At 38.0% G+C, this 45,498-nt stretch carries 37 protein-coding genes (1 of these 37 cut by a window edge); 3 read left to right on the forward strand and 34 right to left on the reverse strand.

Annotated elements, in window-relative coordinates:
* From BW724_RS20060 to BW724_RS20170, 23 genes are all read right to left on the reverse strand, one after another.
* Window positions 1-978, reverse strand: the 5' portion of a protein-coding gene (locus tag BW724_RS20060; RefSeq protein ID WP_088076893.1) for a UDP-glucose dehydrogenase family protein. Its footprint begins 399 nt before the window's first position; only the first 978 of its 1,377 coding nucleotides appear in the window; its start codon is at window positions 976-978; its stop codon lies off the left edge, out of view.
* Between the two features lie 168 nt (window positions 979-1,146).
* On the reverse strand, window positions 1,147-2,916 hold the full coding sequence (locus BW724_RS20065) for an asparagine synthetase B family protein (protein ID WP_088076894.1): 1,770 nt from the start codon (window positions 2,914-2,916) through the stop codon (window positions 1,147-1,149).
* Window positions 2,913-4,058 (reverse strand): CapA family protein, encoded by a 1,146-nt coding sequence (locus BW724_RS20070; protein WP_088076895.1) that lies wholly within the window; start codon window positions 4,056-4,058, stop codon window positions 2,913-2,915. The genes BW724_RS20065 and BW724_RS20070 overlap by 4 nt, the downstream gene beginning before the upstream one ends.
* The gene (locus BW724_RS20075; RefSeq protein ID WP_088076896.1) at window positions 4,058-5,353 is read right to left on the reverse strand and encodes a lipopolysaccharide biosynthesis protein; all 1,296 of its coding nucleotides are present in this window, start codon (window positions 5,351-5,353) and stop codon (window positions 4,058-4,060) included. The genes BW724_RS20070 and BW724_RS20075 overlap by 1 nt, the downstream gene beginning before the upstream one ends.
* A 204-nt stretch (window positions 5,354-5,557) precedes the next feature.
* Window positions 5,558-6,523 (reverse strand): glycosyltransferase family 2 protein, encoded by a 966-nt coding sequence (locus BW724_RS20080; RefSeq protein WP_176371494.1) that lies wholly within the window; start codon window positions 6,521-6,523, stop codon window positions 5,558-5,560.
* Between the two features lie 135 nt (window positions 6,524-6,658).
* Window positions 6,659-7,501: a BUD32 family EKC/KEOPS complex subunit gene (locus tag BW724_RS20085; RefSeq protein ID WP_088076898.1), complete on the reverse strand. Its 843-nt coding sequence runs from the start codon at window positions 7,499-7,501 to the stop codon at window positions 6,659-6,661.
* A 119-nt stretch (window positions 7,502-7,620) separates the two neighbouring features.
* Window positions 7,621-8,706, reverse strand: a complete 1,086-nt coding sequence (locus tag BW724_RS20090; RefSeq protein ID WP_088076899.1) for a glycosyltransferase family 4 protein — start codon at window positions 8,704-8,706, stop codon at window positions 7,621-7,623.
* Window positions 8,707-8,774: 68 nt separating this feature from the next.
* Window positions 8,775-9,893 (reverse strand): glycosyltransferase, encoded by a 1,119-nt coding sequence (locus BW724_RS20095; RefSeq protein WP_088076900.1) that lies wholly within the window; start codon window positions 9,891-9,893, stop codon window positions 8,775-8,777.
* Between the two features lie 283 nt (window positions 9,894-10,176).
* Window positions 10,177-10,692, reverse strand: coding sequence for an O-antigen ligase family protein (locus BW724_RS20100; RefSeq protein ID WP_328588742.1), 516 nt, complete (start codon window positions 10,690-10,692; stop codon window positions 10,177-10,179).
* Window positions 10,692-11,414, reverse strand: a complete 723-nt coding sequence (locus BW724_RS20105) for a hypothetical protein (RefSeq protein ID WP_088076902.1) — start codon at window positions 11,412-11,414, stop codon at window positions 10,692-10,694. The genes BW724_RS20100 and BW724_RS20105 overlap by 1 nt, the downstream gene beginning before the upstream one ends.
* A gap of 68 nt (window positions 11,415-11,482) precedes the next feature.
* Entirely contained in the window at window positions 11,483-12,844 is a 1,362-nt protein-coding gene (locus tag BW724_RS20110) for a phenylacetate--CoA ligase family protein (RefSeq protein ID WP_088076903.1), read from the reverse strand.
* A 247-nt stretch (window positions 12,845-13,091) separates the two neighbouring features.
* Window positions 13,092-14,186: a non-hydrolyzing UDP-N-acetylglucosamine 2-epimerase gene (wecB, locus tag BW724_RS20115; protein ID WP_088076904.1), complete on the reverse strand. Its 1,095-nt coding sequence runs from the start codon at window positions 14,184-14,186 to the stop codon at window positions 13,092-13,094.
* 20 nt (window positions 14,187-14,206) lie between these two features.
* Window positions 14,207-15,427, reverse strand: coding sequence for a nucleotide sugar dehydrogenase (locus BW724_RS20120; RefSeq protein ID WP_088076905.1), 1,221 nt, complete (start codon window positions 15,425-15,427; stop codon window positions 14,207-14,209).
* A 75-nt stretch (window positions 15,428-15,502) separates the two neighbouring features.
* Window positions 15,503-16,810 carry a glycosyltransferase family 4 protein gene (locus BW724_RS20125; RefSeq protein ID WP_235849030.1) on the reverse strand — a complete coding sequence of 436 codons (1,308 nt, stop codon included), beginning with the start codon at window positions 16,808-16,810 and terminating at the stop codon, window positions 15,503-15,505.
* Window positions 16,811-16,853: 43 nt separating this feature from the next.
* Window positions 16,854-17,474, reverse strand: a complete 621-nt coding sequence (locus BW724_RS20130) for an acetyltransferase (protein ID WP_088076906.1) — start codon at window positions 17,472-17,474, stop codon at window positions 16,854-16,856.
* The gene (locus BW724_RS20135; protein WP_088078091.1) at window positions 17,471-18,115 is read right to left on the reverse strand and encodes a sugar transferase; all 645 of its coding nucleotides are present in this window, start codon (window positions 18,113-18,115) and stop codon (window positions 17,471-17,473) included. The genes BW724_RS20130 and BW724_RS20135 overlap by 4 nt, the downstream gene beginning before the upstream one ends.
* Complete coding sequence (locus BW724_RS20140) at window positions 18,115-19,230, reverse strand: DegT/DnrJ/EryC1/StrS family aminotransferase (protein WP_088078093.1); 1,116 nt, start codon at window positions 19,228-19,230, stop codon at window positions 18,115-18,117. The genes BW724_RS20135 and BW724_RS20140 overlap by 1 nt, the downstream gene beginning before the upstream one ends.
* Window positions 19,231-19,625: 395 nt before the next feature.
* Window positions 19,626-20,009 carry a competence type IV pilus major pilin ComGC gene (locus BW724_RS20145; RefSeq protein WP_088076907.1) on the reverse strand — a complete coding sequence of 128 codons (384 nt, stop codon included), beginning with the start codon at window positions 20,007-20,009 and terminating at the stop codon, window positions 19,626-19,628.
* Window positions 20,010-20,029: 20 nt separating this feature from the next.
* Window positions 20,030-20,920: a UTP--glucose-1-phosphate uridylyltransferase GalU gene (galU, locus tag BW724_RS20150; RefSeq protein WP_088076908.1), complete on the reverse strand. Its 891-nt coding sequence runs from the start codon at window positions 20,918-20,920 to the stop codon at window positions 20,030-20,032.
* Window positions 20,921-21,045: 125 nt separating this feature from the next.
* Window positions 21,046-22,866 carry a polysaccharide biosynthesis protein gene (locus BW724_RS20155; RefSeq protein WP_088076909.1) on the reverse strand — a complete coding sequence of 607 codons (1,821 nt, stop codon included), beginning with the start codon at window positions 22,864-22,866 and terminating at the stop codon, window positions 21,046-21,048.
* Window positions 22,867-23,963: 1,097 nt separating this feature from the next.
* Entirely contained in the window at window positions 23,964-24,731 is a 768-nt protein-coding gene (locus BW724_RS20160; RefSeq protein WP_088076910.1) for a tyrosine-protein phosphatase, read from the reverse strand.
* 128 nt (window positions 24,732-24,859) lie between these two features.
* The gene (locus BW724_RS20165; RefSeq protein ID WP_088076911.1) at window positions 24,860-25,573 is read right to left on the reverse strand and encodes a CpsD/CapB family tyrosine-protein kinase; all 714 of its coding nucleotides are present in this window, start codon (window positions 25,571-25,573) and stop codon (window positions 24,860-24,862) included.
* Window positions 25,548-26,297 carry a YveK family protein gene (locus tag BW724_RS20170; RefSeq protein WP_088076912.1) on the reverse strand — a complete coding sequence of 250 codons (750 nt, stop codon included), beginning with the start codon at window positions 26,295-26,297 and terminating at the stop codon, window positions 25,548-25,550. Before BW724_RS20170 ends, BW724_RS20165 begins: the two co-directional genes overlap by 26 nt.
* 265 nt (window positions 26,298-26,562) lie before the next feature.
* Here BW724_RS20170 and BW724_RS20175 point away from each other — a divergent pair, with 265 nt between their 5' ends.
* Window positions 26,563-27,525: an LCP family glycopolymer transferase gene (locus BW724_RS20175; protein WP_088076913.1), complete on the forward strand. Its 963-nt coding sequence runs from the start codon at window positions 26,563-26,565 to the stop codon at window positions 27,523-27,525.
* A 313-nt stretch (window positions 27,526-27,838) separates the two neighbouring features.
* Here the strand turns inward: BW724_RS20175 and BW724_RS20180 are convergent, their stop codons facing one another.
* Entirely contained in the window at window positions 27,839-28,255 is a 417-nt protein-coding gene (locus BW724_RS20180) for a hypothetical protein (protein ID WP_088076914.1), read from the reverse strand.
* Window positions 28,256-28,459: 204 nt separating this feature from the next.
* On the opposite strand from BW724_RS20180, the gene BW724_RS20185 reads away from it, so the two are divergent.
* On the forward strand, window positions 28,460-28,636 hold the full coding sequence (locus tag BW724_RS20185; protein WP_088076915.1) for an acyltransferase: 177 nt from the start codon (window positions 28,460-28,462) through the stop codon (window positions 28,634-28,636).
* Between the two features lie 169 nt (window positions 28,637-28,805).
* Here the strand turns inward: BW724_RS20185 and BW724_RS20190 are convergent, their stop codons facing one another.
* Window positions 28,806-29,369, reverse strand: a complete 564-nt coding sequence (locus BW724_RS20190) for a hypothetical protein (RefSeq protein ID WP_088076916.1) — start codon at window positions 29,367-29,369, stop codon at window positions 28,806-28,808.
* Between the two features lie 373 nt (window positions 29,370-29,742).
* On the opposite strand from BW724_RS20190, the gene BW724_RS20195 reads away from it, so the two are divergent.
* A complete protein-coding gene (locus tag BW724_RS20195; protein WP_088076917.1) occupies window positions 29,743-31,833 on the forward strand; it encodes an InlB B-repeat-containing protein in 2,091 nt (696 codons plus the stop codon).
* Between the two features lie 67 nt (window positions 31,834-31,900).
* Here BW724_RS20195 and BW724_RS23340 read toward each other — a convergent pair whose 3' ends face one another.
* The 9 genes from BW724_RS23340 to BW724_RS20235 all read right to left on the reverse strand — a co-directional run bounded on the left by BW724_RS23340 (window position 31,901) and on the right by BW724_RS20235 (window position 45,137).
* Window positions 31,901-32,272: a hypothetical protein gene (locus BW724_RS23340; RefSeq protein ID WP_140355024.1), complete on the reverse strand. Its 372-nt coding sequence runs from the start codon at window positions 32,270-32,272 to the stop codon at window positions 31,901-31,903.
* Between the two features lie 38 nt (window positions 32,273-32,310).
* Entirely contained in the window at window positions 32,311-32,973 is a 663-nt protein-coding gene (locus BW724_RS20205; RefSeq protein ID WP_088076919.1) for a lysozyme inhibitor LprI family protein, read from the reverse strand.
* A gap of 176 nt (window positions 32,974-33,149) precedes the next feature.
* The gene (locus BW724_RS23790; protein ID WP_176371495.1) at window positions 33,150-33,299 is read right to left on the reverse strand and encodes a hypothetical protein; all 150 of its coding nucleotides are present in this window, start codon (window positions 33,297-33,299) and stop codon (window positions 33,150-33,152) included.
* Complete coding sequence (locus BW724_RS20210) at window positions 33,300-34,676, reverse strand: hypothetical protein (protein ID WP_088076920.1); 1,377 nt, start codon at window positions 34,674-34,676, stop codon at window positions 33,300-33,302. It lies immediately after the preceding gene.
* On the reverse strand, window positions 34,677-34,997 hold the full coding sequence (locus BW724_RS20215) for a hypothetical protein (RefSeq protein ID WP_088076921.1): 321 nt from the start codon (window positions 34,995-34,997) through the stop codon (window positions 34,677-34,679).
* 20 nt (window positions 34,998-35,017) lie between these two features.
* Entirely contained in the window at window positions 35,018-41,005 is a 5,988-nt protein-coding gene (locus BW724_RS20220; RefSeq protein ID WP_088076922.1) for an Ig-like domain-containing protein, read from the reverse strand.
* A 687-nt stretch (window positions 41,006-41,692) separates the two neighbouring features.
* A complete protein-coding gene (locus tag BW724_RS20225; protein WP_140355028.1) occupies window positions 41,693-42,151 on the reverse strand; it encodes a hypothetical protein in 459 nt (152 codons plus the stop codon).
* A gap of 89 nt (window positions 42,152-42,240) precedes the next feature.
* Entirely contained in the window at window positions 42,241-44,184 is a 1,944-nt protein-coding gene (locus BW724_RS20230; protein WP_088076924.1) for a serine/threonine-protein kinase, read from the reverse strand.
* Window positions 44,185-44,198: 14 nt separating this feature from the next.
* The gene (locus tag BW724_RS20235; RefSeq protein ID WP_088076925.1) at window positions 44,199-45,137 is read right to left on the reverse strand and encodes a PP2C family protein-serine/threonine phosphatase; all 939 of its coding nucleotides are present in this window, start codon (window positions 45,135-45,137) and stop codon (window positions 44,199-44,201) included.
* Window positions 45,138-45,498 lie beyond the last annotated feature (361 nt).

A 45,498-nucleotide genomic window follows, 5' to 3' on the forward strand; every position in this document is an offset into this window, starting at 1 on the left:
ATCATCTGTTCCAGGCTTAAATGTCAAGCCAAGTACAGCTACTTTCAGACCGTTAAAAGTAATAAGCCTTTTACTAGCTTTTTTGTATAACAATGTTTTCTGATCTTTATTAACATCAATTGCAGCCTTAACCGTTCGTAACTCATACCCATGTTGTTTTGCAATGTTTTCCAGTGCCTTAGTGTCCTTAGGGAAGCATGAACCTCCATAACCGATGCCTGCATTTAAAAACTTATTTCCAATACGTGCATCATAGCTCATGCCTTTTGCAACATCTTGCACATCTGCTCCTACCAATTCACAAAGGTTTGCAATATCATTCATATAAGAAATTTTTAGAGCCAAAAAGTCATTAGATGCATACTTAATCATTTCTGCAGACCTTCTATTCACCGAAACGATAGGCAAATTAAATGGTTTATAGATTTTCATCAGCAGCTCTTCAGCCCATTTACTCTCCGTACCGATAATTATTCTTTCTGCATGTAAAGTATCATGTACCGCAGAGCCTTGCGCTAAGAATTCAGGGTTTGATGCAACTTCTACTTTTACATCATTAACTAAAAAGTCTTGAATAAACTGTTCTACTTTATCATTCGTTCCTACTGGAACTGTTGATTTTACTACTACTAAGCAATCCTTTTCAATTGACTCAGCAATTTGCCTAGCAACCGTTGCAATATAAGAAAGATTCGCAGAACCATCTCGCCGTTCTGGTGTACCTACACCAATAAAGATTGCATCCGCATTTTTGTAAGCTGAATTATAATCTGTTGTATAATCAATTCTTTCAGCTGCATAGTTTTTTTGCATTAACTTTTCTAAACCCGTTTCATAAATTGGAGAAACTCCAGATTTCATTACATTAACTTTTTTTTCATCAATATCTACACAGGTTACTTGGTGACCAACTTCAGCAAAACATACACCTGCGACTAGACCTACATAACCAGTTCCTGCTACTGCTATTTTGTACATGGAAAAATCCCTTTCTAAACCATATTTATAGTATGAAAATTTGAGTTATTTGCATAAGAAACTTATTATTAAATCGTCTAATTATTATATAAAAATGGAGCAGGTTCTGACCTTCGGGCTTTCGAAATACTATGTGGAATGGACAGTTATTATAATTTTGTTAGCTAACTACTTCCGGTTAGAGTGTAATGTATACAAAACTTGCATTAAGTTTTTTAACTGACTCTTACTAAGATTGCCATCTATAAATAATTTCTCTACATCCTTATCTACAAGAGCAGTTTCTAAAGTTGTAACATTTTTTGAGTAGTTTTTCTTAGCTGTCTGCCACTCCTTGCTATTCATAACGAAATTCCAATCACCCCAAGATTTTTGATTACCTTTTATTATTCCAGTTTTTTTCCCTAATATTTGAGTTGACCACATTATAAAACGTATAAAGCTATTAACGTACCATGGGAAATATGGCATATGTCCATTACTATGCAACAACCATTTTGTGGGTTTTAACATTGGCTTCGCTGCTTTGTGAAACAGTCTACGGTTAAGCTTCCAACTTTGCGGTACTGATGCACTAACTTTCACTACATCTTTAGACATAAAAGGTTCGTAACTACGAAAAAGTCTTCTATTACCATATAAATTAGGTATATTCATATTCATTGAACTAGGCCAAAGTTCAAACCACTCTTCGGCTGATTCGCCACGCAAACTTTTAACATAACTCAAATGTGTCTGCCGTCTTATTTTAATTTCAGACAAAACCTCTTTTTTAAAAACATTACTTTTCAATGTTTGATCTGGAGTATAATTTTGTTTTTTTATTTGAGGAATAAAAGGAAACCGACTTGTTCCACGAACTTTTTTTACACGGGCCCCTTTAAGTAAGGCATCTGAGAATAAACCTCCAAAAACGGCTGGATATTCATCAAGTTTACAACTTTTATGAAAACCAAAAGTATGAACATGATGATACTGAAATCCACTTCCCACTAATTCCGTACACTTGGGTAAAATTTCTATATAATGTGCTTTACTTCTTGTAGCTATATTAAAATTTGCACCATACGCTTCTGCTGCTTTTTGTGCAACTTTTCCCTCCCGATTCATAAAATCAAGAAATACAAATGAATCACGTATACGATCTTGTGGTAAAATAGCAGAAAGAAACCGAGAATCTTCCCCACCACTAATAAATTGAGCTATATGAGGCATATCTTTTACAACCGCCTCTGTATAGTTTTGCAATCCTTGCCTTAAATCTTGAGCCGCCTTATTAATAGACTTATACCTAACATTATCTGACGGTAACCAATATGCACTTGATTGAATATTTTTTAATTTACTCAATATTTTATGTTCGGATGCCGGAAATAACTGCCGAAGATTGGTATACGTTGTATAAGGGAAGGTTACCACCCCATGAAGAATAAAGTCGATCTGGGAAACTATGTCTATCCTATCAATCTGACGAGAGGTCTTTGCTAATGCATCAACATGGGTTGATAACATACTATTTCCAATATCATCTTGGTAAATAAAAACTGGAATAAAGGACATTAAGTCAGTAACACAAATAATTTCTTCTGTGACTTTATTTATTATTAAGATATTAAAAGGACCACTCAAGTCTTCATCCCAACGTATATCCCCTGATAACCAGCGATTTAAAATACTGCTAGTACCCGTACACATGTCATCTTTTGTCAAAAATATATTATCCTGAAAATGGAGAATAGGGCCACCGATAACAGTACAAATGTATTCTGTAGTTTCTAGTACCTGAAACCCATTGTAAAGATTTTGACTTACTGCCAATGACCCCCATTCCCCATGAAACTCTTTTATTTGAGGTTTTTCTTTAGAATAAATAGCTTCAATTTTTTTTGTTAACTCCCCTTTAGAAATTGGCTTTTTGGAATAAATAAAATCACTCATTTGTTACCTCCGTACTTATCTTTAAATACCAACTCAAGTGCATGTTTCGCAGCGAAATAATAAGACTCGTTTCTTAGGAGATGCAGAGCAAGTGTATCTTTGTCTTTCTTTTTTTGTTTACCGACAATTGTTGCTAGAATCCTTTTTAGTGAAGATTTTATTGTCCCATCGAATGGAAAATGTAATAACGAAAAGGTATATTTCGGTTTAATTTTCTTTCTATATACTGTAAGCGACATCTGATCATGAAGCTTTTCATAATCATTATCCAAATTGGAATTTAGAATTTTAAAATCAATTTGTTTTTCTTGCATGGAAAGTTGAACAATACCTTGTTCCTTATGATGAAAAACAGGTTCAAAGTTCATCTTTTTATTTTTCTCTAACCTCAAAACAATAGAATAAGAACGATCTTCTTTATTAATAAAATTTTTCGAGTCAAAATAAAAATTTCCAAGACTGTAAAATATTAAAGAATCATTATAATTCTCAAAACCTTGTGGAACATGCGGATGAGAACCAATAATTGCATCAGCACCTAAATCACAAAAATGCTTATATCGCCATCGCCATTCTTTTTGTGGGATATTATAATGTTCTAAACCTGCATGTGCCAATACTATAACAAAATCACATTCTTTTTTAAGTTTAATTATCTGCTTATCGATAAAACTATGATTAATCCAAGCATAGCCACTCTGTTCTAATCCTGAAAAGTAATCAATTACACCAAATTGTGCTTCACAAGCATTTATTATTCCTAATTTTATATCACCAATTGACTTTATAATTGGTTTATAAGCCTGTTCAAAATTTACTCCTGCCCCGATTGTTTCCATACCTAATTTTTTTGCTTCGTTAATTGTCCCCATTAAACCAACAGTACCAAAGTCCATTATATGATTATTAGCCATGCATAATAAATTAAATCCCTGCTCCTTTAACCCATTTATTGTACTTTTTTTCTGATAATGATGGGGTCCTGATTTAGGCTGCGGCTCACCAAAACCTTCAATCGGAGCTTCAAAATTGCATATAGAGTAATCTGCTTCAGCCACCACCTTTGCCAAAGAACCAGAACAGATCAAACCATCATTCTTTTGATAATTTACAATATCACCGCATATGAATACCTTTACCATTAATTAAGCCCCCGTAACTTATCAAAATTTTTCACCTTATTTATTGTTATTAAAATTAATAAAAGATTAATTAGAGCCCCAGACAGGCCAAACAGTGCAACACTAATTAAGTCACTTGAAAAAGCATAATACCCAACTGCCAAGGAAATAACACGAGCAATAATAGTAAAAACAGTGAAGTTTAAGTGGAATAATTGTGCAGACAATACAGGTAATGCTTTTACACTTGGGGTGTTAATAAACAAGAAAAATGTCCAAAGTGCTATCCATCTAGCATATTCACCAGCTAACACCCAATCCATTCCAAAAACAAATCCAAATAGCCAGGGACCAAAAATAATAACTATTCCAAATGGTATAATCCCTACTGCACAAAGTGCTAACGTAGCTTTTATAACTAAGTTTGTGAGTTTATGACCATTATTAGCTGCCTCCGCGATCCGAGGGTAGAATACATCACCTATCGCATGACCAATTAGCTGTCCAGGTATGCTTAAAACTGTTTTGCCAATAGAGTAAAATCCAGCTGAAGCCGGACCAAAAAAGCTTGCTAATAATAATACCGGCAAGCTTTGTGATATAGCATTAAGAAAAACTTGTGGCGCTCTATAAAGAGGGAAGTCTCTGTATTTTTTCATTAGTTCCATTACATTTGAAGGTTTCTCAGTATCTTCATGATGACTGGTTTTTGAACCTCTTATGCCAATAATTAGCATTAATGCATGAATAGCACTACCAATAGTTGTAATTATAATAAGTACAGACGCCACCGGATTTATCCAACCCATACCTACTTTAGCACTATTTAAAAATAGAGCTTGTAAAAATAAAACCCTTGCAGTAACACTGAACTGTTTAGTACGTATTATCCATTGTTTTGTTACTTGTAAAAAACCTGTAAACACTATTACCAATGGAATTAGATATAAAAATGGAGCTATATCCTCAAGTTGTAATAACAAAACAATATGATTACTATAAAAAACTAATAATAGTGCTATAAAAACTGCCATTAAAATTGAAGTATATATTGAAATACGAATTAATAGTTTAGCATCTGCATCTTTTTTGGGTAACACGATGGCTATTGGATATGTCATGGCAGCTATCGGCGAAACAATTGCCACTAATGCCATAAAGACACCTAGTACACCGAATGCTTCTGGACCATATATGCGGGTAATTATTGGGGAAAAAAGTAAAGTTATAGCTTGAGCCCCAGCCGCACCAGTTGCCACTATAGCTACATTACGAACAAATTGCTTCTTTGTAAGTTTTGTGAGTTTATTTATCATTTAATACCCCTTAAGGCTTTAATATTTCTTTTATCAAATAATATGATACTAAAAACAAATAAGTTTCTTAGTACTTGACCAGTTTGGCTATCTAAAAATTTGCGACCGACGGATCTACATAGTTACATTCTCAGCCTATTTTTATTGCAGTTTTATGGTAAAATATTTATGTCTAGTCATAATTTCTTTTACCTTCGGTATTATTTAGTCTTTTTTTTTAAACATAGCGATAAAATTATATATCCTCTTTTTAATAAACTTAGTAAAGTTATATAAACCTAACAAATATAGGAAAGAGGTAATGTAAGCTTTCTTATTAAGTGGATTCAACTTAATTGAGTTAATCAACATATATTCAGCCTTTTTTTTATTACCCGCGCGTAACAAAACTTCTGCATACTGTACTAAGTAGGTACTATGAATTTTTGGGAGCTTTACTAAATCAGCATATATTTTTTTATATAATATATCAAACCCAGTCACTTTAGCTTCTGGATTATTGGTTATTCTATCTTGATGAATGTTTATAATCACTAATGGTTCTTCTATAAAATCATACTTATATTCTCTAGCCAATCTAATATATAAATCTAAATCTTGTCTTGATGGTAATGACTCATCAAAAAGGCCTACGTTAATTAATGCATATTTTTTGCATATTACTGTGGATAACTTAGGAGCCCGAACACCATTTTTCACCAATAGGTCATCGAAAATATATCCTCTTAAAACAGGAACAATGATTTTTTCATGTTTATAATTATGTTTATCTGACGTTTTTATTACCTTTCGACCTGTATCGAATACCGCAACATCTTCTTTAGCAAAACTAATTTGTTTGACTTGCTTTTCTAACTTATTTGGTAACCATTCATCATCATCATCAAGAAAGGCAATGTAATCTGCTTTTGCGGATAAAATCCCAGTATTTCTTGCAGCTCCCCCCCCCTTATTCTTTGCATGCTTTAAATATCTTATCTTAGACGCATTTTTATACCTCTCCATAAATTCTTCAGTTTCATTTCTATGAATATTTGATTCGCCATTATCATCAATAACTAATAACTCCCAATTCTCGTAAGTCTGATTTAAAATACTATTTATTGCTTTTTCTAATTTATCTGGTCTTTTAAATGTTGGCAAAACTATACTAATTAATATATTACTCACCAGTATTCTCCTCTCAAACAAGCTACTCATATAAAAGTTTGGTATACCTAAGGTCCTCAAAAATTATAATATATAAAATTTTTAATCTCTTGTTATACTAAATGAAGTTATACAAGATTACGTTGACCAATATATCTAATCAAAATGTTTACTAATTAACATTTTTTCGTGCTTTAACAACAACCTAAACTTCCATGTGTTTTGTTTTTCGAATACCCATGAAGATTCAAAGTCAATTATAAATGGTTTCTTATCTACATGATCTATTATTATATTTCCATATTTAATATCATTAATTATTATGCCTTTAGAATGAATATTACGTATTAGAGCATTAACATTGATTATGAAATCCTTGTCTACAATACTATTTAGAAATCTTTTTCCCTCATCCAATCTCTGCTTCACTAATTTTCTTCTTTCAGAGCGGGGATAGTCTGAGTTTTTTCCGATCTGTCGATCTCTAATTTTAGCTCCTTGTTTTGCCATCTCTTCTCTTAATACTTTGCCATGTATATATGATTGAGTTATTGTTAACTCCTCGAAATTTATATCTAAAATAGATGGTACGTTTAAGTTACTATTTGATAAAATGTGCAAAACTTTGAGTTCATTTAGAAAGGAAAGTTCATTATTACAATAGTGTTTACGAATAGCTAAATAGCCATCTTTTATAACTAAGAATATCTTAAATCTTTCCCTCTTCATATAGTCCTCTTCAGTTGTTGTTGGAAAACCTTTTAAATTTCCTACATAAGATAAAATAAATCCGTCTTGATCAAATTCGCCTATTACAACTTCGGACCCTTCATCATATTTTTCTTTCGAAATCCCAAGTTCTTCGGCACTGATTCTATAACCATTTTCAGAACACCTTATTATTTCATCTTTCATACTTCTGATTTTATCTATATTTTTCCTACAATGATATCTGCGTAATCTGGCTTCTATTATTTTTATCAATTTAACAATTGTCATTCGTTGTTAACCCCTTTATCAGCTCTTGCATAAATTAAACTACTCTGTGTGTTATAACTTTCAGAGTAGTCTCGTTTATACACTGGCTCAAAAATCACATAAATTAGCTAACTAAATACCTAATTTTTTAATAGTGTTTTATATAGATTCTCAATCTGATATATAGTTTTATTCCACGAAAAATTTTCATTTATAAAATTCTTATTTTTTTTACCTAATTCCCTATAGAAAGATTCATTTTCAATTACAGCTTTCATTGCTTCAACTAAACTTTCTACTGATTTAGGTTTTACAATTATCCCATTATTCCTACCACTTATAATCTCCGGTATAGAACCTACATTAGACGCAATCACATATTGACCGGACCCCATTGCTTCTAATAGAGATATTGGCATAGCTTCGTTGTATGAGGGCAACAAAAAACAATCAGACATATTTAACACTCTCTCTTTTTCATCTCCAACGACTACTCCTGCAAACTCTATTATATGACACTGATTGTTAGTTGATACTTTTTCCTCAAAGCTGTTCCGTTCCCTACCATCTCCAGCTAAGATTATCTTAAAAGGCGTTTCCGATTCCTTTTCTAGAATTTTCGCAGCTTCAATAATTTCAAATATCCCTTTTTCTTTAACTAGCTTTCCAAGGTACAAAAATATCATTTTATTATTAGGAGGTAAACTAGAATTTTCAAAAGTACTAACCCCATTGGGTATTACCACTAATTTACTATCATTCATTATCCTACTAAACCATTGAAACCACATGTCAGATAAAACTACAACAGTAGAGGGAGAATTTAGTATAATTTCAATTATTTTTTTAAACTTTGATTTATTATAAAAATTTTTAAACCCTCCACCATGTATGTGAAGTACTGTCTTACACCCAAATAATTTTGAAACTAGAACTAATACCCCTTTTTCTAAAAAACCCAAATATGAGCTAGTATGAATATGAACAAGATCTGGTCTATATTTTATAAGTTCTATTACGAATAGAATTATCAGTTTTATAAAAGTTAAAAGTTTAACAACTAATTTTTTTTCAATACCGTTAATATCTAAGTTTTTTATTTTATTCACATTAAATATTTTCAATTGAAACCTATCTTTTAAACTAGACTCACAGAGGCCATCTACAAAGGATACCATCCCTCCAATATATGGCTTTGAAGGGCCAACCATTAATATTTTATCCATAGAGTTATATTCTCCTTTTTAAGACAAACGTTTTAATCTCTTTATCTAAAAAACATCTACACAATCGTTTATGTCTTTAATAGTGCTTCTTCATATTGCTTCACAATATTCTTCACATCATAATTAAGAGCTCTCTGATAACCTGGTGCTGTTCTAGCATGACCATTTATATTAATTAATAATGCATTAGATAATTCATTTACATCATCAACTTTTACTAGTGTCCCATACTTATTTGCTCCTAATATCTCTCTAGGTCCACTTTTGCAATCAGTTGCTACTATTTTAGTTTCACATGCTAAAGCTTCTAATAAAATATTTGGAAACCCTTCATAACGTGAGGGTAATACAAATATATCTGAATTGTATATAACTTCATATGGATTATTAACAAAGCCCTTAAAATCAACATCCTCCATAATATCTAGTTTACTTGTCAGCTCTTTTAACTCTCCCTTTAAAGGGCCTTCACCTACAATTGATAATTGAATATTCGGCTTATTTTTTTTTAATTGTTTAAAAGCTTTTAGTAAAGTATCAAATCCTTTTTGATAAGTTAACCGACCTACTGCTACAATTTTAATTGTTTTACAACCGTCATTATATTCTGTTGACGTTTTCCGTACTGATTCTAATTTGACTGATATTTCATTAAGGTCAATTGGATTCGGTATCCTAATGACCTTATCCTTTAAACTAGGAAACATAATTAATAAGTCCTCTTTCATACCCTCGGATTGTACGATTATTTTATCCGCTTTTCGATAAAGATACGAATAAGATAATTTATAAATACATTTTTTCCAGTAGGGATATTGTTCAAAAATTTTATTCAAAGTGTTTGATTGTCTTACTATAATTTTTGTTTTTCTCCTTAGGAATGGTTTGATAAATAGAATAGCTAAATTAAGGTTACTCAATGTACTCATTATTATATCAGGATTGCTTTTATTAATACTCTTTATTAATTTAATAATAGATTTACTAACCTTCTCCGTTTGAAGGTCAGATACCTTGATATCCTCCGGTAATAACTCAACAAAAGGACCTACTAAATTTAATGCCAAATATTCTGGTTCAATTTTCTTTCTGTCTACAAATTTCAAAATATTAACAATTACTTTTTCTGCTCCTCCTCCGCCTAGATTAGGCGTTATAAACAGCACCTTTTTTTTTTCATTATTCATTCTTTGTCTCCTTCACAATATCTTTTAGGGTTTTCTATTAAATACTTAAGCAAAAGGGTAATTCTTACTTATTTGGATGATAAATATCGTAGATTAAAAACCATTGACTACTTACACTGTATCAACTAAAAAAGTTTGTTTTTGCAAATTAAACATATTTCATAGTTTAAACCCTCTTGTGAATTTTTATTTCACGAGAAATCATTTACATTAGACAGACATTATAAATTGTCTCACGGTAATAAACGATAGTTAACAAATTGTGTTATAGTAAGAAATAAAACTATTCATTTATTCTCTTTAACCTAGCACTTTTATTTAATCTAATATAGGCTATACAAATGCCTAAAAGGACATAAGTCATTTTACTTGTATAATTTACTGCTCCAGTCTCTGCTAAAAACCAAGTAGTAAATAACGCAAATAAAGTGATCGCAAAAGGAACCTTTTTCTTTATTAATTGGTATAAATTATAAAAAACATAAAAATACATAAAGTAATATAATATAAATCCGATTATTCCAACACCTACTAACAACTCGATAAAGTTATTATGTGCATAGGATTCTCTACCAATTACCTCAAACAGTAACATTCTATAGTTCCCGATACCATAGCCCCAAATTGGGCTTTCAAGGAACCACCCGAATCCCCATTTAATCATATTAAGACGAGTTGTACCATCTCCACCATCACCTAATAGAGAGGAGTATAGTTCCAAGTACCTTAGTTTAATTCCATTAAATACACTTAACTGCAGTAAATAATAAGAAATAAGTCCCGTAAAAGGGATTATTATTAAAAACTTATAACTTTTTTTAGGCCCACTTTAAAAATAATAGAAATAAGCATACCTACCAATAGTATTCCTACTGCTGTCCTTGATCCACTAGCTAATAGCATAAAAAAAGGCAGTGTCATAAATATATAATAACGAAGTTTCTTTTTTTCTAAACCCATAACAAAAAAAACAATAGCTGAAATAGAAGCTAGACGTCCCATTGTATTTTCTTGACTTATTTGGCTCCCCAACCTGTCACCAGTTAAAATTGCATAATAGATATTTTCAGGCCCGTATAATAAAACTCCATAAATGAAAAGTGCAACTCCAGAAAAGGCAATTCCATATAGTACCATTTCTATCTGTTTTATTGAATTCAAGATTTGAGATGTTAAAAATAAAAGAAGAATAATAACTTGAGATAGCAGTACACTCCTACGTAAAGCAATGCTTGGTTCTATTGCCCAAAAATATGAAGCTAAACAGAAAAATAAAAATGCCAAACTTACAATTGTAATTTTGTCATTATAAATACTTTTCCGGCTTAATATTTGTAAAAACGCTGAACTAGCAAATAATAAAAAGAGCGCCCGCGATATATTTACCAGTTGTGTATTATCTGCAAAAAGGTATAGAGAAACAATATACAAAATCAATGATAAAATGCATAATTGTTCTAATTGTGAACCTAGCTTCTCCTCTTCTTTACAAACAAATTTCTCTACTAGTTGTGCACTCATATTTAACGGCCACCTTATATAATAAGTTCATAATCCATAAAGTAATTCTGATTAAAAGCACGAAATTGTTATATATTCCTAATAACGTGCCTTATTTTCCCATTCTCTGTTCTCTCTAACTCATCAACAGCTATGCAATAAACATCCGTTTCATCACCTAAATATTTTTTAAATCGGACTTCTATCTTCTTCATTGAAGCTTCCTCAAATCCGATATCAGGAATAACCTTTACTACTATTTTATTTAAATCTTCTTGTACAATTTGACTAGCTTTGATTTTCAACTCTGGAGAAAAGATATCAGTTGGTCTTCTAAGTTTTCTATTACTAGCTGTAAGTAAATAATCATCCACTCTCCCTACTATGTCTGTTAGAAATTCTCCTTTCCAGCCACAACTACAGTTTGCATTTAAGATCCCTAAATCCCCGGTTTTATACCTTATATAAGGTACTTTTTTACTCACCAGATTTGTTACAACTATTTCTCCAAGTTGTCCATTCCTAACTACTTGATTACTGTCATTAACAATTTCTACAAAATAATTATTTGGGATTATGTGGTAGTTACCTTTTTCGCATTGTGTTGCAATCATCCCAATTTCCCCCAAGCCATAAGTTTGGTAAACTCTACAATTAAACGCTCTTTCTACAACGTTTTGCTCTTCCTTAGTTATACCTTCACTATCAGTTATAATAGCTTGAAATTTAGGGGTAGGTGCATTTGTTTTTAAAACATGCTGTGCTAATAAATACCAACTTTTTGCATATCCTGTAGCAAATTCAACATTATATTTAATGCAAGCTTGTAAGTATGCGCTATATGTCGATTCACTTAAATGATACACAGAACATTGGAGTTGATTAAAAAGATCAACATAAATCCAAAATGGAGGTTTTTTCTTGTTTATTGGAACTGTTGGCACTCCAGATAATCTTACTTTTCGACTTTTAGGATTACAACCATATAACTTCAATACTTCATCATAGTGTGCATAGTTTATTTCTACAGCACTTCTATCTAAGTAATAATGAAGTGGAGCCCCAGTAGATCCGCTGCTTTTACCAGTCATAATATCCTTTTTACTTGAATCAACCGATATGAAGCTTTTAGGATCAGTTCTAATATCATCTTTATAAATTATAGGTATTGATTTATTTTTCTCATTGTTTTCTACTGAGGTCGTTCGTAGATTCATATAAAAAGGAACTTGCACTCTTGCATATTCAAAAAGCTCATCAAGCCTATTTCGCTTTACATCGTAAGCTTCATTTGTTTTCAGTCGCTTTTCTAAATGTAATTCATTAATATAATTTTTATAATGACCCGATCTGCGATAATAGTTTCTCCTGAGAGCCTCTAAATTAACAAAAACTCTTTTTAAGAAAAATGGAGATTTGAAGAATATACTTTTTGATAGTTTATTTATCACTAATATTACCTCTCTCTATGAGTTATTTCTAAATTGCGCTAAAACATCATGGTTAAAAAATACTTTATTTTTACTAACACAATAAAAGAGCGGAAATTTTAGGTGAATATATCACCATCATTTATACCGATATATTCGCAAAAGTATTTATAGATTTTAACTTTTCAATTATGCTTCCTTTGAAATAATATTAGCGTATTTTAGTCTCAACATGCTTGCTTATGGATTCCCCATTTCACCCTCTACACTAACGTTCTAAAACATCAGCAATCCTTTTACTAGCAAATCCATCACCATACGGATTACTTGCTTTACTCATTTTTCCATACTCCAATTTATCATCTAGTAACAACTTAAAAGTCTCATAAATTACTTTTTCACTCGTTCCAACTAGCTTCAAGGTTCCAGCTGCTATACCTTCAGGCCGCTCTGTAGTATCACGCATAACCAGAACAGGTATACCTAAACTAGGTGCTTCTTCCTGAATTCCGCCACTATCTGTTAAAATTAGATACGACCTTGATAGGAAGTTATGAAAATCTAAAACTTCCAGAGGCTCAATAATTCTTAGTCTGTCACAGTTTTTCAAAATGTCATTAGCATCTTCTCTTACTAGTGGATTCAAGTGAATTGGATAAATCACCTTTATATCTGAATGTTCATCGACAATCCTTTTAATAGCCTTAAACATATTTCTCATCGGTTCACCAAGATTTTCTCTCCTGTGAGCAGTTATCAAAATAAGCCTACTGTCACTCGCCCAATCTAAGTGTTCGTGAGAGTAATCTTCTCTAACAGTTGTCTTTAAGGCATCAATTGCTGTATTACCAGTTACATATATTGATGCATTATCTTTACCCTCATTTATTAAATTATCTTTTGACAGTTCGGTTGGTGCAAAATTATATTCTGCTACAATTCCAACAGCTTGGCGATTAAATTCTTCAGGGTATGGGGAATAGATATTGTAAGTCCTAAGACCAGCTTCCACATGACCAACTGGAATTTGTAAGTAAAAGCATGCTAATGCAGTTACAAAAGTTGTAGAAGTATCACCATGAACTAAGACTACATCTGGCTTTACTTCTTCCAAAATATCCTTCATTTTTTCAAGAATATTAATCGTTACATCAAACAGGGATTGCTTAGCCTTCATAATCGATAAATCAAAGTCTGGTAAAATATTAAATGCATCCAATACTTGATCCAACATTTCTCTATGCTGACCTGTTACACATACGATTGTATCCAAATTATCTCTTGTTTTTAGTTCTTTCACTAATGGGCACATCTTAATAGCCTCTGGTCTTGTACCGAAAACCACCATTACTTTTCTATTCATTAACATCAACCAACCTTAACTTATAATTTATACGAACTATCAAATGTACAAATATTTTTAGTATCAAGAACAAGCTTATTCTTTATAACGTCCATATTAGTTTTTATATGTTCATGTCCCACCATAATAACTAGTATTTCTACCTCATTTATAAAATCTTCAAAATTCATAAACTGATGGTCTACAATTCTTTCCTTTACAAATGGATCAAATACTTTAACGCCAAAAGCTAAGTGTTCATCCATTCTCTCTAATAATTGAAGTGTAGGACTTTCCCTTGTATCGTCAACATTTTCTTTATATGCCAATCCGTATAGACCAACCTTTGATATATCTTTAATTTCATGCTCTCTCATGATATCTCTGATTCGTCCAAGTACATGTCTAGGCATAGAATCATTTATTTTTCGAGCTGTTAAGATTAAATTCGTTAAATCAGGATAGTCTCCGACTAAGAACCAAGGGTCAACTGAGATACAATGCCCTCCTACACCAGGACCAGGCTGTAATATACTTACTCTTGGGTGCATATTAGCAATTCTAATAATCTCATATACATCCATATTATCAGTACGGCAAATTTTGGCTAATTCATTAGCAAATGCAATGTTAATATCTCGGTAAGTATTTTCTACAACCTTAGACATTTCTGCTGACCTTATATCAGTCACAACAATCTCAGCCTTACAAAAATTCGCATATAATCCTTTAACCTTTTCACCGATATCCTGACTATCTGCTCCAATTGTTCTTGAATTATTCTCTAGTTCATATATCATATTGCCCGGAATAATTCTTTCTGGGGCATGTAAAAGATGGATGTCCTCTCCAACAACAAAACCTCTTTTTTCTATTTCAGGGCGAATATATTTATCAATTGTACCAGGCGAAACTGTCGATTCAATAATTAATACCGCTCCTTTTTCGCAGACATCGAGGACACTATTCACTGCGGAAATAACATACTTTGGATCAAGTTTCTTACTATCCTTAATATAAGGTGTAGGAACTGCAACAATATAAGTATGAGTCTTCTGGTATTCTGTTGAGAACTCAATTCCATTAGAAAGAGCTTCTTGAAAAAGTTCTTCTAATCCATCCTCTTCAAAAGAAAGTTTACCATCTGTTAACAAACCTACTAGTTTTGTATTAAAATCAGTACCTACTACCTTTATTCCACTTTTTGAAAACATGAGGGCTGTAGGTAAACCTATATAGCCTAGTCCTATAATGTTGATCATATTAATAACATTCCTTCCAACTGTCCGTTTATCTTTATTTCATTTATTCTTCCTATTTAATATCATAGTATTCTTTTAAATTACTTCCTTATATTTCTTAGGAACCCCTTTTTCTTTGTTTCTATCAACACTATCTATCACATCAACTAACTTCATAGTTAATTTCTTGAAATCAAAATCCTTTGCACCATATCTAGCATTTTGACCCATCTTATTATATTGGTCTTCAGACATGTTTTTCATTTTTAGAATTGCATCAGCCAATTCTTCTGGTGTACTTTTTTCTAACTCGATTCCACATTTATACTTATCTATTATTGAATAACCCATTCTCACCGTTGATATAATTGGCTTACCTGAAGCCATATATTCAAACAATTTATTTGAACTATTTCCCCTAGCCCAATTGTATTGTGTCTGAGAGTAGTTAAGAATATTTACAGAAGATTTACTGAGTATATAGGGTATTGACCGTTTATTTACAAAGCCTTTCATTTTGACATTGGTTAGTTTTTCTTCAGCAACTCTCTTTTCTAGCATTTCCTTTTGGTTTCCATCGCCATATATTAAAAACTGAAAATCTCCCTCATCTTTTAATATTGATGCTGCATCTATTACATTACCAATATTATTAACAGGTCGTATCGCTCCTACATAAATTACATTAAACTTATCAGCATTTAAATCATCATCTTCAACCTTATTTTCATTAGATGATATTTCAAATCCTTTTACATCAACACCATTGTTGATGTAGAAACATTTATCAAGATTGATATCTCCACCCTGTTCAGTATCCCATTTTTTTTCAATTATATAGTCAGTATCTCCTTCTTTTGTAAAAATAAGAGCATCCGCCTTTTTATAAATCCAATGCTCGCCTGCTGTTAAAAGCCGTCCCAGTAAACTTCTTTCTTTGGCCTTATTGAATGAAAATATAGCTTCCGGCCATAAATCTCGTACCTCACATATACATGGAACATTGAGTTTCTTAGCTATCTGAATTCCCGCTACCATGGTAAATGGATGTACACTTGAAGCAAGAATAATATCAGGTTTACCATGTAACTTTGCATATTCCTTAGCGACAGAGAATAGGTTAATGTAAAATAATCCCATATTTTTCACTCTATCAATCCCATTCCCTAGGGCCGTTGTGGTCTTTACAAAAACAAAAGGAATATCATCCACAGTATCGGTACCATACTTCTTATTTTTTGTATCGATATATTCTGATTTGTTATGATAGGTATTTGCACAAAAGACCGTTACATCATACCCCTGCTTAATGAGATTGTCCGCAAACCAATAATGCCGTCCTCCACGGTTTTTATACATATCAGTCGCATAATGGTTCCATAACCATATCTTTTTTTTCTTCAAATTATACTCACCTCTAATATTTCACTTAAATATTTGTAAGATATTAATTTAGTTTTCTCGCAGGAATGCCAACGTAAATTCCTGGTATGGATATGTCCTTAACCACTACAGAACCAGCACCAACTTTACATTGATTGGTGATGGTTATATTATTACTAACTACACTGCCAATACCTAACCAAGATCCTTGTCCAACTTTGACCGTGCCTGCTAATTGAGCACCTGGTGAAATGTGAACAAAGTCTTCAATATCATTGTCATGGTCAATTGCAGAACCTGTATTAATAATGCAGCTTTTTCCAATTTTGGTACAACAGTTAACAATTACTCCCGCCATAATAGCTGTCCCAATTCCTATATCTACAAATGACCCTATAACTGCATTTGGGTGAATTAATACCGGAATACTAGCCCCAAATGTTTCAAGCATCTCATGAATTTTCTGTCTCGTAGCATTATTCCCAATACCAACAAATATATCGTACTCATCTATATGCGTATAAACATCGTCTGAAGCCCCAATGACCTTTAAACCCATAGACGATTTAATGCTTTTGTCATCATCTAAAAAATGAATGTTCTGCCATTTATTCATTTTTAATGCAATGTCTGCAACAACTTTCCCGTGGCCGCTAGCACCAATTATTAAAAGTTTGTTTTTCATATTTCCATTCTTTCCTTTTCAGTTCCCTTAAAAGGTTCAATCGTAGCAGCAGTTTCTGAGTTTATACCTTCCCTAACAAATACCTTTTTTATAGTTAGGAATATAATCTTCCAATCTCCTATAAAACTAACTTTATCTACATATGCCACATCTAGATTAAATTTATCTTCCCAACTGATTGCATTCCTACCACTAACCTGCGCTAATCCAGATAAGCCTGGTCTTACTTCATGACGCCGCTTTTGATGTTCATTATATAATGGAAGGTATTGTACTAATAATGGTCTAGGGCCAATAATTGACATATCACCTTTTAAGATATTGAATAGCTCTGGAAGCTCATCAAGTGATGTAGAACGTAGGAACTTACCAAACTTCGTTAACCTCACACTATCCGGTAGTAACTCCCCATTCTTATCTCTTTCATCTGTCATCGTTCTAAACTTGTACATCATAAAGACCGTTTCATTTAGACCCGGGCGTTTCTGTTTAAACAATACCGGACTCCCTAGTTTAGTTCTTACCAGGATAGCTACTACTAAAAGAACAGGGCTAAGTGCTAAAATAGCAATCAATGACAATATGAAATCCATTGGTCTTTTTATAAACCTTCTATAAAATCCACCTTTTGAATTAATCATCATTCACACCACAACCTCTTTATAATTTCTACAATTTTCGCCAACTGTACATCCGTTATCTTTGTATCAGATGGCAAGCATACACCATTCTCAAACAATTTCTCCGACACATCCGTTCCAACAAAATCATACTTCACAAAGAAAGGTTGCATATGCATTGGCTTCCATACCGGTCTTGACTCGATATTCTCAGCTTCCAGTGCTTCAAATACATCAATCGGCCTTACTTTACCAGTTAGTGTCATTGAGCTTAACCAATAATTCGGTTCATCCCAATCGTTACTAGGCAAGAACTCAATCCCTTCAAGCCCACTTAACTCTCTCTTATAGAATTCATAGATATACCTTTTCTTTGCAACTCTTTGGTCTAGAACCTTAAGTTGCCCTCTCCCAATCCCAGCAACAACATTACTCATACGATAGTTGAAACCCAATTCACTGTGTTGATAGTGTCTTGCTTGATCTCTTGATTGAGTAGCCCAAAATCTTGCCTTGGCAATTCTTTCTTCATTATCAGAAACAAGCATTCCACCACCGGAAGTCGTAATGATTTTGTTTCCATTAAAAGAGAAGATGCCATAATCGCCAAATGTTCCAGTATGCTTACCTTTATAGTAAGTTCCTAAACTTTCAGCAGCATCTTCTATTAAAGTAACATTATGTTTCTTACAAAGCTCTACGATTCTATCCATATCAGCAGACAAACCATAAAGGTGAACAACGATGACTGCTTTTACTTCTGGGTACTTTTGAAAAGCTTCTTCTAAAGCTTCCGGGCACATATTCCATGTTTCATAATTACTATCTATAAATACTGGAACTGCATTTTGATAGATAATCGGATTAGCTGTAGCTGAGAATGTAAGAGTCGGACAAAAGACGATATCCCCCTCACCAACATCAGCAGCCTTTAATGCTAAATGAATAGCTGCAGTACCAGACGAAAGAGCTGCTGCCGCTTTCGAACCAACCTTTTCTGCCAGTTCTCTTTCAAACCCATTTACGTTTTCTCCAAGAGGGGCAATCCAATTTGTATCAAAAGCTTCCTTTACATATTCCATTTCATAACCTTCATCACTCATATGAGGTGATGAAAGAAAAATTCTCTCGCTCACTTTTGTTGTCTCCATCTATAGACTTCCTTCCATCGTTAAGTTAATATTTTAGTAGATTAGGACTTACTTGGAATCTTCGAAACTATTACTCCAACTAACTTCTAAGCCACCAAAATGGTTATCTACTTCTGATAGCCACCTCGTAATATCTATTCAATCATCATCATTCAATCACAAAGTTTTTTCATTTTCACTCGAACTTCAACCGTGTTTCTTCCTATTAAATTACCATTCAATCAACTCTTAAAAACAACCAAAATCACTCAAAATCCTTATGCCCCAAGTCTTCCAGCACCTTATCTTATTACGATAGTCAGTTCCCTTCCACCATTCAATCCATATCACCCAAAAAAAGCTCGAAGAGCTTAAAAAATCAATAAGCCCCTCAATTATGTTCACAAAATCGGAACCCCACCACCCGACTCATCTTCATCGCTTGGAATGTCCTCTCCACCATGAACATCACATTCCACACTACCATCTACATAAATAAATTCTCCACCTAATGGACAAGGATCTTCATATTCATTGATAAATGCATTAAAAAGTAAATCAGAATGATCAAGCTCCCTAACTCTTAACTCGAAATGATATTGCCTCTCCAACAGTAACTGATTCGCATCACAAACATCTTCCCTTGACCTTTCAACTAAACCAAGGACAGACGGAATTGCAATAGCTGCCAAAATGGATAAAATAGCGATGACTACGATGACTTCTATAAGTGTAAAACCATTTCCAAGTTCAGTCTTTGGCCTTTCCTCATAACTAGAAGTCATTGTAGTCCCTCCAGAATAAATTATTTAACTATTAACTTTTCTCTTTCTTGAGCAGTTAATGAATTCATAAATTCAATTAACTCTTCCTTCATTTCCTCATCCTTCATCGCAAACTCCAACGTCGTTTTAACAAACCCCATTTTTTCTCCTACATCATGTCTCTTACCTTCAAAATCATAAGCAAACACTCGTTGGATTTCATTTAGCTTTTGAATGGCATCTGTTAGTTGTACTTCTCCGCCTGCACCCTTTTCCTGCTTGTCCAAGAACATAAAGATTTCAGGAGTTAGAACATATCGACCCATGATTGCTAAATTTGATGGAGCCGTTCCTTGTTCAGGCTTTTCCACAAATTGTTTTACACTATGTCTTCGGCCAACTTTTTCCAGTGGATCTACGATACCGTAACGATGCGTTTCGTTATCAGGAACCGTTTGAACACCGATGACAGAAGAATGGGTTTCTTCATATTGATCTATGAGCTGTTTTAAGCACGGCTTGTCCGATTCTACAATATCGTCACCTAATAATACAGCAAAAGGTTCATTACCAATGAACTTCCTCGCACACCATACCGCATGTCCAAGACCTTTTGGCTCTTTCTGACGAATATAATGTATATCTACCATATTCGAAGAATATTGTACCTTCTCTAGTAGCTCCGTTTTACCCTTTTGAAATAAATTTTGCTCTAATTCAAAGGCATGATCAAAATGATCTTCTATCGCACGTTTCCCTTTACCTGTCACAATAATAATATCTTCTATCCCAGACTTAACTGCTTCTTCTACAATATATTGAATCGTCGGCTTATCTACGATTGGTAACATCTCTTTCGGCATTGCCTTCGTTGCAGGTAGAAATCTTGTCCCTAATCCCGCTGCCGGAATAATTGCCTTTTTAACCTTCATATTAAATAACTCCTTTTTGTTGGTTAGTAGCCAGGCGTTAGTTGGTTAGGTTTTTAGGTATGCTCCGAAGCATTACCCCAAACTCTTTTCCTATCCCCTACCCAACTAACCTCTATCCCCTATACTCACTTCACCGCACTCAGCTTCATCAAGCTCTCCACCCTAAAGTGCGCAATATCCAACACTTCATCACGTAAACTGTCTACACTAGCCTTCTCAAACTCATTGATAAGTTCAAAAATCACATTCACATTGATAGGCGGAGTTTTCCCTCTATAGATCATTGGGTAAATTTGTTCATCATGTACTTCATCAGCACCCAATAATTCTTCAAACAATTTTTCCCCTGGCCTCATACCAGAGAATTTAATTTCAATTTCATCTTCTGAAAAACCAGATAATCGAATCAGGTTTTTAGCTAAGTCCACGATTTTCACTGGCTCTCCCATATCAAGGACGAATACTTCTCCACCCTTTGCAATGGCACCTGCCTGCATAACAAGGCGAGACGCTTCTGGGATTGTCATGAAATAACGTTCCATCTCAGGATGAGTCACTGTCACTGGACCACCAGCTGCAATTTGCTTTTTAAATAGCGGAATTACACTTCCACGACTTCCTAATACATTTCCAAATCGCACTGCGACAAACTTTGTATCACTTATTAAGTCCATATGCTGAACGATCATTTCTGCAATTCGTTTTGTTGCTCCCATCACACTAGTTGGGTTTACTGCCTTATCCGTCGATACCATCACAAACGTTTTAACTCCGAATTGATCTGCTGCTTCTGCTACATTTTTTGTACCAATCACATTATTTTTTACAGCTTCATGTGGATTCCGTTCCATTAATGGTACATGCTTATGAGCAGCCGCATGATAGATCACATCAGGCTTGTATTTTTCCATCACTTCTTTGATTCGTTCTGCATCTTGTACATCAGCAATTTCAGGTTCCACTTTAATATGTGGGAAGCTTGTCCTAAGTTCATATTCAATCAAATAAATACTGTTTTCCCCATGTCCAAGTAATATGATTGTTTCAGGGTCAAAACCACAAACCTGCCTACACACTTCTGATCCAATGGAACCACCAGCACCAGTGACTAAAACTGTTTTACCAGTTAATTTTCTTGAAATCGCTTGGATATCTAACTCCACTGGCTCCCGTCCAAGTAAATCTTCCACTTGTACATCTCGCATTTCGCTCACAGATACTTTCCCCGACATGATGTCTTCAATAGAAGGCATGATCTGCGTTTTCACCTTTGTCTTAGCTGCTTCTTTAAAGATGTCGTTTAACTGCTGCTTCTTTAAGGAAGGGATGGCTATGATAATATGCTCTATCCCCTTTTCCTCCACAATCATTTGGATATCCTTCGTACCACCAAGAACAGGACAACCCATAATCTCTAAATGTTGCTTAGAAAGATCATCATCTACAAATGCAACTGGAAAAAGTTCCGACATTTCGCTATTAATCAATTGCCTTGCCACCATAGAACCTGCAGCCCCTGCACCAACGATAAGGGTACGGTTTTTCTTATGGTTATTGTTAATGATAGAATCACGATACATTCTCCAAGAAAATCTAGCCCCTCCAATTAATAGGATATGTAGCATCCATGTTATGACTAACGTCCTCGTATAAACGGTACCAAACATTAGAAGTTGAACTGGAACTAACATTAAAATAGAAAAAGTAATTGCCCTAAAGATTCCTAGTAACTCCTGAATACTGGCATACTGCCATACACGCTTATACAATCTAAAAAGATGAGCAAAAATATGATGACTAATTAATAAAGTAATAGAACTAATAATAATAACAGTGTCAAAAATGGAGGTATTGGACACAAGTAACCAATAACCTATGAAAATAGAAAACATAACGATGATAGAATCGACTAGCATAAGAAAACCGATACGCGCACGATAACTCACCAGTGTTCCCCCTCTCGGAATATATATGTTTCAGTTTTATATCTACGAAGTACGTTCAACAATAGGCCTTAGCTCTTTCTGTTCTACGATCCATTGTTGAACGTCTTCTAAAAGATTGATGTAATAGTTGATTGTAATTGCAACTTCTTCTAGATTTACATTTGCATTAAAATCTTTCTTAGTTCTTCCCCAAAGATTAACCGACTGACTGATAATTGATATCCGTGTAAATCTACTATCAAATGTCGTTGTTTACGCCTTCCCCATGAAAAGTACTACAAAAGTACAGTTAAAAAACATCAATTAATTGCAACTTTCTTGCCCAACTTTTGTAGACATGTTATACTTTTGTTAAATAGAATAATTATTACGTAGGATTGACAAGCAACATGATACCATCGCCTCAAGATACTGTAGACCTATTTCTGAAGCTAGTTAATAACTTCACACAAGGTTCTACTAGCACTTTCGACGACGGTTGTTTCACATTGCTTTTGTTTGGCATTTAACCAAACCTCACACCGTACCAATGGCGACATGCGCCTAAGGCTACTCTACTGGAACAACCCACAGTACGGCCGAGTGCCCCCATTGATAAAGGTTAGGAGACATCACCTAATAGTTTTTAGTTGGATAGGTAGTTTGTTGGTTAGTTGGTTTGTTGGTTAGGCTTTTGCCTTATTAACGTTAGATCTTTGGGTTCAGCTTCGAAGAAGCGTGGGATTCGACACTGTACCCAAATACCTAACTAATTTGTAGTTAATTACTTGACTAAACAATAGATGTTTATGCAACTATTAACATTCAATTAAATCTTGTTTACGAAAATTCGCTACGGAAATATACTTCGCTTTCCGCGGGCGGCTGGTGAGCCTCCTCGTGCTACGCACTGTGGGGTCTCACCCCTGCCTTCAATCCCGCAGGAACGAGCAATGCATCACGAATATACTTCGCGTTGCCTCGACGGATACGCTTCGTAGCATATGCTCGTAGAGGAAGAGGCACTTCGTATATTTCCTACGCTATTGTTGTTATTGTTCGTAATTTCAGTAAACACTTTAATTATGTTTAGCATCAACAACATTTACAAAAGTACATTAAAATAAACCAAACAACTTTTTCCTACGGTGTATCTTTTGCGGCTGATCAACCATCACATGCTTATTCTCAAGAACTAACTGAGAATTTTCCATATAAAAATAAACCATCTCTTCACCATATTTTTCTTGGATTGTGTCATAAGCTGTTTTCATGTGAAAGTTACGGTTTATAATATTATGTGCGTCTGATGCAACGAAATGTGTTAAGTTGGCTTCTATGATTTCTGCTGTGAATGATTGGATCTTTTTTCCGAACTTCCCGCAAACACTTGCGGCTGTAACTTGCGTTAATGCTCCGTCTTTTACTAATTCATAAAGTTTATCAGGGTGCTCCATTAACTCTTGATTTCGTTCAGGGTGAACAATAATTGGAACAATCCCTTGCAACTGGATAGAATATAGGAGTTCCTTTGCATATCTTGGTACAGATGCTGATGGGAATTCTATGAATAAGTATTTACTATTATTTAAAGTTAAGATTTCACTCTCATGATAGTCTTCCATTAATTCTCCAAATATCCGACACTCTTGCCCTGGTAAAACTTGCAGATCAATCCCATTCTTTTGAAACTGCTGATTTACTTCATCGACTGCAGCCTCAATCTCTACTTTTCTATTAACATACCTCCCGTTTTTATGATGGGGTGTTGCAACAATTGTTGTGATCCCTTCGCTTATAGCAGCTTTGGCCATGTTTATGGAATCTTCCATTGTAGCAGCCCCATCGTCTAAACCAGGTAGTATATGTGAGTGGAGGTCTATCATTTACAATCCCCCATTTTCCGTTTGAATTCTTTCGTTCAACTAAACATAAAAATATAATAACACAGAATGTCATCTTTTTGAGGCCAAAAGCACTATTTTATGACATTTTTCTTCATAAAATACTAGGTCTATTTTTCATTATAGTAATAATAATGATGTCCATCTGATTGTTTCTGGTCATTTAGAACTACTCCTAGAACGTTCGCTTCCACTTTCTTCAAAGAATCTAACGCTTTCTGTGCCGATTCAACTTCAGTTTTTCCACTTCTAATCACTAAGATGACACCATCACAGTTTTCCGCCAAAATCTGTGGATCTGTGACGACATTAACGGGAGGCGCATCAAAAAGAATATAGTCATATGCCCCCTCTATTTCCTTCACAAAATCCTTCATCGACTTCGATCCAAGTAATTCACTAGGATTCGGTGGCACTGGTCCTGATGTGAGTACTTCCAAAAATGGAACAGCTGTTTCAAGTACGGCGTCATCAAAAGTCGATTGCTTTGTCAATACACTCGTTAACCCAGTCTGGTTAGGAAGCTGGAAAGTGAAGTGCACCGTCGGTTTACGAAGGTCCGAATCTACAATAAGAACCCGTTTCTCCTGTTGTGCTAACACTATTCCTAAGTTTGCAATTGTTGTAGATTTACCATCACCTGGTGTAGATGAGGTAACCATAATTTTACGAATAATTTTATCTACAGAGGCAAACTGAATATTCGTCCGTAACGTACGGAACTGTTCTGCAATAGGAGATCTTTGGTCATAATAGGTTACTAGACTACGCTGTTTATCTGATAGATTCTCATTCTTTTTACGCGCCAAAACTCTCACGTCCATTTCTTGTTCTTCTATTATTCATACTCATCTTCTTTACTTCAACGTTATTTTGATCAATTCTAGAGATTGCACCAATGACTGGCAATCCAAGATGCTTCTCTACCTGATCTTCTGTTTTAATCGTGTTATCAAGGAATTCAATCAGGAATGCTAGTCCAACGCCAGCCATGAGTCCTACTACCAAAGCAATTGCCATGTTAAGGGTAGGATTCGGGCTCACTGGAGCTGGGTTTGCTGATAGTTCTGCTGGTGATAGAATCGACACATTATCTACATTCATAAGTTCTACAATTTCCCTTTGAAAAACTGTCGCAATCGTATTAGCTTTATTCACAGCCATCGCAGGACTCTCGTCTTGAACTCGGATATAGACCACTTGTGAATTCCCTTCACTACCAACCGTTAACTGGCTTCTTAGTGATCCAACAGATTGTTCAATTCCTAACTCTTCGATTACTGGATCTAGTATTCTAGGAGATGTAATGATGACATTATAAGTATTAATTAACTCAACGTTTGTTCGAAGGTCCGCTTGTGTTAAAGTTTGTCCTTCTTCCTTAGCTTGATTTACTAGTATTTGCGTTGATGATTGATACATTGGAGTTAAAACGAAATAAGATATAATAGCAGCTGCAGCAACAGCTAACACGGCTAACAAAACTATTAAACCAAGTCTTTTTTTGATTGTTTGATATATTTCCTTTAAACTAATCGTTTCTTCCATGATTGCCTCCCGTAAGGTTCGTTCTTTATAATTCACTAAGGTATATCGTAGCCGATTTTTAGGTAATTGTAAATATAATGGGGAAAATACTCAAAATTTGGCTAAACTTATGATAAATTACCAATGTTAACTCTGTTATCTCGACAATTATTCGGTTTTTCAACAATTTTCTAATTTTTCATTTGAATATTATATTGCTAGTAAGGTTGCGAAGGAATATAATTGGATAATAAATATGAGATTTTTTTAAGGAGAAATGAAGCACATGAAAAAAGCACTGATAATTGCTGGTATTATCATGTTAACGGTAGTAATGGGAATCGGTGGTTACGGATATTATATGTACAAAAGTGTTCAAGGAACAGTGGATAATAAAATGCACCAACCACTTGAACGAGAAAAGTCAGAGAAACGATTTGAAGTGGTTGACATCGAGCAAGCAGAACCCCTTTCTTTCTTATTGTTAGGAGTAGATGCTCAAGACTCTACTCGTGGAAGAACAGATACGATTATGGTCGTAACTGTGAATCCAGCTGACAACTCTATGAAAATGTTAAGTATTCCCCGAGATACTAGAACTGAAATTATTGGTCGGGGGTTTGATGATAAAATTAACCATGCATTTGCCTTTGGTGGTGCCGAAATGACTGTGAATACGGTGGAGAATTTCCTCGATATTCCTATTGATTATTACGCAACAGTAAATATGAATGGTTTCAAAGATATTGTTGATGCTCTTGGTGGAGTTACTGTGGATAACGACTTTGCTTTCAGTTCTGGAGGTCACCAGTTTAATGAAGGTGAAATCTTCTTGGAAGGGGATCAGGCACTTGCCTTTGCACGTATGCGTAAGCAAGATACTCGCGGAGACTTTGGCCGAAATGATCGTCAACGCCAGATCGTCATGGCGATTATCGAAGAAGGTGCCCAGTTCTCTAGTATTACGCGAGCTGGTTCGATCTTAGATGCATTAGGTGATAATGTATTAACGGATGTTTCGTTTGATAATATGGTTAAGATTCAAGAAAAATATCGCAGTGCTAGACATAATATGGAGACTATTGAGATTACTGGTTCAGGAACGAGGATCGATAATATTTACTATCTTGTAGTTCCTGAGGAAGAAAGATTACGTGTGTCTGGGGAATTACGTACGCATCTTGGATTAGATGAAGATAGCAGTAGTGTTGCTGCAGTGGAAGAAGAGGAAGAAACTGCGAATAACTAAATGAAGTTTAAAGCCCGCCGTAAGGTGGGCTTTTTTAGTCCCTTTTTTCTTAGTTAGCTGGTAACTTTGCACACACGCAACTCTTCGAAAATAGCTCTACATCAAGGTTTTCTCTTTGGTACGTGAAATAAAAACCTTCCGTTACCTGGTAACTCACCTGACCGAAAGGTCAGCCCTTCTCGTTAACTGGTAATGTTGCACATCTCCAAGTCTGCCGAAAGCCTTATATATCAATGGTTTCCATTTTCAAAACAAAGAAAAACCCCATAGTTACCTGGCACCTAAAGGTGCCAGGTAACTATGGAGCGACAACTTATTCTCCCTGCATCTCTCGTATCGCAAGAATCATCAATGCTTCTATTTCCTCTTCCGTAAATTTCTCACTCAGTTTTTCCTCAATCTGCTCGATCGTCATTTGGCCTTGCTGCGCCTTCGTAATGACATCTGTTATTTCGCCCATTGGGTATTCTCGAATAATGGCCCGCGTCGCGTCCTCTTTCGTTGGGAAGATGAGCTCCGTGTCCTCGTCCACTTCCATTTGCTCCAGCATTTCCTGAACCCCTGGCGCTTCCAGCCACCTGTTGTATTCCGCTTCGTTGATGGCCAGCTCCTCTGCAACCATCTCCACCATCATGTCAGAAGCATAACCGATAAAGTAATTGTATGCAGCATATCCCCCACCCACGATTAACACCAATATAATTCCCATTATAATCAAAACTTTTTTCAAGCCTCAACACCCCATTTTTCTCCCATCATCGTGTTCCTATCGTACTCCTACACTTGCCTACTAATCAAATATTCCATCAACTCTCAAATTATGACAACTTGTATATCTATGTCAAAATATTTAGCAACCACACTGACAAGCTTCTTGTAGCTTTGCACTCTCGTTTTATTATCATGAAGTAAACTACATAAAGGTGGGATTATAATGACTTTCCGTGACGCACTAGACAAGATACTTGGAAAAAGAAAGTTGTTTCATGTAATCGAATGCTCTGTTTGTGGCTTTAACGAAGTTTATTATATTGATCCTTTCACCAATAAACAACTAGGCAAAGCATGCGAAACCTGTAACCACATCCAACGATTTGAGTTTGATGGTTAATCCTACTTTAGTTATTAAACTTTCTTTTATATTAAGTATATATTATATAGAAGGTTTTGGTAATAATAGGTGTTGTTTAGCTCCCCTTTTTGTTGTATTCATTAGGACATACACCCTTCAAATAGTCAGTGTCTTTATTACAAGTAACCGGCCAAATGGTTAGTTGTATTTAAAATCGTTCCCTGTTATTCTTCACAACTATGCAACTCATTTCATCTACCCATGTAACTACCTCTTGTAAATCAATACTGTGATTCCAAAATTTGAGGGTTGTTTCTTCTAACTGTCGAAATGTATCTTGGGTGTTCTGTTGTGGAAGCATTATTCCTCCACCTACTGTTAAATCAACAAAAGTATTTGGATTTTCTTGAGTTGCCCATTCGTCTAGTCTTTCTTCAAAATGTTCATAGTCATGCCTAATTAGTCTCAAAGAAGACGGGGGATTAGGTAAACCTGGATTTCTTTCATGTATTAACTTTGCTCTTTCTTTGGATCTTTGTTTATTCCTTGAACCAATTGCTTCTATATCTACCAATCTAACAACAAGCATTGCATGATTAATAATTCCAATTGCATAATTGATAACGACGGATGCCGACTTAGTTTGAAAAGAGCTATTTAACTGTTCAGCATTCTCTTTTATCCAGTCATTTCTGTTATTAATTTCTTCCTCATAAATTCTCATTACATAATTTAGCTTTTCCTGATTATTAGGGAAAAATTGATAAGACATATTTTCCTCCTTGAACTAGTTTTATTTTTATATCAACCTTTATTTGAACGCTTGTCAAGCTTATATTTTATTATTTTGTAGGAGGAAATAGTCAACATTACTCCCAGTTAGTATGATTTTTTATCTTGTTAGAACAAACGGAAATCTACGAAAGAGACTGTCTCTTCTTCTACTAGCATTACTTCGACGCGAATCCGTCGAGACAACTCGCAGCTAACTCGATGAAGTAAAGCGAGTAGATTGTTGTTTGTTCTAACATAACTACATACCTGATATTCTATTCCCAAAAGAAAATTTATACATTTTTGTTGTATTAATGTTTCCCTTGTCGAAATATAGCGACTATAATGAAAGAAAAGGAAGGGATGACATAATGGACACAAAGTATAGACTAATGATTGGCACCGCCACTGCCATTCTGATCATATTCATGGGATTTTTCACCTACAACGTTGTATCCTCCAACGACCTTAGCAAAAAGCTAGAGCTCGCAAACTCTCTTTATAATCTCGAAGAATACGAGCGAAGCATAGAAGTATATTCAGAGATTCTTGACATTGATCCCGCCCACGTGGAAGCGAGGCTGGGACTTGCAAGGAGCTATTTTGCGTTGGCTTCATGGAACGATGTGACCCAAACCCTACAGGAGGGGATTGATCTCCTTCCTGACGAGACTGCCTTCTATATGAACCTAGCAGACTACTATATTTTTCAAAAGGAGATCGTAAACGCCGTCGAGACCATAGAATCAGGAATCGCCGAGACAGAGCACCCTGAGCTGATGGAACAACTGGCGAGTATGGAAGAGCGACTTTCTATCACGACTACAGCTTCTCCCCTCCTCGTTCAAGTTGGTTATGACCGACTCGTGGAGGTCCTCTGGGAAGACGATAATGGCCGAAGTTTTCCAGTGGCGGCTGACTGGGTTTTACATAATGAAGACATGGGAACGTTGAATCAAGGAGACGACACCTACTTTTTCGCCAAGGAAGTTGGGGTTGCCTCACTAACCGCCTGGATCGGCAGCATCTCCCTCGACGTTGACGTGGAGGTCCGAGACCAAGTGTTAATGGAAATCATCATAGACGCCGATCATTCTGTCCAGCAAATCGCCACAGGTGAGACAATCGAGCTTACCGTCTCCGGCACGGACTATGGCGGCGAGCCGATGGACTTCTCCCCTGCTTGGACGTTGAAAAAAAATTTGGGAGAGCTTGCGAATGAAAGTGGGATAACAAATTCGTTTGTCGGTTTGGAACTGGGGATCGAGACAATCGTGATTTCCTATGACGACATGGTTGCCGAATTCCATGTCATTATTGGCGGCGATGGTCTACACCTTTCATTCAACCTCAGTGGTCAAGGAAATCTCGTGTTTTCCCCATCATTAGACGTCTATGAGGTGGATAGCATCGTTACGGTGGAAGCCATTCCCGCAGACGGTTGGGAGTTCTTAGAATGGCGCGGCGACATCACTGGCCCAGATACCGTCATCGCTGGCAACCGTATGGACCTTTTCATGGACACGCATAAAAATATAGAAGCTGTCTTTGTAGAGAGCGACGGATACACACTAACCGTCAACACGAACGGACGCGGTAAAGTAGAATCAAACCAAGGCTCCATCAATTCCAATGGAACAGTTGGCGGTGGAAGTAACTTTACCCACGGCGAATACGTAACCCTAACAGCTATTCCAAACAATGGTTGGAAATTCGAACGCTGGCAAGGCAGCGTCCAAAGCACCGCTAAAGAAATCACCATCCATATGGATAGCAATAAAACAATAAGCGCAGTGTTTGTTGAAGATAGTAATACCAACGACAACGAAAGTAGCACCGACACAGATAATAATAGCCGTAATGATAGTTCTCGTACCAACGACCGAAATGATTCAAGTTCTAATAATGATACTAGTAATACAAACGGTTCAAGTGATTCTAGTGATTCTAGCAGTTCAGGTTCTGGCGGCTCGCAAAACTCAGATAGGGATACTAACCAGCCAGAACCAAAACCTGCTGAAGAATTTACACTTGGTATTAATACAAGTGGAGAAGGTACTATCAGTGGTTCAAAGGCAGGCAAACATGAAGCTAATACACGTATCAACTTAACAGCTACTCCACGTAACGGATGGGAATTTGATCGTTGGGAAGGTGACGTATCTAGCACTGACCCGCAAATATCCTTCCGTATAAACAAAGATACTACCGTTAGGGCTGTCTTTACGAGGGAGGAAACCTTTACTTTAACTATTACGCCTACTGATGGAGGAACTGTTTCACCTGCGACCAACACCTATAAAAAAGGAACAGAAGTTACTGTAAGAGCAACTCCAAATAGTGGCTGGCGCTTTGTAAGATGGGAATGGAATGGCGGTAGTTCAACAAACAATCCACACACCGTGACAATGGACAGAAACCGAACATTACAACCTATCTTCGAACAAATCGAAGAAGAGTAAACATGGGGACGGTTCTTGCGTTCACATGCGCAAGAACCGTCCATTTTTTTTCAAAACCATGAATATGTTACTTTCTAACTTTTTCAAATCCTAACAGAACTGCTAAGAGGACTGCGATATTAAAGAGTATAACAAAGATGAATAGCACAAGGGCAAAGCTCCAGGTAGTGTTTACTGTGTCATTTACAGCAAGTGTTGAAACATGAGGATACATTTCCCCCTGGAAGTTCATATCATCACCATTGTTTTCTACAAAGCTATAGTTTGTATGTATGAACAATCTTCCGTTCTCCGTTATCGTCGGTGATACGATAAAGGAGTCTTGATATGTACTAATAATGATGTGACCTTCTTCATTAGTTAAATATGTACTTTGATTACTTGCCCAAGTAAACGTGGGGACGGTTCTTGCGTTTACAAGACCGCAAGAACCGTCCAATTTTCGTTCATTTGTTGTTTTTGTAAATGTGGATTCATTTACTCCATATATTTCGCAACTAATTCATAGCATCTATCTCTCGTTAGACTCGCTTGTGTAGCTATGTATTCTAGCGTTTCCGTCGAACCACCTTCATATTGAAGTGATGCTTCCTCCGCCGCTTCATCTCTGAATTGAATCCAGCTTCGTTGCTCTTCCCTTAATTGGTCCATTTCTTCTGTAGAAAGATCTTCTTGCAGCAAACCATAAACCTTATTTAGCTCTGCGTCCCATTTTTCAAATCTCTCCGTCTCTTGCTCCTCAAGCTCAGTAATGGTAGACCCCACTTCGCCGTTTCTATCCGCTTCTTCCATTTCATTTAGTTTATTTAGATACTCTGCCTTTTTACTATCAGTCAAGTCACTGTCACTCTCATCAGTATGTGATTGGCCATCACTTACTTCTACTGCTGTGGCCTCTGACTCGTGATCCCCGTCTAGTTCAGCATTATCTTGAGTTTGAGAGGCTTCATCTGCTTCTGGAGGTCCCTCCGAATCTAGTAAATTATTATCTTTTGAGTCCTCACTTAGCTCCTGCGTCGAGCCGTTGTCTGTTGGCTCCTCATTTGAGTGAGCACTTAACTCGTTCATTCCACTGTCGCAAGCAATGGCGACAAATATAGTTAAAAGCATAAGTATCAAGACTATAGTATTTTTTCTCATGACAAAATCCTCCTTATGTATGAACGCAGGGACGGTTCTTGCGTTCACAAGTTGCTAATTAATAGAATCGTAGTTTTAAGTAATACTAACAATAAAGAGCTAAATTAGTTTTTTTTAGGGAGAGCTTCAGTGATGGTCGTTACTCTATAGTGAATTGTATCAGATGTTGTCAAATCTTACATTTTTGGAGTTTTCTTATTTAGGAAATGCGGATTAGATTTCACGGGGGCTTCTAATCTTGGCCGCATTCCTTCAAATTGCGGACTAAGTTCCTCCTCTCTCACATTTTCAGTCCGCATTCCTTCAAATTGCGGACTAAGTTCCATCTATCTCGCAATCTCAGTCCGCATTCTTTCAAATTGCGGACTATGTTCCTCCTCTCGCACATTTTCAGTCCGCATTCCTTCAAATTGCGGACTAAGTTCCTCCGCGCTCGCATTTGCAGTCCGCATTCCTTCAAATTGCGGACTAAGTTCCTCCGCGCTCGCATTTGCAGTCCGCATTCCTTCAAATTGCGGACTAAGTTCCTCCGCGCTCGCATTTGCAGTCCGCATTCCTTCAAATTGCGGACTAAGTTCCTCCGCGCTCGCATTTGCAGTCCGCATTCCTTCAAATTGCGGACTAAGTTCCTCCGCGCTCGCATTTGCAGTCCGCATTCCTTCAAATTGCGGACTAAGTTCCTCCGCGCTCGCATTTGCAGTCCGCATTCCTTCAAATTGCGGACTAAGTTCCTCCGCGCTCGCATTTGCAGTCCGCATTCCTTCAAATTGCGGACTAAGTTCCTCCGCGCTCGCATTTGCAGTCCGCATTCCTTCAAATTGCGGACTAAGTTCCTCCGCGCTCGCATTTGCAGTCCGCATTCCTTCAAATTGCGGACTAAGTTCCTCCGCGCTCGCATTTGCAGTCCGCATTCCTTCAAATTGCGGACTAAGTTCCTCCGCGCTCGCATTTGCAGTCCGCATTCCTTCAAATTGCGGACTAAGTTCCTCCGCGCTCGCATTTGCAGTCCGCATTCCTTCAAATTGCGGACTAAGTTCCTCCGCGCTCGCATTTGCAGTCCGCATTCCTTCAAATTGCGGACTAAGTTCCTCCGCGCTCGCATTTGCAGTCCGCATTCCTTCAAATTGCGGACTAAGTTCCTCCGCGCTCGCATTTGCAGTCCGCATTCCTTCAAATTGCGGACTAAGTTCCTCCGCGCTCGCATTTGCAGTCCGCATTCCTTCAAATTGCGGACTAAGTTCCTCCGCGCTCGCATTTGCAGTCCGCATTCCTTCAAATTGCGGACTAAGTTCCTCCGCGCTCGCATTTGCAGTCCGCATTCCTTCAAATTGCGGACTAAGTTCCTCCGCGCTCGCATTTGCAGTCCGCATTCCTTCAAATTGCGGACTAAGTTCCTCCGCGCTCGCATTTGCAGTCCGCATTCCTTCAAATTGCGGACTAAGTTCCTCCGCGCTCGCATTTGCAGTCCGCATTCCTTCAAATTGCGGACTAAGTTCCTCCGCGCTCGCATTTGCAGTCCGCATTCCTTCAAATTGCGGACTAAGTTCCTCCGCGCTCGCATTTGCAGTCCGCATTCCTTCAAATTGCGGACTAAGTTCCTCCGCGCTCGCATTTGCAGTCCGCATTCCTTCAAATTGCGGACTAAGTTCCTCCGCTCTCGCATTTTCAGTCCGCATTCTTTCAAATTGCGGACTAAGTTCCATCTATCTCGTAATCTCAGTCCGCATTCCTCCAAATTGCGGACTAAGTTTCACTTCTCTCGCATTCTCAGTCCGCATTCTCCCAAATTGCGGACTAAGTTCCTCCGCTTTCGCATTTTCAGTCCGCATTCCTCCAAATTGCGGACTAAGTTCCTCCGCTCTCGCATTTTCAGTCCGCATTCCTTCAAATTGCGGAATAGATTCTCCCTCTCTCGCATTTTCAGTCCGCATTCTTCCAAAATAGTCTAATTCAATCACCATAATGTTAGTTGTCTGTATACTTAGAAAAAGAAAAAGACGGTTCTTGCGTTTCCGTAAACGCAAGAACCGTCCCCATGTTCACACTATTCCTCCAACTCGACCTCTTCTGCTTTCTTGCCGTGCTTTCTTCGTCGAGCATAGACAGTCGTTCCAGCGATCAAACTAGTTAAGACTAGGGCGATAGAACCACCGAATAACAACGTGTTTTCATAGTACTTCGTGAAAAGCCCCTTTTCAGCAATCTCGAAAGAGAGAGCAAAGGTAGATTCATTACCAGCCTCGTCAGAAGCCTCCACGATTACCTCGTAGACACCAATCTCAGACAAAGTAGTACGAATAGTCTCGTAACCATCGACATCAAGCACATCACCAGAGAATAACTCCCCGTTGATCATGACAGAATTGATCTTATCCATTGGGTCGTCGAGACGCAACTCAAGATTAACCGTTTCAAAATACGTACCCTGATCCTCGACACCAGAGTAAATGACCTCAGGCGGCGTCAAGTCGATGATGAACTCGACACTTAGCTGCTGAATATTGCCAGCACTGTCCATGACCTCGAAGAATAGAACATGCTTGCCCTCCTCCTCGATCGGATCACCAATATTGTACGTATTACCATTTAACGTGATAGCGATGATATCGTAAGGACTTAAACTCTCGATTAAGAACTCAGGAATCAAACTATAGTTGAAATAACGGTCGTTGATCGGCTCAAGGAAGCTGATCGTTGGCGCAGTCTTGTCAATCGTGAAGACGATTGTACGACTCGTGACATTATCCGCCAAGTCCGTGACGACAGCCTCTAAGACATAATCCTGCTCGTATTCAAGAACCGTGCCACTTTCAAACGGCTGACCATTTAAAGTTACCCGCGTTCTACTCTCATCAATGTTCAAATCATAATAAGTAATCGTCGGCGTGATGCTTTCATTGAAATACCCATCGACAATACCACTGATATCCAGTTCAGGCATCGTCGTGTCGAGCGTGAAGAAAATCTCTAGCGTCGTTTCGTTTCCAGCGAAATCGACAGCACGCACCTCGAAATGGTACTCCATGTCAGTAGATGCCGTAGGAATTCGCCCAGTGACATCCTGCCCATTTAAACGGACAGAAGTGATAGAATCGTCAGCCTCGTCGAGAACAAAATTTGGCGTGAAAATACGGTTGATGTATTCCCCGTCAACGATGACACGATCCTCCCCACTGAACATCGGCGTGATGACCGGCGGCGTTTTGTCGATCGTGAACGCGATGCGCTGCTCGGAACGATTACCAGCTTTATCGATCGCTTCTACAAAAATCTCGTAGTAGCCCTCCGCACTGAAATTGTGGTTGAGGGTCGCAAGGTCTCCGCTCACAGCGAATCCTCCCGCATTATAGCTTGCGCCGTCCCTTGTAACCGTGATGTTGTTGATATCAAGATTTGTGTCTTGAATCGTTACATTGACAGGACGATCCTCATTATAATACTCTTCATTTTCAACTCCAGTAATCGTAATATCTGGATCAATCTTGTCGATAGTAAACACTCTCGACAATGACACAGGACCATTGCCTGCTTTATCTTCCGCAGTAATGGAAATACGGTATTCTCCGTCCTGCGTGAAGTTATGAGCCAACCTTGATATTAAACCAGTGTTTCTCCATGTACCCATGTTGTAAGGCTGATTGTCCTTCGTAACAATAAGCTCCACATCGTTCCACTCGTAGTTTAACTCTTCTACAGAAACACTCACTCTCATGTCCGTAGGATTATACGAGTTTTCCTCCACACCATCAATCGAAAGAACGGGCTCGGTGTTATCAATGTAGAAGAACACCGTCTCATGCGTCGTTCTATTACCTGCTTTATCAGTTGAAGTTAAATCAATATAGTAAATGCCCTCTTGCGTGAAACGTATCTCCGTTTCCGCAGTTGTCGCATTTTTTAGCGTCAAAGGATCTACGCTGTAATTACGTTTCGTGCCATTCCACTCACGTTGCACGCGCAATGTCGTCCTATCAAGATCAATCGTCGTATCTTGGACACGGATCGTTGCCGTACGACTCTTATAATGTTCATCACTCGTTACATTATTGATCGATAACATAGGATCTGTTTTATCAATAACAAGCGTTGTCGAAGCAGTCGTCCTGTTACCCGCTTTATCCGTCGCACGAACATCAATCGTATAAAGGTACTCATCAACGAATTCGTGTGACCACGCTCGCTCATTCTCCCTAAACGTCCAAGTTTCCAGAACTCGTTCCGTCACAGGGTCCTTACGATTTACCGTCACGCGAAGCTCTTCCATATTGCGCTCATCGACACTCACATTCACTGTGCGAGAAGAACGGTGGTAAGTCTTGTCACCACGGCTCGGCAAGGAAATGCTTGGATTCGTCGTATCAATTGTAAAACTACGCGTTCTTTCTGTCTTGTTGCCAGCCCTGTCCCAAGCCTCCACTTTGATCTCATAATCATCGTCAAGGTTACGACGGGCCGCTTCATTATAAAGCAATTCTAAATTGCCGTCCCATGCCCCATCATGGAGCACCGTTGCAGTACCATTTTTCGTTTCCGTCACTCTGACACGGTGAACCGCATAGTTATCGTTGACCCGTACCGTCAGATCTCCAGATTGTAAATAGTCCCCGTTACTAATGCTTCCTGGCAGGTTAATCGTTGGCGGCGTGAAGTCGACAGTAAAGCTAACTGCTTTTTCCTCCGCCTCATTCCCTGCTCGGTCCGTTGTATTCACAACGATTGTATATTCCCCTTGCACAAACGGCTCCTTGTTTTCAAAAACAAGGACAGTGCCTTCTCCAGATTCACTCGTCAATTCGAAGTGCCCTTCGTCTAACGTTTGATAAGGCTCCTCGTTCCCGTCTTTATACACAACGATCGTCGTCTGATCAAGGTCAAGGTTTTCGTCCGTAAAGGTAATTGTAGCCGTGCGATCATCTGACTCCTTGTAGTGAGCGTCTTCCTCAACACCACCGATTTCGATTTCAGGATTCGTCGAGTCGATAGTGAGCGCAATGCTCTCCTCCGCATGGTTTCCAGCTTCGTCCCATGCATTCACAACAATCTCATAATGATCGTCAAGGTCACGTGCTTCCTCTTCGTTAAAAACAATTGGGTAGTCGCTTTCCCATGTTCTATTCTCATACGTGTTACTTCTATCTTCCAACTTCTCGCCATTTTTATAAACGGCATACTCTACTTTATACACATCGTAATGTGCGTTCGTCGCAAATGGTTCATCTGTCACGTGAAGGTGGACAGCACCGTCTTGGACGATTGCCCCATCGTTTACTCCCGTGAATTCAATCACTGGCGGAGTCATATCAACATAGAAAGTAAAATCTTTTATGCTAGTTTTATTTCCAGCTAGGTCAATCGATTCCGCAACGATTTGATACTTCCCTTCAGCAAGATCTGCTGGCGTGCGGTAAGTCCCTTTCTTCCCGTCAACGGATTCCCCATCTAATTTTTCCAAATCATCAAGGGTTAAATAAATCGCATCATCATCGTCCTTCGTAATCTCAAGGATCGTTTGCCCAAGGTCTAGCGTATCATCTTCAAACACAAACTCGATCGATTGTGGCTCGCTGTAATATACCCCACGCTCCACCCCATTGATCGAAATCTCTGGGTTTGTTGTATCGATGATAAATTCCATCTCTTCTGTCGCATGGTTTCCTGCCTTATCCGTCGCCTCTATAACGATTTTGTATTCATCGTAAAGGCCTTCCCCATCGTTGAACGATAGTGCATGATGAATGCTTTCACCATTAACCAGTAAATCGGAGCCTGCATCCCCAGCGTCTGTCGGCTCGCCATTTTGGTAGACAGTGATCTCATACTCATCTAGATACTTGTCAGCAATGGTAATATCCACGTCTCCTGATTGGACAATGTCACCATCATTGATCGAACCTTCTACAACGATAGATGGCGGTGTTGTATCCAAGATAAAGGATTTTGTCACCGTTTCTTCTTTACCAAATACACTTCTTATGTCAGCTATAATTTCGTAGTCCCCTTCTTCTTCGAAGGTGTACTCGTATTCGACTTTAAATAAAGAGCGGCTCCTAGCGAAGTCTGCATCATATGGCTCTCCGTCTTTCGTTACTTGGAACTCATGTGTCCCAAAGTCAACCAATATACCTCTGATGGTAATCGTTACCGTTTTCCCATCTGGATCATTAAAGAATTCTCGTTCTTCAAAATTCCAGTCCACTTCAGGTGGTGATTGATCTAAGCTAAAGGATAGTTCTTCCTCAGAACTGTTTCCAGCTCTATCCGTAGAACTGAATTCGATCGTGTAAACACCGTCTTCATTCGCAGTGAATGTGGCCGTGCCACTCTCATCAAATTCAGGTGTGAACTCTTCACTTCCTTCTAGCGTTTCCAGCTGAATCTTAAGTTCCGTTGCTTGTTGATCGTAATTCTCATCAATCACATTAAAGGTAAGCTCTAAAGGCTCTTCAAACTGCTCTTCATCAGAAAGGTCTGTTCCATCTTCTTTTAGAATTTGTAATTCTGGTGCTGTTGTATCGTACGAGAAGCTGAAGTCTTCAAACTCCTGCGTACCAGCATTTCTGTGTCTGCCAGTTGTTGTAACGGAAATCGTATACTCCCCTTCGTCATCAATATATCTACCTAAAAGTCTTCTATAATCTGTGTGATTTCCGTTAACAGCCACTACCTCTTTGCTGGTTTCTATTTCTCCCGTTTCCGCAGCAACTTTTGTTACGGTCAAATCAATGCTACTCATAGCAATGTAGTTGTTTATATATAGTTCAAGGTTATCTGATGCAGTGGCATCCCCTTGTGATAAATCTTCGTTATTGTCTTTGTTTGTGATAAAGAGTGGAAATTCATGTTCTCCTTTTAAAATGGCGAATGTAGTTGTAGCTGTTTGCTCATTTCCAGCCTTATCTACTACCACCACTGTGATCTCATACGTTCCATTCTCTTCAAAGTCGTGACTATAGCTTTTTTTCTTATCTGATTCTTCTATTAAAGTTTTTTCTTCACCTTCTTTTAAAAGGTGTCGATAAATTCTAACTTCTTCAATGTTTTCTTCCGTGATAGTTGTCTTGATTTCGACGTCACTTGTGCTCGTATCGTCTGGAACACCAGCGATTTCGATTTCAGGAAGAATCGTGTCACGCGTGATGTGGAAATCAAATGTATTCTCAGGAATATTTTCAGGAAATTCGATTCCCCATTCATTGTCCTCTATGAACGATAGAGCAATTTCAAACTGACCATTGTAGCTCTTTTCCTCATCTTCAGGGATAAGGAATTCAACGTTAAATACTCCTGTAAAACCTCTTTCCTCATCTTCCACTTTGCTAATTTCCACTGCATCGACGATTGTGCCATCTTCAAAGCTCACTGCAATTGTGAATGGCTCTGTCAATTCATCTAAGTCGATTGGCAGTTCTGGCTGCTCTGGCTCAGTTGGTTCTGTTGGCTCCGTCTTATCTTGCTCGTTATTCTCATCTTCACCAGGCTCGTTGGATTCATTTTGATTCTCCGGTTCGCCAAGATCACCATCAGATCCTGCTTCTGGAATTTCACCATTGCCATCACCATTAGTTGTGACAGTAAGTGTTTCAGAATCTAGCTCATTTTCTTGGTTTGCATCATCGTCTGATTTTGTGCCATCATCAGTATTTCCATTTTCGTCTCCATCAGTATCTCCCTCTGGATCAGGTTCTGTTTCTTCTTCCCCATTGGTACCATCATCTGAACCAGGTTCTGGTTCTGGTTCTGGCTCAGTTCCCTCCCCTTCTTCCTCCTTAGGTAGGGATTCTACTAATCTTTCGTAGTCATCTGATAAATCTACCTCAAAGCTAATCTTCTCTTCCGCATTTACAAACCATTCTTCCTCAAAATCCTGGCTCATTTTCCATGGCTCTTCCCCTTCGAGCTTGATGAATCTCTCATCGCTCGTAGTGGAGAAAGCACTGCTGGCGAAAAATATAGCGGAAAACAGCAATAAGGCGATGGTCAAATATTTAAAAATATGATTGCGTTTGTACGTACGTACTATGGAATCTACCATCACTTTTCCTCCTATAATATTGTTTATATGTTAGAGACGTAGACAAAAATAAATTGAATCATTTAACTATCGAACGATATTCTACATTAGAGGCAGGAAATATACCCAGACTTTCGTTTGCTTAATGGTAGGGGAGTGAAACTAACTTACAGTTGCTTCGTGGGACCCTTGAAAAAGTGGAAATGTTGTATTTTCATCATCAATAATTAATAGTCCTTAATTAAGACCAGTTGATGAGACCGGAGCAAGCGAGATAACTGTCTCTTTCTCTACTAGCAAATGCTACGAAGCGTATCCGTCGAGACAACTCGAAGCTTACTCGTGATGTAAACGCTCGTTCCTGCGGGATCAAAGGCAGGGGTGAGACCCCGCAGGCGCAGGAGGCAGGAAGCCGACATTACGCCGTTGCCCACAGGACGTGGGCAAGTTCTTAGGCGGAATTTGGAGGAGGCTCACCAGCCGCCCGCGGAAAGCGAGTTTGCGCCGGGCTCATCAACTTCTCTATACAGATGACTATTTATATCAAACATTCTACATATAAAAATACTTTTTCATTGCTCTCTACATAGCATCGAAGAGGCTCATTAGCCACCCTTTTACCTGCGCGGAAGCGTGATATATTTCCAAAACGCTAAAGCTATTCGTACTATTCATTGATAGATAAATTTTCGTCACAGTCTCTTACTGTTAAATGGTTGTATTAGAGTGAACAACAACAATGTCCAAGCCCTTCTTGAAATACGGCTGCTCCTCTTCCTCATCAGAAAGCAAAGTCGTTTCATCATCGTCCCCGAGCAGCGTTGTCTCATCGTCCGCTTCAAGAAGCATCGTTTCGTCCTCATACTCACTGAGAAGCGCCGTTTCATCTCCTTGGCTATCATCGATTAACTCTGTCGCAGCCATCTCAGCTTGAGGACTTTGGTTGCTCATTGGTTGTGAATTCACCCCTGCACCTTGTTTAGCCTCAATTTCACTAGATGTATTGGCCTTGCCCGTGTTCCCCGAGTAGCTCGTGTAAACGCGAGAACCGTCCCTGCGTAAACCGGTGAGGTCTTGGAAGACATCTTTGATTTTTAGTTTGATAAAAATATAGATTGCAATTGGAAGCATGATGGCTGCGCCAGCCATACCTCCGTAAAACATCATTTCATTTGTCACGATTCAGCCCCCCTTTTTTTTGCAAAAAATTAATAGATGGTCCCGTCACTCGTTTTTTCCTATATAAGTTAACGTCTTTATAGCAGGTTTAAGGTATTTAGCCTCCGAACGATTCGTTGGAACGCGTCATCCTCATCTGCCCCATCTAGGAGGGAAGCTTCTTCAAATACTTCCAAAGCGCGAGTATAGTTACGCTCTTCTGCAGGCTTACTTTGTTCAATATCTAGAAGTAACTCAATATACCTTCTATACGTTGCCAGTGACTTTGGAAACTCCTCAATCGTCAATTGGTACTGCTCCACGGCACGCCATTCCTCACCCATGGCATTGTAAATCACACCAATGCGCATCATGGCCTCTTCCCGATAGGACACATCTAGCTCCAATAACATATTGTAATGATCTATGGCCCTCTCGAAATCGGAACGGGTCTGTTCCAGATCAGTACCTTCCACTCCCCGACTGTGGAAAGCCTGCGCGAGTTTTTCCTCAAATTCCACTTCATACATATATTCCATCTGCTCATCGCCAGTACGCTGCACAAGATCCTTCGCAGACATGATGAGCTCAATCGTATTGGAATTCGCTTGCGGCAACTGCATCTTATACGAGCTATATACATTAGCTAAAGCAATATAGTTCTCTATTTTCCTCACATCGTTCGGGAGAGAATCTGTGTATTCCCAAAACGCGAGTAGGTCATCTGCGAACTCATTGTAATCAATATTCATCTGCCCCAAAGTCGTAGCAAGGGTGATGTAGTACTGCGCATCAGGAATCGCACTTTCGTCAACTCTCTCAAAGTAACGTGTAGCCAGACGATAGTCTCGCATGATATCAAAATAGGTCATCCCCACTTTAAAGAGGACATCATCGTTCCTATCGACCCTTCCGAACCCTGCGTTTATGTATGATTCAATCCTTGATAGACCAACGTCCGTTTCCCCTCTGCTGATATAGATATCCAACATGTTAATATAAGCATCTGCACTTCTTCGGTCCACCTCTTCGATGGCGTATTCCAGCGTCTCTACCGCCAACATGTCTTCTCCGTCCAAGACATATCGCGTGGACTCATCGATGAGATTGCGGTAATCTCGGAATATCTCCTCTTGAATAGCTGAGTAGCCTACATATGATGTCGTTACGGATGAAAAAAATAAAACGACTGGGATTGCAAAAATGGCTAATTTTTTATAAAGCTGCCGTTTATATCCGCTCGTAAGCTTATCAATGTTTTCCAAATCGTATAAAAGCTCTTCGCAAGTCTGATACCTTTCAGAAGGCTCCGTCATCGTACATTTATTAATGATGTGCTCCAGTCCTTCAGGAAACGAAGGATCCCAATACCTGATGGGCTTCACTTCGAACGGCGGTTCGTTAATTGTTTTCCCCGTCACGAGATGGTATAACGTCATTCCGAGACTATAAATATCGGACCGCGCATCCGTCTGCTTCCCTGACTTCTGTTCAGGAGCTGCGTACGGCTTACTCCCAAGGTTCGTTGTATCTGTGGAGCTCTCTGTCTTAAATTCCCGCGCAATCCCAAAGTCAATGAGCTTGATCTTCCCTTCAGGCGTTAACATGACGTTGTCTGGCTTCATATCACGATAAATAATGGGATTCGGTTGTCTCGAATGGAGGTAACCGAGAACGATGCTAAGCTGCTTTGCCCAATCAATGACAAGATCAGGTGCAATCGCCTGCTCACGTTTCAGCTTTTCACCTAAGGACTCCCCTTCGATATAATCCATTACAACGTAGATGTCGCCTGTGGACTCGATGATGTCATAAATCTTCGGCAAGGAACCGTGATCTAGTTTTTTCAACATATTCGCTTCCACTACTAAGCTGTTCAAGAGAAGCTCGTTGTTACTGTTGGCGCGCTTTCGAATATCCTTTACAACGAGGGATTTGTTAAGCCTGTTATCCATTGCCAGGTAGACGACACTCATCCCACCGCGGCCAATTTCCTTTAAAATCTCATATCTGTCATCTACGACACTACCAATCTTAAGCACATGCTCACCTCCCGTTAGTTGATTTTCACTGCTAGTGCTGATATGTTGTCTGTTTCGTTGCGCTGTTTCACTGTTTCCACTAGGTGAACAAGTTGTTGCTTCAGCTCTGAGTTGGTTTGTAATTGCCCTGGCTCAAGCTGTTGCCCTATCTCTTCTGGTTCGAGTAGATTAGAGAAGCCGTCCGAACAAAGCACATATAGTGACCCAGGTTCTACTTGTCCTGAGGTGAGGTCCACTTGAATAGCGTCAGATGCGCCAACACATTGGAGAAGCACGTTCCTTCTTGGGTGTGTCTTTGCCTCTTGTGGTGTCAAGTTACCCCTTTCCACTTCCCTTGCCACAAAGGTTTGATCCTTCGTTAGCTGGGTGACAGTCGTTGAGGTAGCTGATAGTACTGTCGTTGGTGCTAATGGTGGAGCTGTTGATTGCGCGATTGATGGCGCTCCAGCTCTCGACGTTGCTGCTGTTGGTTGCTTTTCTGATGTTGCTGTTCCCGCCGATGCTGCTTGTGCCGATGTTGCTCCAGCTCCATCAGATGCTTCGTTTTGTTGTAAGTGGTACGCACGGCTGTCCCCAATTTGAGCAATATAATAGTTGGATTGAACGATGAGTAGCGCTGTAATCGTTGTCCCTAATTTGATGTTGGACGCTTCCCCGTACTGGAGTATCTTTTCGTTTAAGGCGGTGATTTTCGCCTCCAACTGTTCGTATAGGATTTCATCTGTCACACCTGTTTGAATTAGTTCCGGCAATTCCGATTCGAACCACTCATTCATGCCGTGTATCACCGTTGCACTAGCAAGTTCCCCGTGGGAGAGTCCCCCCATGCCATCACAGACGATGAACAGACCTATGCTGCCATCTGGCGTTTCGTATGATTTAAGAAGGAGGGCATCTTGATTAGTCTTTTTTTTGATACCGACATCGGTATGGTATGCTGCCACGAAAGGCATGGCTTCACCTCCTAGGTTTGGTAGGTATTTTAGTTTGATAGAGTTAGAATTTGCTAGGTTGCTGGTTTGCTGGTTTGGCATAGTAGGTTTATAGTCAATTCATAGACGGTTTATAGTCATTTCGTAGTTGGCAGTATGGTAGCTTATGTTTTTCTAGTGTTTACTAGTTTTAGTTATAGAGTAGTTAGTTAATTTATCAGTTCATGCACTTTTTCAAACCTGATCGGGCTTTGATCAGGTATGTAATTATGGTTTTGCTTGTTTTCATACCTGATCGGGCTTCGATCTGGTATGAGATTTTGATTTTGCTCCGTTTCATACCTGATCGGGCTTCGATCTGGTATGAGATTTTGATTTTGCT

This window comes from Litchfieldia alkalitelluris, from assembly GCF_002153425.1.
In the GTDB taxonomy this organism is placed as follows: Bacteria; Bacillota; Bacilli; order Bacillales; family Salisediminibacteriaceae; genus Evansella; species Evansella alkalicola.

Bases quoted from the DNA above. Each gene is read 5' to 3' on its own strand.
- BW724_RS20075 (WP_088076896.1), bottom strand. From the start codon at position 5,353: ATGATAAATAAACTCACAAAACTTACAAAGAAGCAATTTGTTCGTAAT.
- BW724_RS20160 (WP_088076910.1), bottom strand. From the start codon at position 24,731: ATGATAGACCTCCACTCACATATACTACCTGGTTTAGACGATGGGGCT.
- BW724_RS20205 (WP_088076919.1), bottom strand. From the start codon at position 32,973: ATGAGAAAAAATACTATAGTCTTGATACTTATGCTTTTAACTATATTT.
- wecB (WP_088076904.1), bottom strand. From the start codon at position 14,186: ATGAATAGAAAAGTAATGGTGGTTTTCGGTACAAGACCAGAGGCTATT.
- BW724_RS20195 (WP_088076917.1), top strand. From the start codon at position 29,743: ATGGACACAAAGTATAGACTAATGATTGGCACCGCCACTGCCATTCTG.
- BW724_RS20145 (WP_088076907.1), bottom strand. From the start codon at position 20,009: ATGACTTCTAGTTATGAGGAAAGGCCAAAGACTGAACTTGGAAATGGT.
- BW724_RS20070 (WP_088076895.1), bottom strand. From the start codon at position 4,058: ATGGTAAAGGTATTCATATGCGGTGATATTGTAAATTATCAAAAGAAT.
- BW724_RS20085 (WP_088076898.1), bottom strand. From the start codon at position 7,501: ATGACAATTGTTAAATTGATAAAAATAATAGAAGCCAGATTACGCAGA.
- BW724_RS20130 (WP_088076906.1), bottom strand. From the start codon at position 17,474: ATGAAAAACAAACTTTTAATAATTGGTGCTAGCGGCCACGGGAAAGTT.
- BW724_RS20175 (WP_088076913.1), top strand. From the start codon at position 26,563: ATGAAAAAAGCACTGATAATTGCTGGTATTATCATGTTAACGGTAGTA.
- BW724_RS20190 (WP_088076916.1), bottom strand. From the start codon at position 29,369: ATGTCTTATCAATTTTTCCCTAATAATCAGGAAAAGCTAAATTATGTA.
- BW724_RS20135 (WP_088078091.1), bottom strand. From the start codon at position 18,115: ATGATTAATTCAAAAGGTGGATTTTATAGAAGGTTTATAAAAAGACCA.
- BW724_RS23790 (WP_176371495.1), bottom strand. From the start codon at position 33,299: ATGGAACTTAGTCCGCAATTTGAAGGAATGCGGACTGAAAATGTGAGA.
- BW724_RS20235 (WP_088076925.1), bottom strand. From the start codon at position 45,137: ATGCCTTTCGTGGCAGCATACCATACCGATGTCGGTATCAAAAAAAAG.
- BW724_RS20165 (WP_088076911.1), bottom strand. From the start codon at position 25,573: ATGGACGTGAGAGTTTTGGCGCGTAAAAAGAATGAGAATCTATCAGAT.
- BW724_RS20210 (WP_088076920.1), bottom strand. From the start codon at position 34,676: ATGGAACTTAGTCCGCAATTTGAAAGAATGCGGACTGAAAATGCGAGA.
- BW724_RS20090 (WP_088076899.1), bottom strand. From the start codon at position 8,706: ATGGATAAAATATTAATGGTTGGCCCTTCAAAGCCATATATTGGAGGG.
- BW724_RS20220 (WP_088076922.1), bottom strand. From the start codon at position 41,005: ATGGTAGATTCCATAGTACGTACGTACAAACGCAATCATATTTTTAAA.
- BW724_RS20095 (WP_088076900.1), bottom strand. From the start codon at position 9,893: ATGAATAATGAAAAAAAAAAGGTGCTGTTTATAACGCCTAATCTAGGC.
- BW724_RS20185 (WP_088076915.1), top strand. From the start codon at position 28,460: ATGACTTTCCGTGACGCACTAGACAAGATACTTGGAAAAAGAAAGTTG.
- BW724_RS20065 (WP_088076894.1), bottom strand. From the start codon at position 2,916: ATGAGTGATTTTATTTATTCCAAAAAGCCAATTTCTAAAGGGGAGTTA.
- BW724_RS20105 (WP_088076902.1), bottom strand. From the start codon at position 11,414: ATGAGTGCACAACTAGTAGAGAAATTTGTTTGTAAAGAAGAGGAGAAG.
- BW724_RS20225 (WP_140355028.1), bottom strand. From the start codon at position 42,151: ATGATGTTTTACGGAGGTATGGCTGGCGCAGCCATCATGCTTCCAATT.
- galU (WP_088076908.1), bottom strand. From the start codon at position 20,920: ATGAAGGTTAAAAAGGCAATTATTCCGGCAGCGGGATTAGGGACAAGA.
- BW724_RS20120 (WP_088076905.1), bottom strand. From the start codon at position 15,427: ATGATCAACATTATAGGACTAGGCTATATAGGTTTACCTACAGCCCTC.
- BW724_RS20170 (WP_088076912.1), bottom strand. From the start codon at position 26,297: ATGGAAGAAACGATTAGTTTAAAGGAAATATATCAAACAATCAAAAAA.